Source organism: Dyella acidisoli (genome assembly GCF_030160295.1).
GTDB lineage: Bacteria > Pseudomonadota > Gammaproteobacteria > Xanthomonadales > Rhodanobacteraceae > Dyella_B > Dyella_B acidisoli.
On record NZ_BSOB01000010.1, the window covers coordinates 683808 to 741478 of the forward strand.

The following is a 57671-nucleotide window of genomic DNA, read 5'->3' on the forward strand; positions in this document are numbered from 1 at the left end:
GACGGTGCCGTTGACACTGCCGATGACTGGCTCTCCCGAGGACGCCGCGCCGTAGGCCGGTTTAGCCGTAGCGACGCCCGCAAGCGCATTGCGCGCCGCGCTGAAGATCTTGCAGACGAAGCCAACTATCAGTACCGCCGTTTGCGGCGCCATGCGGGCCGGCATCCGGTTGCCACGGCGGCGATCGTGGCGGGTACGGTGGGCGCGCTGTTCCTGTTGTATCGCGCGTTGCGCCGGGACGAAGAATGACTCGCGCTGGAGTGCAAAACCCGGCATAAAAAAAGCCCGCCTTTCGGCGGGCTTTTTCATTACACGGTCTGCGGATTCGGCTTTTCCGGATCGAGCTTGTATTCGCGGATCGCGCGCGCCACGTCCTTGGCGTTGACCTTGCCTTCCTTCGCCAGCGCAGCCAGCGCGGCATGGGCAATCCAATAACGATCCACCTCGAAGAAGCTGCGCAGATGTTCGCGCGTATCCGAGCGGCCAAAGCCATCGGTACCGAGCACGGTGTAGTGCATGCCATCCGGCATGAACGCACGGATCTGATCGGCGTATTCGCGCACGTAATCGGTAGCCGCAACCGCCGGCCCTTGGCGGCCCTGCAGCAAGCCTGTGACGTACGGCACGCGCTGCGTGCTTTCCGGATGCAGACGATTCCAGCGCTCGGCGTCGAAGCCATCGCGGCGCACTTCGATGAAGCTCGGCACCGACCAGATGTCCGCGCTGACGCCGAAATCCTTCTCCAACAGTTCTGCCGCTGCGATCACTTCGCGCAGGATGGTGCCCGAACCGAGCAATTGCACGCGCGGCTCGCCCTTCTTCGGCTTGCCGGCATCCTTGAACAGGTACATGCCCTTGACGATGCCTTCCTCGACGCCTTGCGGCAGATCGGGGTGGGCATAGTTCTCATTCATCACGGTGATGTAGTAGTACACGTCTTCCTGCTCTTCGAGCATGCGACGCGTGCCGTCCTGCATGATCACCGCCACTTCGCAGGAGAAAGTCGGGTCATATGCACGCACATTCGGAATAGAGCCTGCCATCAGATGCGAATGGCCATCTTCGTGCTGCAAGCCTTCGCCATTGAGCGTGGTGCGGCCGGACGTACCGCCGATCAGGAAGCCGCGCGAACGCATGTCGCCCGCTGCCCAAGCCAAGTCGCCGATGCGCTGGAAGCCGAACATCGAGTAATAGATGAAGAACGGCAGCATCGGCTGGTTGCTGATGCTGTAGCTGGTCGCCGCCGCCATCCACGCGGCCATGCCGCCGGCTTCTGAGATGCCTTCCTGCAGCACCTGGCCCTTCTGGTCTTCGCGGTAATACAGCAACTGGTCGGCGTCCTGCGGACGGTATTTCTGGCCGAACGGCGCATAGATACCGATCTGGCGGAACATGCCTTCCATGCCGAAAGTGCGCGCTTCGTCGGCGACGATCGGCACCACACGCGGGCCAATGGCCTTGTCACGCAGCAAGAGATTCATGCCGCGCACCAGCGCCATGGTGGTGGAGATTTCGCGATCGCCCGTGCCCTTGGTGATCTGCTCGAACGCGGCCAGGTCCGGTGCCTTGAGCTTCACATCGGAATGGCGACGACGCTGCGGCAGCGAACCGCCGAGCATCTTGCGGCGCTCGAGCATGTACTGCACTTCCGGCGAATCCTTGCCGGGGTGGTAGTACGGCACGTCCTTGAGCTTCTCGTCCGACACTGGAATGTTGAAGCGATCACGGAAGTGACGCACGGCTTCGTCGTCCAGCTTTTTCTGCTGGTGCGTGGGGTTCTGCGATTCACCGGCCGCGCCCATGCCGTAGCCCTTCACCGTCTTGGCGAGGATTACGGTGGGCATGCCCTTGGTGTTCGTCGCCGCGTGATAAGCCGCGTACACCTTGTGCGGATCGTGGCCGCCGCGGTTGAGGCGCCAGATGTCGTCGTCGCTGAGGTTGGCGACCATCTCGCGCGTCTCCGGATATTTGCCGAAGAAATGCTCGCGCGTGTACGCACCACCGAAGGCTTTGCACGCCTGATATTCGCCGTCGATGGTTTCCATCATCAGCTTGCGCAGCACGCCGTTCTTGTCACGTGCGAGGAGCGGATCCCAGTAGCTGCCCCAGACCACCTTGATGGCGTTCCAGCCGGCGCCGCGGAACACGCCTTCCAGTTCCTGGATGATCTTGCCGTTGCCGCGCACCGGACCGTCGAGGCGCTGCAGGTTGCAGTTGATCACGAAGATCAGGTTGTCCAAGCCCTCGCGGCCGGCCAACGAAATCGCGCCCAGCGATTCGGGCTCGTCGCACTCGCCATCGCCCATGAAGCACCAGATCTTGCGGTCGGTCTTGGGCATCAGGCCGCGGTGTTCCAGGTACTTCCAGAACTGCGCCTGATAGATCGCCTGGATCGGACCCAGGCCCATCGATACCGTCGGCACCTGCCAGTAATCGGGCATCAGCCACGGATGCGGATACGAGGACAAACCGCGGCCACGACCCGCCACTTCCATGCGGAACAGGTCGAGCTGTTCGTCGCTGATGCGGCCTTCGAGGAACGAGCGCGCATAGATGCCCGGGCTGGAGTGGCCCTGATGGAACACCAGGTCGCCCGGATGATCCGCACTCGGCGCGCGCCAGAAGTGATTGAAACCTACGTCATAAAGCGTGGCGGACGATGCAAAGCTGGCGATGTGGCCACCCAGTTCGCCCGGCTTGCGGTTGGCGCGCACCACCATCGCCATGGCGTTCCAGCGGATGAGCGTGCGGATGCGCCATTCCATCGCGGCATCGCCGGACATCTTCGCTTCCAGATGCGGCGGAATGGTGTTGACGTATTCAGTGGTGGGATCGAACGGCAGATAGCCGCCCGAACGACGCGTGGAGTCGACAAGCCGCTCCAACAGGAAGTGTGCGCGCTCGGTGCCTTCGCGATCGATGACGGCGTTGAGCGATTCGACCCATTCCTGGGTTTCGGTGGGGTCGAGGTCCTGATGGAGGATATCGTCGAGCTGATCCATGGAAGTCTCCGCGGCGCCGGCGCCGCTTTGCGGTGGGTGCACGTCGCCGGGGCAGCGACGAAGTCGATGCTTCGGTCCGGCGGCTAGGGCCGGCACGGAACAGGAGAGGACCGCGTGGCGTGTTCGCCGGAGGACGAGCTAACCGTTCGATTCTAGCCCCGGGGCAGTGGTCTCGCCAATTGTCGGACCATACATACGTATGCGAAGGGTTTGCAGTGGCGCACCACAGCGGGTGAGTAGTTGTGCCTGCCTCTTTATCAGATCACTGGAGCCACCCACTTTTCGTAAGGCAAAGACTTACCTCACCGTCATTCCGGCGAAGGCCGGAATTCAGTGCAAATACGTTGTGCGAAGCACTCGAAATCGATTTATGTGTCCTTCGGACGCATGCTTAGACTGGATTCCGGCCTTCGCCGGAATGACGTGCGGAACCTTTACGGTTTCCTCGCAAGATTGCCCCCTCACCCCAACCCTCTCCCCGGAGGGGAGAGGGAGCGGATTGCGGAGCGATCAGCTCCGCTCAGTTTGAGCCGCACGAATCTGCGCATCCACCACCGCGATCGCCGTCATGTTCACCACGCGACGCACGGTGGAGGAAGGCGTGAGGATGTGCGCCGGCTTGTCCACGCCCATCAGAATCGGGCCGACCGCCACGCCATCGGTCATCACGCGCACCATGTTGTAGGCGATGTTGGCAGCGTCGAGGTTGGGCATCACGAACAGGTTGGCGCGTCCACTCAATGTGGTGCTCGGGAGTATGCGACGGCGGATTTCCTCATCCCACGCAGTATCGCCCTGCATTTCGCCATCCATTTCCAGGTGCGGTGCGCGCGTGCGCAGGATCTTCCATACCTCGCGCATCTTCGCCGCGCTGGCATTCTCGTGACTGCCGAAGTTCGAATGCGAAAGCAGTGCTACCTTCGGCTCAACCCCGAACAGCTTCAGACGATAGCTGGCCTGCAGCGTTGCTTCAGCGATTTGCTCGGCGGACGGATCGCACTGCACGTGCGTATCCAGGAAGAACCACGTGCCTTTATCGTTGATCACCGCGGTCATGGCCGAGGTGCACTGCACACCCGGATCAAGGCCGAATACGCTGCGGATGTAGCCAAGCTTCTTGTGATAACGCCCGACCAGTCCGCAGATCAGCGCATCGGCTTCGCCGCGCTTGACCATCATCGAGCCGATCAAGGTGGGACGTGAACGCATCAGGTTCTTGGCCGCCGCCGGCGTCACGCCACGACGTTCGGTAAGCGCGTGGTATTGCTGCCAGTAGTCGTTGAAGCGCGGATCGTCGTTGATGTTGGTGAGTTCGAAATCCACGCCTGCACGCATGCGCAGGCCCAGGCGCTCGATACGTGTTTCGATCACGTCCGGACGGCCGATCAGGATCGGATACGCCAGCTTCTCGTCGACCACTGTCTGTACTGCGCGCAGTACGGTTTCTTCCTCGCCCTCGGCGTACACCACGCGCTTGCGATCGTTGCGTGCACGCTCGTAGACCGGCTTCATGATCAAACCGGTGCGGTAGATGAACTGACTGAGTTTCTCGATATAGGCGTCCATGTCCTCGATCGGGCGCGTGGCCACGCCCGAATCCATCGCAGCCTGCGCGACGGCGGGCGCCAACATGACCAGCAGGCGTGGATCGAATGGACGCGGAATCAGGTATTCGGCACCGAACGTAGGCGCTTCACCGCCGTAGGCGCCAGCAAGATCGCTTGCTTCCATCTGCGCCAGCGCGGCGATGGCGCGCACGCATGCCAGCTTCATCGCTTCGTTGATGCCGGTGGCACCCACGTCCAGCGCGCCGCGGAAGATGTACGGGAAGCACACCGCATTGTTGACCTGGTTCGGATAGTCCGAACGACCGGTCGCGATAATGCAATCCGGGCGCACCTGCTTGGCATCTTCCGGCAATATTTCTGGATTCGGATTGGCCAGCGCCAGGATGATCGGCTGCTTGGCCATGGTGGCGACCATTTCCGGCTTCAAAATACCGCCAGCCGACAAGCCGAGGAAAACGTCCGCGCCTTGCACGATCTCCGCCAGCGTGCGCGCCTCGGTATCGCGCGCATAACGCAGCTTGTCCGGATCCATGTGGCCACGCCCGGTGTAAAGCACACCCTCGCGATCGAATGCCAAAATGTGTTCCGGGTTCACGCCCAATGCAACGAGCATGTCCAAGCAGGCAATGCCTGCGGCGCCAACGCCAGTGGTGGCGACTTTTACGTCTTCGATGTTCTTGCCGACGATCTTCAGCGCGTTGATCACGGCGGCGCCGACGATGATGGCTGTTCCGTGCTGGTCATCATGGAATACCGGAATCTTCATCCGTTCGCGCAATTTGCGCTCAACAATGAAGCACTCCGGTGCCTTGATGTCTTCCAGGTTGATGCCGCCGAAGGTAGGTTCCATCGCGGCGATGATGTCCACCAGCTTGTCGGGATCGCGCTCATTGAGCTCGATATCGAACACATCGATGCCGGCGAATTTCTGGAACAGCACACCCTTGCCTTCCATCACCGGCTTGCCGGCGAGCGGGCCGATGTCACCCAGCCCCAGCACGGCAGTGCCGTTGGTGATCACGGCCACTAGGTTGGCGCGCGCGGTGTAAAGGCTGGCGTCTTGTGGATTTTCGACGATCGCTTCACAGGCATAAGCCACGCCCGGCGAATACGCCAGCGACAGATCACGCTGTGTGACCAGGGGCGTGGTGGGCGTGACCTTGATCTTGCCGGGGCGCGGTACGCGGTGATATTCGAGGGCGGCTTGGCGGAAGTCGTCGGAATGAGCCATCGGATGTTTGCAACGAATGGGAATGGGGACAGGGCCGCGTCGCGGCATGCCGCAGATGGTAGCACCCGCCAGCAGGTGGTACTGGGCACTGGGAATAGCTAAAAAGTAGTACCTAATGCGCGATTTACGTAGGTGTCATGCCCGCAGGGTTCTTGATGCAGCGCGACAGAAGACATTGCCTCTCGTGAATAAAGCCCTGGATACTCACTGCCATGACAATGCTGTGACGAAGCATATGACGACCCGCCTCGCCAAGATCCTGCTGCCGCTCGTGCTTGCTGCGTTCGCCTTCATCGTGACGTTCGACAACATCGTCGACTACGACTCCAACTTCTTGTTCGTGCAGCATGTGCTGTCGATGGATACGACCTTCCCGGGCAATGCATTGATGGGCCGCGCCATCACCAGCCCCGTGATGTGGCAAGCGAGCTACTGGCTGATCATTGCTTCGGAAGGCGCTACCTGCTTGCTGTTGCTCAGCGGGACGGTTGCCCTATGGCGTGCTCGCCATCAGAACAGTGCCCGCTTCAACACCGCGAAAAGCCTGGTCACCGCCGGATGTGTGATGGGCTTTCTGGTGTGGTTCTTCGGCTTCATGGTGGTCGGCGGGGAATGGTTCGCCATGTGGCAATCGAAAACCTGGAACGGACAGGAGGGTGCCTTCCGGTTCTACATGGCGATCCTGGGTGTGCTGATCTTTGTCAACCAGCCCGATACCGATCTAGCCTGATCCCCCAAGCCACGTTCAAATGCCGGTCGATAGCGCTTCGGCTTCCACTTTCGACATGCGAACGCGATTGATGAAGAGCGAGAACGCCAGCTTGCCAGCCAAACCATGCACATGCTGCATCCACGGCGGCAGCCAGCGCGGCGCAGCAAGCGCGCCAGACTGGAAGTACGGCTCCAGACTCATCACGTCGCCAAGGGTCAGCTTGCCGGCGAACAGATAGCGCAGCAGATCCATGCGCCGCTCCTTCAGTGCCCAGCGGAAGAAGGTGTGCACGTCGATCAGGCCGGACAGGTAGACATTGTCCTTGGCAAACGCGGAGCCTCCACACAACGGTACGCCGCGGAACACACGCTGCGCGGAATGGAAGCTATCCGCCACACTTTGCCCGCAGCGGTTGAAGTAGCGGTACACCTCGACGAAATCCGCCCCGTTGAGCGCCATGTCGAGCGCAAGGATGCGCAGGCTGATGCGCTTGAGCCGCGCGATGTCGATCGCACCCGACATCAGTTCGGCGAATACGGCGAGGCCTTCCTGCGTGGCCGTGACACGCGGTGACGTGCGCGCAAGAGAAGCCAACACCGGCTGCTCGCGTCCGTTCAACGCCGTGAGCGAATGCACATAGGCTTCGTGATTGAGCAGCTGATGACGATCGTACTGGCTGAAACGCGTGCCGCCGCGCAGGCGGATGCGCGTAGCGCCGGCCGCCGCCTTGGCGGTGAGATCGTTGTCCACCTCCACTGCGATCACACCCTGGCCAAAGAAATCATCCAATACGTTGGCCAGATCCTTGCGCAACAACTCGGACGAGATGTTGGTGACGATGTCATCGTCAGCCATGTCCGCGCCGAGTTCGTCGGACAGCTCCACAAAGTAGCGTGCCGCGTCGAGATTGCTGTAATGGCTGCCAGCAATGGCATCGCCCGGGCGCCCATAAAGCTGTATGGAGGGTGCAGTGACGCCTTCGGTGCCTACTGCTTCAAGCATTTCGGCGGCGATGCGCCAGGATTCGGCGGTGCGGCGCAGATATTCGCGGAACGGATCTCCATCACCCGCCTCCTTCTCGATCGCGACGAGCTCCTTGCGCACCTCGGAGAGATCCGGCTTCTTATAGCTCACCTCCGGCAAGGCGTAATGCCCTTTGCCGTAGTCCTCGATCATGCGGTCTTCCAAAGAAGCCGGCCAACTTACCGTGGGCAGGATGTTGATGCCTTTCACTGCCGCCAGCAGACGCTTGTCGAGCGCGGCATAGACTTCCAGACCAGCGGGAATGACTTTTTCAGCAGACGTACTCACCACCCTTCCTTCTCTCGCGAGCCACGCTGACCATGAGGTTTGGTAGCGGGCCGTCCACCGCGTTGGCGGCGCAAGCGTGATTCAAGCATGGTGGCTTGTTCTTCACGTTCGTCGCGCAGCTTCAGGTAATTGCGCCAGCGGTCAGGCGTCAGTTCGCCATCGTGCAGGGCTTCCTGCACCGCGCAGCCAGGCTCGCTGCCGTGGCCGCAATCGGCAAAGCGACAGTTTTCAGCCAAGGCTTCGATGTCGGCGAAGAGATCGAGGTTTTCCTCGCCCGTGAGCTTCAGCTCCCGCATGCCGGGCGTGTCGATCAGGCAGCCACCACTCGGCAGCTGCAACAGCGCGCGATAAGTCGTGGTATGGCGCCCACGGCTGTCATGGCTGCGCACATCACCGGTAGCCATGTGCTGGCTGCCCAATAAGGTGTTGGTGAGTGTGGATTTGCCGGCGCCAGAGGACCCTACCAGCACCGCGCTGTCGCCTGGCTTGAGGTAAGCGGCGAGTATGGCGGCGCCGACCGGGTCCTTGCCGTTGATGGCGTGGATCGGCGTGCCTTCCGGCAGGCGGGCTTTCAACTCCGCGATGCGGTGCTCGACGTCGTCGGTGCGATCGGGCTTGCTAAGCACGACGACCGGCTGCGCACCCGAGCCCTCGACCAACGATAGATAGCGTTCGATGCGCGCGGGATTGAAATCCCCATCCAGGCCGGTCAGCACAAGCACGTAATCGATATTGGTGGCGATCACCTGCCGCTCGTAGCGCTCGCCAGCCGCGGCGCGTGACAGCACGGTGCGGCGCGATTGCACGGTCAGAATATGCGGCGGCTTGCCTGGCTCCACTTCGACGAAGTCGCCGACCGCGGGGCGCTCGGCCGGGTCCAGGCCGCGCTTCAGGAAATGGCCGGCCGGCTGGGCGCCGAAGACCTGTTCCCCATCATGCAATTCGTAGCCAGCCCGATGCTGGGCCACTACACGGGCAATGCGCCGCCCGTCCCCTGGCAAGACCTGCCCTCGCCAACCGATATGGCGAAGCCGTTCGATGGTCTGAGTGTCGATCATAGGTCGGGATTATGCCCACCTTCGCCAGAGATCGGGAAAGACATATGAAATGAAGTGCAAACGCTTTTCCGTTTTTTTGCCTCATCCCGTCCCCACGACGCCCTAACTCGCTGTTAGGATCGTGAAAACCGGCGGCAGGCCGGCTTTTTTCAATCCCAAAGGACTAGAGACCGTTGTCCCCGATCAAGCCCAGCGCGCACCTGGCCGAAGTGCGCTATGAAATCCGTGGCGCGCTGACGCGTCGTGCGCGCGAACTGGAAGCGGCGGGTACGCCGATCATCAAGCTCAACATCGGCAATCCGGCCCGTTACGGTTTTTCGGTGCCGGCTCATCTGCGCGAAGCCATCGCCGCGCATTTGCACGAAAGCGAAGCCTACGGTCACGAACAAGGTCTGGAAGAGGCCCGCGAAGCCATCGCCACCTTGCAACGCGCACGTGGCGCGCGCCATGTGCAGGTGGAACGCATCTTCATCGGCAACGGGGTTAGCGAACTGATCGACCTGAGCCTGCGCGCCCTGCTGCAGCCGGGCGACGAAGTGCTGCTGCCGAGCCCGGATTATCCGCTGTGGAGCGCTGCCACCATTCTCAACGGTGGCGTACCGCGCTATTACCGTTGCCTCGCCGAGAACCGGCACATGCCGGATCCGGAAGAAATGGAAGCCCTGATCACCCCGCGCACGCGTGCGCTGGTGATGGTCAATCCGAACAATCCCACCGGCGCGGTGTATCCGCGCGCACTGCTGGAGCAGATCGTGGAAATCGCCGCGCGGCATCGTTTGCTGCTGCTGTGCGATGAGATCTACGACGAGATTCTCTACGACGGCGCACCGTTCCAGCCTTTGGCCGAAATCGCGGGCACCACGCCCTGCCTCAGCTTCGGCGGCTTGAGCAAAGTGCATCGCGCCTGCGGCTATCGCGTGGGTTGGCTCAGCCTTTCCGGCGATCCGGCACGCACGCATGAATATCGCGATGCCTTGCAGTTGCTTGCTGCCTTGCGCCTATGTGCAAACGTCACTGCACAGTGGGCAGTGATTCCTGCGCTGCAGGATGCGCCAACTATCAACGCGCTTACCGCACCAACCGGACGTCTATACCAAGCGCGGCAAGCCGTATTGGATGGCGTCGCGTCCAGCCAGTTTCTGGATGTGGTCGCACCGGAAGGCGCGATTTACGCCTTCCCGCGCGTACGCAGCGACGCTATCGCCAATTTCGACGACAACGCCTTCGCGCTGCGCCTGCTTGAAGAAGAATCCGTGCTGATCGTGCCGGGCACCAGCTTCAACGTGCCGAACAGCCGCCACATGCGCCTTACCCTGCTGCCGCAGCCGGCACAGTTGCGCGAAGTGTTCGTACGCATGGAACGTGTGCTGGAGCGCATGGCTGTCGAGGAAACACCGCGCGCCGCGGTCGCAGCGGGTTGATGATGGGGATGCTCTGCTCTATTTTGCATAGGCGGCATGATGTCCAGAAGGCTTGCAGGGTGTGCTGCGCGACGCAGGGAAGACTGGCCGTCTTTTCAAGTCGCGCGGCACAGCCTGCGGGCCTTCTGAACATCACCCTTCGGGCCGGCCCTGTCTGTCCGCATCTCTTCAGTCCATCGTCTCGACAGACGGCCAGTCTGCCTTCGCCGACGCCCCTGTGATCTGCGAACAGACAGGACCGGTGACGCCTATGCAAAATAGAGCAGAGCATCCCTTGCGTTATCTCGCCCTGGGCGATTCGTACACCATCGGCGAAGACGTTCCCGCCCAAGCGCGATGGCCGATGCAGCTGGTGGAAAAACTGCGCAAGCAGAGAATCGCAGTCGGCGATCCGCAGATCGTCGCTGTGACTGGCTGGACCACGGACGAACTGTCCGCCGGCATGGATCAAGCTGCATTCGCTCCCGGCTACGATCTGGTCACTCTGCTGATCGGCGTGAACAATCAGTATCGCGGCCGTCCGGCGGAGGAATACCGCGAGCAGTTTCGTGCCTTGCTGATGCGCGCCGTGACACTGGCCGATCGTCACGCCGAACGCGTGGTGGTGGTGTCCATTCCCGACTGGGGCGTGACGCCATTCGGTTATGCCAGCGGCCGCGATCGCAGGCAGATCGCCCACGAGCTGGATGATTTCAATGCGATCGCGCGCGACGAAGCGACCGAAACCGGCGCGCATTTCGTCAACATCACGGGTATTTCACGCGAGCACGCAGGGCTAGTCGCTTCGGACGGCCTGCACCCGTCTGGCGCGCAATATGCTTTATGGACGGAAGCCATCGAGCCAGTGGTCACCGAGGCGATGCGCCACCTTTCTCATCTTTAAAATAGAGAGAAAACGTCCTTTACTCCTCGTTAAATTTTTGAAACAGTTGCACCGGGGGACACTGGGGCAACTTCGCAAGAGATGTCCAGACGTTCACACGTTTAGCCGTACGGAGGGAAAACGGCAGACATTTCTCGTTGCACCGGTGCTCTCTACCGCCACTATTCGGGGAGTCACCATGCAAGCCCACTACAATCGCTTGTCCATTGCAGTACGTCTGGCATTGTCCGTTGGCATCACCTCGTCAGCCGTCGTCGTCCACGCACAAGACAACAGCGCACAACAGAACAATTCGGCGCAGCAGAACACCTCCACGCAAAACACTGCAGAGCAACCCCAGGCGTCGAAAGCCAAAACGCTGGAAGCGATGACGGTGACCGGCTCGCTGATCCGCCGCGTCGATACCGAAACCGCCAGCCCCGTGATCACGCTGGACCGCGCCGCCCTCACCAACAACGGCAGCCCTACGCTTGGCGATGTGCTGCAGCAGTTGCCCAGCGTTTCCGGCTACGCCACCAATCCAGCCAACAACAGTAACGGCGGCGGCGTCGCCAGCCCAACGTTGGAAGGCGGTGATGGCGCTTCGCGCGTTTCGCTGCGCGGCATGGGCACCAACCGCACGCTGGTACTGGTGGATGGCCAACGCCTGGCCAACGCCGATCTCAACATGATTCCGCAGAACATGATCCAGAGCGTGGACGTGTTGGCCGAAGGCGCTTCGACCGCTTATGGTTCAGACGCGATCGGTGGCGTGGTGAACTTTCATCTGCGCAAGGATTTCAAGGGCGCGGAATTCAGCATCAACGATGGCATTTCCAGCCACGGCGATGGCCAACGACGCGGCTTCAACTTCACCACCGGCGCCAGCGGCGAAGCTGGCAATATCGTGGCCGGTATCGATTGGAACAAATACACGCCTGTGCTGGCCACGCGGCGCGGTTTTTCACAGCAAGCGCTGTATCTGTCCAGCGGCGTAGTCGCACCGGCGGGTTCGCACACCACTCCCGCCGGGCACATCCTGATTCCAGCCGGTCTTTCGCCTGGCGGATGCGACGTCAACATCCAGGGCAACACCTATGTGACGCTAGCCCAGGGCAACGGCAGCAGCCTCAGCGACTACCGCTGCTTCCACAACGCTACCGACGTCTTCAACTACAACGGCTACAACTACATCCAGACCGAGCAGAAGCGCGTGAACTTCTTTGTGCTCGGCAACTACAACATCACGTCGAACCTCACGGCGTTTGCCGATGTGTTCTACAACCGCACCAACTCCGCCGGCCAGGACGCGCCAGCACCTACCGGCACCAGTGATGGCTGGTATATCGCGGCAAACAACCCGATCAACCCGTTCGGCGTCACCTTTGGTACGCCACCGGGCTTTGCCGGCACCAGCTACGTGATGAACACGCGCTTCACCGGACTGGGCACGCGCCTGCATACCTACGACACCGACAACTTCCAGATCAATACCGGCTTGCGCGGACATTTTGGCCAAAGCAGCTGGCTGTGGGACGCGAGCATCAATTACGGCTACACCAACCGCAGGCAGGTCGATTACAACGAAGTGAACATCGCCGCCCTGCAATCGGTGATCAACGCGGGGGTCAACATCTTCGACCAGTCCGATCCTTCCGTCACCGCCCAGTTGAAGAATGGCGTGGACTCACCGGTCTACCAGTACACCGCCGCGATGAAGCAGGTGCAGTTCAATGCATCGGGCGAATTGTGGGATCTTCCCGCCGGCGCCATGCAGCTCTCCGCCGGCGCGCTGTATCGCTGGAATGGCATGAACTACACGGTCACGCCGGACGCGATTCTCAATCCGGGTACCGCCACTTGCGCAGTGCTGGCCGAAGCCTGCGGCTCACCCGGCCGCGGCGCCATCAACGTGAAGGAGCTGTACGCCGAAACACTGATCCCGCTGCTATCGGAAAAACCAGGCGCCTACAGCTTGAACCTGGATCTGGGCGTGCGCGCATCTGACTACAGCACCTCCGGCACCACCACCAACAAGAAGATCGCGCTGGAATACAAGCCGATTGCCGATCTGCTGATACGTGCCACTGCCACGCAGGTATTCCGCGCACCGAACCTGGATGAACTGTACGACGGCATCACCATTACCAATCCCACCATCAACGATCCTTGCGTGGGGTTGAGTGCTGCAACGCTGGCCGCGCATCCGGTGGCCTGCGCATCGGTGCCACCGCAATGGCAAGGCAACCCGACCCCGCAGATCACCGGCTACTACTCGGGCGGTAAACCGGCGGGCGTTGCCCTCAAGCCCGAACACGGCATGTCCTACGACCTGGGTCTGGTGTACTCACCGAGTTGGCTGGAAGGTTTTTCATCCACCATCGACGCTTGGCGCATCAATCTGCACGACCTGCTGACGCCGCTGGCTGCGCAAACCATTCTCAACGCGTGCTTCGCCAACGAAGGCAGTCCCTACTGCAACTTCATCCATCGCTACCCCAGCACCAACGCATTGGCCGGCGCGATCTACTTCATGAATACGCCGGAAGTGAACCTGGGCAACCTCAGCACCAGCGGTGTGGATTTCAGCACGAGCTATGCAATTCCGCACTTCGACCTGGGCAGCATCAACCCCGGCAATTTCAAGGTGGGACTCAACACCACCTACACCAGTTCGTTCTACAACGACTCCACGCCGGGCCAGCCCGGCGCGCACGTGGTCAATTATGCGGGTACGTACACGCAGCAGTTCGGCAACATCGCTCGTTGGCGCGGCACACTCACGCTCAACTGGTCGTTGGGCAACTGGAGTGCGCAATGGCAGACGCGCTATATCCATCACCTGACCAACCTCAACGCCGATGCCGTCACCGGTGCGCCCGCGCCGGTTGCGTCGATCCTGTACCACTCGGCACAGATCGCTTACTCGGTGCCGTCGATCAAGACGCGCTTCGAATTCGGCGTGGACAACATCGCCGACAAGGCACCGCCGCTGATCTACCAGAACGGCCTGAACTACAACGTAGATACGTCGACTTATGACGTGCTGGGCCGCTATTACTGGGCCCGGGCTACGGTGAAGTTCTAAAAAAATCATGCCGTGAACCGCTCCCTACCCTACGTGCAGTAGGGGAGGGTTGGGGTGGGGTGAGGCAACCTCGCGGCAAGCTCAAACAACCCCACCCCAGCCCTCCCCTGCCAAGCAGGGGAGGGAGCCATACACTACGCCGGAACACGCAGCTTGGATCCATTCCTGACAACGTCCGATCGCGAACGGGAAGCCGCCATGCTCGCCGCCTTTCATCAGGGCGACATGGACCGCGTGCTCACCCTGAGCGAAACCCTTCCCGAAAGCGAAACCACACTACTGCTACGCGCGCTTGCACTACGCGCCACAGGCAGGCCGCACGAAGCGCTACCCCTGCTCATCCGGCTGACCCGACTGGCGCCGCGCACTTTCGAATACTGGAACAACCTGGGGCTAGTCGCTCGCGAATCAGGCGATGCAGAAACCGCTGCCCAGGCCCTTGAGCACGCCTTGAAGCTGGCTCCGCAAAACGCCGACGTGCATTACAACCTCGGCCTGCTCCACCTTCAACAGAAGAACTGGCTGGCCGCCCGCGAGTCGCTCCTGGAAGCCGTGCAGCTCGCGCCGAATTTCATCGAAGCACGGCTGCAAGCCGCGCATGCCAGCCATGTGTGCGGTGACAACGTCACCGAAGAAGCCATGCTGGAGAACGCTGCCGCCTGGCCGCCACAACCTGCTGAGCAAGCGCTGACACTGGCGAGCATGTTGTCCACGTTAGGTCAGCAGGAGATTGCGCTGCACACGCTGAAACAAGCGTTGCTGCCGGAAAACGACACAACTCAACAGTTACGCGGACGCATCATTGCCATGCGTGCTTTGCTGCATGAGCGCGGCAATCAGCTCGATCAAGCCGATGCCGAACTAACACAGCTGCCGTTGGACAATGTGTCAGCACAGCAACCGCAGCTGGCTTGCGCCACATGGTTGGCGCACGCGGCCGTGGCTGCGCGACGTGGTGATATGCAACACGCCGCCGAACTCTACGAACGCATCCTGGCAATCGCGGACGATGCGGACGTACACGCGCAAGCCGCCTTCGGACTTGCCGCCGCACGCGACAAGCAGGCACGCCGCGACGATGCATGGCAGGCTCTACAACACGCGCATGCAACGCAGCTCACCATCGCACGCACCATCGTTCCCGAGCTGATGGCCGAAGACAGCGAGCCGCTGGCCATGGCCAAGCTTTGCGTAAATCGCATCGAACGTGATCGCTGGAAACCCTTGAAATCGCCGCGCGCCGAGCAGAGCCCGGTCTTCGTGGTCGGCTTTCCACGCTCAGGCACCACGCTGCTGGAACAGATGCTGGATGCACATCCTGATTTCTGTGCGATGGACGAACGCGGCTTCATCCATGAGTTGACCGAGCGAATGAACTTCGCCGGCCAACCCTATCCTTCCGCATTGGCCAACCTCACTGACGTGGAAGCCGATCAGCTGCGCGAGGTTTACGCGGCAATGGTGCACCACGTCGTTCCGCAACTAGGCACGCGACGGCTCGTCGACAAGAATCCACTCAACATGCTGTGCCTGCCGATGATCGTGCGGTTGTTTCCGGAAGCGCGCATCATCCTGTGCCTGCGCCATCCCTGCGATGTATTGCTGAGTTGCTATATGCAGCCATTCCGCTCACCGGCATTCATGGTCTTGTGTAGCTCGCTGGAACGATTGGCACACAGCTACGTGCGTGCGCTCGATCACTGGTTCAGCCAAACGGAAGTGTTTGCGCCAAGGGTATTGGAATGGCGCTATGAATCAGTCGTTGCGCGTTTCGACGAACACGTGCAGCAGCTGGGTCATTTCCTCGATGTCGACGATGCCGCGCCGATGGCGCGCTTTGCCGAACATGCGCGCAGCAGGGGTTACATCAGCACACCAAGCTACGCGCAGGTGACGCAAAGCATCCACAGTCGCGCGGTGCATCGCTGGCACGCGTATCGCGAGATGTTCGAGCCGGTGTTGCCGATTCTGCGACCGGTGATGGCGCGGCTTGGTTACTCAGATGTGTAAGTTGGGGTTTGCGCCCCAACCTACGCCACACTGGTCGTATTGAAATCACCGATCGCTTCGATCAGCGCGGTGACTGCCTCGCGTTCGGCCTCGGTCAGATCGGGATTCCAACTGTCCAGGATCAACACCACGCGCGTTTCGCTGCTGCGATTCCAAGCTTCGTGCTCGAACGTGTCATCGAACGTCACGCAACACCCTTCCTGCCAGACATGCTTTTCGCCACCCACGCGCAAGGCGCAGTCCGGCGGCACGATCAGTGGCAGGTGCGTCACCAGGCGCACGTTGGTCACCCCCGTATGCGGCAGGATATGCGTGCCTGGACTCAACACGGAGAACAGCGTTTCCGGAGCGTGGTCGCGGATATGCGTGAGCGGCAAGTTATCCAATAACGCCGCTGTGCGCGGACAAGCCGCCGCGTGCTCGTCATAGCGCTCACCGTGCCGATAGAAAAAATACGCATCCCAGGCCGCAGGGTGCGCCCCTGACGACTGCAACATCGCCTGCTGCGATTGGCCCGGCGATGGCGCCCCGAGAAATGCCTCCAGGTTTTGTTCCTGCGTGAGCACGGTGCGAAGCTCGTCGCGTATCCCATCCGCGGCAGCCTCCAGCACGTCCTGCCACGGGAAGCGCTCTCGCGGGTAATAGGGCTGGCTGGGAATATCCGGAAAATAGAAAAACTTGGGCCGCTGGCGTGGATCGGCCATGGCAATGGCGCGCTCGCCTAGATAGCCGTCCAAACCATGCTGCACCCGTCGCATTTCGCTGGCGCCATAACGTTGCAGCAAAGGTTCCAGCACGCGATGGAACCAGGCCATCCGTCCGGCTTCGACGTAGCGCATAGCGTGCTTCACCACTTCGCGCAGACCAGGGGCGGTAGTGTCGTCACTGAGCCAACGCCCTTGGCTTTGTGCTGTGCGCAGCGCGCCAAAGTAGGCCGTCAACGCCTCATGAGGTTGGCCGAGCTGTTCCAGTGCGATACCCAAGCGCAGGCGCACCACGAAGAGTTCCGGTGCCACACCGAGGGCACGCTGCAGTGTCTGAGCGGCGGCGGAAAAGTCGGCGTCGAAGAGTTGCGCAGTGCCCACCACCTGCAAGGCTTCCAAGTCGCTCGGCACTTCACCTAGCACATGCTGGAACAGCTGTGCGGCCTGCTGCAGATCCCCACGGTCCAGGCAGGCATGCGCGGCTTCCCGCCATTGCGCAAGCGACGTTGCGGCTGGCGTGTTCATGGAATAAGCCTCCCCTCCCCCGGCTCGGCCTTTATCGCACACCGATGACCACTTTCCCACGGTGTTTTAGGCAAAAAAGTGGCCACGGCAACCTCTTTGCAACGATTTCGCCATCGCACGGTGACGTTGCGCTATCAGACTGTGCTCCCGGCAACCAAACCCGGGAGAGACGCCATGGCCATTCTTCGTTGCCGAAGCGCCTTCATTTCTGACGTACATCTGGGCACACCGGACTGCAAGGCGGCCTACCTGCTGGATTTCCTGCGCAGCCTGCAGTGCGAGAAGCTGTACTTGGTCGGCGACATCATCGATCTGGAATCCCTGAGCCGCCGCCGCTGGTGGCATCCGGACCACGGCACCGTGATCGCCGAGGTGCTGGACATGGCACGCCGCGGGGTCGAGGTCACCTACATTCCCGGCAATCACGACTGCGCGCTCCGTGGCCTGGTGGGGCAATCCATTTGCGGTGTGCGCATCGAACTGGATGCCATTCACGTGGGCGCCGACGGCCGCCGCTACCGCGTGAGCCACGGCGATGAATACGATCCCGAGCAGATCGGCCGCAGCTGGATGCTGCATCTGGGCGAAGCGATGCATCGTTTCGTGTGCTGGGGCAACCGTCGCGTCAATGCCTGGCGCCGACGCATGGCGATGCCATACCTCCCGCTGTCGATCATCGTGAAATCGCACATCGGCAAGGCGCTGGCCTATATCCGCGCCTATGAGGAACGCGTCGCCACCGGAGCGCGCGAACACGGCGTGGACGGCCATATCTGCGGCCATATCCATTTCGGCCAGGTGCGCACCATCGACGGCGTGGTGTACCTCAACGACGGCGATTGGGTGGAACACTGCACCGCGCTGATCGAAGACGAACATGGCGCGATGGAGCTCATCCACTGGAGCGAACATACCACCGCGCTGGGTCACGCCACCCGCGAGTTGGTACAGCCTTCACCCATGGCCGCGCTGGCGCTGGCGCCCCTGGCTCGGCGCAAGAAGCGCGAGGAACTGGACGATCTACCGTCCGCTGCCTGAGCTAAGCAGGCCGGGATTGCATCCCGGCCTACGGATCCGGCGAAGGCCCAGGTGACGGCGTAAATTTCCACACCTTGAACCTGCCAGCTACGCCGGCATATGAGGAGCGATACAATATCCCTCTTTGCCGGAGCCTCTCATGTCCCTCGACACCGCCACCCGCGACCGTATTGAAACCCTGCTGAAGGACCACCGCGTGGTGCTGTTCATGAAGGGCACGCGTTCCCAGCCCATGTGCGGCTTCTCCGCCGCCGCCACCAACACGCTCAACGAACTCCTGCCGGATTACCACACCGTCAACGTGCTGGAAGATCAGGAAATCCGCGAGGGCATCAAGGCGTTCGGCAACTGGCCGACCATTCCGCAGCTCTACGTTGATGGTGAGCTGGTCGGCGGTGCCGACATCATTCGCCAGATGTACGGCAGCGGCGAATTGCACCAGTTGTTCGGCGCGGCACTGCCGGACCGCACACCGCCGGAAATCACCATTACCGACAAGGCCGCCGAAGCCATTCGTCAGGGCACGGCGAACGCACAAGGCTTGGCACTGCATCTGGAAATCGGCCCGGACCACAGCGCCGGCTTCCAGCTCGCGCCCGGCAGCGAACACGACATCGTGGTCACCGCCAACGGCATCGAAGTGCATTTCGATCCCGCCAGCGCGCAGCGCGCCAAGGGCATCGTGATCGATTGGGTCTCCACCATGCAGGGTGAAGGCCTGAGCCTGAAGTTTCCCGGTGCCGGTGGCGGCGTCCAGTCGATGAGCGTGCAGGAACTCAAGAACCGCCTCGCCGCGGGCAACATCACCCTGATCGACACGCGCCCGGCGCAGGGTCGTGCCATCGCCTCGCCGCTCGCTCAGGCACGCATTCTGGAAGAAGAAGGCTACGCCGCACTCGCCAACCTGCCCAAGGACACACCGCTCGCTTTCATGTGCCATCACGGCATTTCCAGCCGCGGCGTGGCGGACCAATTCGTTGCGCACGGTTTCACGCAGGTGTACAGCGTGGATGGCGGCATTGATGCGTGGGCGGCGGAAATCGATACCAGCGTGCCGCGTTACTAAGCTCTCGCATCGGCTCATCACAATACATACGGGGCTTCGGCCCCGTATTTTTTTGCCTGCGATAGGCTATGTAGAGGTACCGAACCACCCAAGACCGCCCAGCATGCGCTGCCTGTTGATCGAGGACGACATCCAGACCGCCCGCTTCATCCACGATGGCCTGCTTCGCGCCGGCCACGAGGTGACGCTATGCGGGGACGGTACCAGCGGACTGCAGCAAGCCGTTGCCCATGCCTGGGACGTGATCGTGCTCGACCGCATGCTGCCCGGCGGTATCGACGGGCTTACCGTGCTTGCCTCGCTGCGTGCCCAGAACGATCACACACCCGTGCTGGTGCTCAGCGCGCTGGCCAGCCTCGACGAACGCGTGCGCGGCCTGCGCGAGGGTTGCGACGATTACCTCACCAAGCCCTTCGCTTTCGAGGAACTGCAGGCGCGCGTCGAAGCGCTGGGCCGGCGCGCTGCCCTGGCTGACAATCCGAACGTGTTGACCGTAGCCGATCTATCGGTGGATACGCGCACCCGTCGCGCCTATCGCGCCGGCAAGCCGATTGCGCTGCAGCCGCGTGAATACCAACTCTTGGAATACCTGGTGCGCCATCAGGGCGAGGTCGTCACGCGCAAGATGCTGCTGGCAGCGGTGTGGGGCTACCACTTCGATCCCGAAACCAATGTCATCGACGTGCAGATGAGTCGTCTGCGCAATAAGGTGGATCGTGATTTTCCTCTCTCGCTGATCCATACCGTGCGCGGCGTGGGCTATACCGTCCAGCCGACCGCCGACGAAGCCGTGCATGACTGAGAGTCTGCTTTCGCATGCCAAGTGCCCCGCGTGCTGCCGCATGGCGGCCACTCAGACGCAACGAGGAGTGCTTGGCATATGAAAACAGACTCTAAGCTGCGCCACTCGATCGTTTTTCGCCTCGCGCTGGGCTACGGCCTGCTGTTCCTGTTTTCGATAGTCATCATCTCCATGGTGTTCTACGTCGGCACCGCCGGCCTGCTGGCGCGCAATAACGATCGCCAGATCGTCACCATCGCTCATCAATTGGAACAAGTGCACGATCGCAGCGGAAACGCGGCGCTGGTTCAGGCCATCCATACGCTGCTGACCGATGACAAGGATGTGGAAACGGAGGTGTACCTCCTGCTCGATTCGCACAGCAAGAAGCTGATCGGCAACCTCACCGCATGGCCAACCCTGCCCGACGCGAACGACACGTTGATCAAGCTGCAGGTACAACGCCTTGAGCGCGCCTCGAACAGCCGCCTCCTGGTTCATCGCTTCGACGACGGCGGCTTGCTGGTCGTCGGACGTGATTTGCAGGAACAGCGCCAACTCGAGCGAACGATCCTGAGCGCCCTGGTGATAGGCGGCCTGCTCGGCTTGCTGCTGGCCATGCTGGGCGCCGCATTGTTCAGGGCACAACTGCAGGCGCGCCTGGCTTCCATCCAACAAACCACGCACGACGTATCCGGTGGCAACCTGAGCCGTCGCATCGTCGTAGCTGTCACGGCTAAGGACGAACTTGCCAATATCGCGCGCGACGTCAATCGCATGCTCGACGACATCGAGCGTTTGATGGACATTGCACGCAATGTTTCCAATACCATCGCGCACGACTTGCGCACGCCGCTGGGACGGATTCGCAGCGCGTTGGAAGAAACCTTGCAGCAACCATCCGAATCACAACGCTGGCAGAGCGCAGCGCACTACGCCATCGATGAAATCGATACGTTGATTGGCGTATTTGAGAAGCTGCTGCAAATCGCCGAAGCCGAATCCGGCGTGCGACGGCAACAATTCGAACGCCTGCCACTACGTCCCGTGCTGAACGATCTAGTGGAACTCTATCAACCCGCCGCCGAAGCGCAGGGCATGCAGCTGAGCATGGATGTCGAGGGTGACCCCGCCGTGCTCGCGGATCGAGACCTGATCGCCAACGTGCTCGCCAACGTGCTGGACAACGCGCTCAAGTACGCCGGCAACGGTGCGCACATCCGCCTTTCCACCCGGCAAGACGAGCATGACGTGCACATCGTGGTGCAGGACAACGGGCCTGGCATTCCACGCGAAGCCATGACACGCGCCACCGAACGCTTCTTCCGCGTGGACGACAGCCGCAGCCAGCGTGGCAATGGGCTGGGGCTTTCCATCGCGGCGGCGGTGGTGTCACTGCATCGCGGGGAATTGACGCTCGAAGATGCGCAACCCGGGTTGAGGGTGTGCATGCTTTTACCGAAGGCGTGAGGTTACGGAGACCACTCCCTCTCGCGGAGAGGCTGTAAAAAAACCTTACACCGTCGTCCCGGCGAAGGCCGGACGCAGCGCGAAGCGCGAAGAACGTCCGAAGGACGGCCCCGAAGGGGTGAGCGAAGCGAATCACCCAGTGACGTTGTTTGCGGATCAAGACGCTGGGCCACGGTCTTCGCCGGGGCGACGAGCATGAGATTTTTTTCACGTTCTCGGAATGGAGAGGGAATCACGCCCAACCTTTCCAAACCGTAACTATTCCCCACCCGCACCCACCGCTATGGTCCCGAGGACGAAAGCCCTCTTGAGATCGTTTCATGCCCTCCAAGCGCGCGCCCATGCTGGCCCTCGCCATCGCCGCAGCCGTACTCGCCAGTCTGGGTTATATCTGGCTCGCTCATCGCGAATCGCCGGCACCGGCACCCAACACCGGCGCCGACACGCACAGCGTCACCCTCACCGACACCCAAGCCAAGCAGGTCTCGGTGATCCAGGTAGGTGCGCACACGTTCGATACCTGGCGTCAGGCGGTCGGCTACATCGACTATGACGGGGGCCGCATCGCCCAAGTATCCAGCCCATACACCGGACGCGTGGCAAGCGTCGCCGCGGAGGAAGGGGATACTGTCCGCAAGGGGCAACTGCTGTTCACCATCGACAGCCCCGATCTGCTGCAAGCGGAATCGGCCCTGCTCGCTGCGGATGGCGTGCTCACGCTGAACCGCAAAACGCTCGCCCGCGCACAAAAGATGCTGACCATCCAGGCCAGTGCGCAAAAAGATGTGGAGCAGGCCATCTCCGACGAGCAAACCGCCGAAGCCAGCTATCGCGCGGCACGCAACACCGTGCTGCTGTTCGGCAAGAGCGAGGCGGACGTCGACCACCTGCTCGCCACGCGCAAGGTGGATGGCGAGTTGCGCATTCTGAGTCCGTTCGACGGCCTCGTTGCGAATCGTTCGCTGGCGGTAGGCGATTTGGTGCAACCCGGCGGTTCGCCCACACCCTTTACCGTGGCCGATCTTTCCAGCGTGTGGATGGTGGCGAACATGCCCGAGGACGATGCTGCTGCGTTGAAGCTGCATCAACCGCTTGCCATCACCGTGCCAGCCTTGCCTGGCCGCACGCTGCACGGCGAAGTGAGCTACCTCGCCAGTGCCGTCGATCCGAACACGCACACGGTGGTCGTACGCGCTGACGTCCCCAATCCGGATCGCGTATTGCGTCCGCAGATGCTGGTCGATGCCGCTGTGCAAACGGCTGCTGCGGAACATTCGCCCGCCGTGCCTGAAGACGGCGTGGTGCGCGAAGGCGACGGCACCACCATGGTGTACGTCACGCAGGACGGCCACCGCTTCGAACAGCGCATCGTGAAAGTCGGCAAGCGCCAACAAGGCATGGATCAGATTGTCGATGGGTTGAAAGCCGGCGAACGCGTTGCCGGCGAAGGCGCCTTGTTCCTCGACAACATGCTCTCGCAGCAGCCGGACGACGACTGAATCGTCGCCACGCACGCACCGCTCTCACTTTTAGACACCTTCAGATAAAGAAAGGCGCCACCCGTGTTACGAGGCATCATCGCTTTTGCGCTGTCCCGACGTTCCGTCGTGATGATGGCCTTGCTGGCATTCATGGCCGCAGGGCTGATGGCGTACAGCAAGCTCAATATCGAGGCGTATCCCAACCCGGCACCGGTGATCCTGGAGATCACCGCACAAGCACCGGGCCTGTCGGCCGAAGAAATGGAGCGGCTCTACACACGCCCGATGGAACTGGGTGTCGCCACTACGCCCGGGGTGGACAACATCCGCTCTACCTCGTTCTACGGTTTGTCGTTTGTACGCGTCACTTTCAAGTACGGCATCGATTACAACTTCGCCTATACGCGTACCGCGATCAATCTGCAGCAGAACGTCAGCCTGTCCAACAACACGCAGCCGCAGATTCAAGCTTCAAGTCTGGTCGGTGAAATCTTCCGCTATCAGGTGGCAGGACCGCCGCATTACGGCCTGACCAACCTGCGCACGCTGCAGGACTGGGTGGTGTCGCACCGATTGTTGTCGGTACCAGGCGTGGGTCAAGTGGTGACCTGGGGCGGCACCACCAAGGAATACCATGTCGACGTGGACATGCCGAAGCTGCAAGGCTACAAGATCACGCTGCCGCAGCTCATCACCGCGCTTAGCAACGCCAACGAGAATGTCGGCGGACGCACAATCAATCTCGGCCAGCAATCGGTCAACGTGCGCGGCGTCGGCCTGATCGCCGATACCGACGACATCCAGAACGTAGTGCTGTCGCAGAACAACGGCACACCCGTGCTGGTAAAAAACGTCGCCAACGTGTCCGTCGGAACGGCCCCGCGCCTGGGTAAGGGCGGACGCGACGACCAGAGCGACGTGGTGACCGGCATCGTGGTGATGAATCCCACCGAGCGCACGAATGAGGTCATCGCGCGCGTCAAAGCGGAAGTGGACCGGCTCAACCATGACGGCACCCTGCCGCCAGGCGTCAAAGTCGTTCCGTTCTACGATCGATCGACCTTGGTAGCGGTAACCACGCACACGGTATTGCACAACCTGATTTTCGGCTGTCTGCTGGTGTTTCTGATCCAGTGGATTTTCCTGGGCGATTTGCGCAGTGCGCTGATCGTGAGCGCCAACATTCCCGTTGCACTGTTCTTCAGCATCATCATCCTGGTGTTGTGCGGCGATTCGGCCAACCTGCTCTCGGTGGGCGCGGTCGACTTCGGCATCATCGTCGACTCAGCGGTGATCATGATCGAGAACATCTTCCGCAACCTGCAGAAGAGCGAAAGCGAACGCAAGGAGCTGCTGCACTACTACGCCGAAAGCCGTGGCGGCGCCGGTCCCACCGGCCCGGGCAGCCATGGCTGGACCGATCGCATCCGCTTGCTTTACGTAAGCGTGATGCAAGTGGATCGCGCGGTGCTGTTCTCATCCGCCATCACCGTGGCAGCGTTCATTCCGTTGTTCACCATGCAAGGCGTGGAAGGACAGATCTTCAATCCGATGGCACGCACGTATGCGTATGCCTTGTCAGGCGCACTGATCGCCACCTTCACCGTCACACCCGTGCTCGCCTCGCTGCTGCCCAAGCACGTGAAGGAGGTCGAAACAATTTTCGTGCGCGCCATTCGCAGCGTGTATTCACCGGTGCTGCGCTGGGCTTTGCACCGGCGGAAACTCACCGTGGGCCTGGGCTTGGGCTTTCTGTTGCTGGCGGCGCTGCTGCTGCCGCGCATTGGCACCGAGTTCCTGCCGTCGCTGGAGGAAGGCAATCTGTGGATCCGCGCCAGCATGCCGCCGACCATTTCGCTGGAAGCCGGCATGAAGATGGTCGATGGCATGCGGCATATCCTCAAGTCGCATCCGGAGGTGATCACCGTGGTGTCGCAGCATGGCCGCCCAGATGACGGCAGCGATGCAGCCGGCTTCTACAACGTGGAACTGTTCGTGCCACTGAAGCCCGAAAGCGACTGGCCGAGCGGTGATAGCAAGACCAAGCTGGTCGCCAGCTTGCAGAAGGAATTCGCCGCGGAATTTCCTGGTGTGGGCTTCAACTTCTCGCAGTACATCCAGGACAATGTGGAAGAAGCACTATCCGGCGTGAAAGGCGCCAATGCCGTAAAGATTCTCGGCCCCGATCTGGGCGAACTGGAAAAGCTTGCCGATGAGGTGATGCACCAGATGCAGCAGGTGCGTGGCGTGCAGGATCTGGGCGTGTTCCATGTGCTTGGCCAGCCCAATCTCAACATCACCATCGATCGGGCCAAGGCCGCGCGCTATGGCCTCAATACCGGTGATATCAATACGGTGGTCCAGGCAGCACTGGCCGGCGCGCAGGCTACGACCGTACAAGAAGGCGAAAAGCAGTTTGCATTGGTGGTGCGATTGTCTTCGCAATACCGCTCCAGCATCGACGCCATCGGCAATGTCATGGTGGGCTACACCAATAACGCCGGCAACACGGCGTACGTTCCGCTGCGCGAGGTAGCAAATATCTCGCTCGATACGGGTGCCTCCTACATCTATCACGAGCGCAATGAGCGCTATATCCCAGTGAAATTCAGCGTCCGCGACCGCGACCTGGGCAGTACGGTGGAAGAAGCACAACAACGCATTGCGCAGAATGTGAAACTGCCCAGCGGTTATCACTTGTCGTGGGCTGGTGAGTTTTCCGACATGCAGGAGGCAAAACAGCGCCTGGCTGTCGTGTTGCCGGTTGCCATTGGCTTGATCCTCGCCCTGCTCTTCACGCTGTTCAACTCCATGCGCGACAGCCTGCTTACGCTGGCATCCATTCCATTTTCCATTGCCGGCGGCATCATCGCCCTTTACTTGTCCGGCCTTAACCTGAGCGTGTCGGCGGCTATCGGTTTCGTATCGCTATTCGGTGTGTCAGTGATGAACGGCATTCTCGTCATCACCTACTTCAATCACCTGCTGTTCGAGGGCAAGCCGCCGTTGGAGGCGATGTACCTCGCTGCGGAACAACGTATGCGCCCGATGCTGATGACGGCGTTCTCTGCATGCATCGGCCTGTTCCCGGCCGCCATTTCGCACGGCATCGGCAGCCAGGTGCAGCGCCCACTTGCCACCGTGGTGGTGGGCGGCATGTTGCTGGGTCCGATCATGTTGCTGATCGTGGCACCGGCACTGCAGGTGATCGTGGTGGAATGGTCACAGGCACGCCGCGGGCGGCGGCGGTTCGCCGGTGAGGAAGGAGGTGCGGCATGAACCGTAGCGCGCGCGCTCGCCTCCGTGGCTTTAGCGTTTTCGCGCTGGCCACTCTCTGTGCCGGCTGCGCCGTCGGCCCCGACTATCATCGCCCCAGCGTACCATCGCCGAATGGCTTCACGCGCGCACCTATGCCGGCGGCGATCGGCGCTGCCACGACGCATGATGCACAACAATTCATGCAGGGCGATTCAGTACCGCGTGACTGGTGGCATGCGTTCGAGTCACCGGCTTTGAACGACCTTGTTCAGCGCGCACTGGCACACAATCCCACCGTCGACGCAGCCCAGGCTGCGCTGCGCCAGGCGAAGGAAGACGTTGCTGCGCAGCGCGCCAGCTTTTTCCCTACCCTGCAAGCCAGTTATTCGCCGTCGCGCAACCGCAATGCCGTTGGCACGATTTCGCCGACACTCAGCTCTGGAGCCACCTACTACACCTTGCACACGGCTCAGCTGAGCGTGGGCTACGTGCCAGACGTGTTCGGCCTCAATCGCCGCACCGTCGAATCGCTGAGTGCGCAGGCCGATATGCAGCGCTACCAGTTGGACGCGACCTATCTCACCCTGGCTGCCAACGTGGTGAACGCAGCCGTGCAGGAAGCTGGACTGCGCGCCCAGATTGAAGCAACTCGTGCGACGATCGATGCCGATACGCGCGCGCTATCCATCCTGCAACAACAAGCTGCGATGGGTGGTGCTACGGCTTTGGATGTCGCGGCGCAAGCCGCAGCACTCGCACAGGCTCAACAAAATCTTCCCGCACTTCAGAAACAGCTTGAGCAAACGCGCGACTTGCTCGCGGTGCTGATCGGCGAACCACCTTCACAAGCCGACAATGCCGATCTCGACCTGGAAGCGTTGCATTTGCCATCGGCGCTACCGCTGAGCTTGCCATCTCAGATCATCCGCCAACGCCCGGATGTACTGGCGGCCGAAGCGCAGGTGCATGCGGCCAGTGCAGAGGTCGGTATCGCGGTCGCCAACCGCTTGCCGCAGCTCTCGATCTCGGCGCAATACGGCGGCAGCTCCACCCAGTTCAGCCGCATGTTCAGCGACGACAACCTGTTCTGGAGCCTGACCGGCACCGTATCGCAGACACTATTCGACTTCGGTGCGTTGAAGCATCACCAGCGCGCGGCGGAAGCGGCCCTGGATCAAAGCAAGGCGCAATACCGCAACGTGGTACTGACGGCGTTCCAGAACATCGCTGATACGCTGTACGCACTCGATGAGGACAGCAAGGCCCTCGCTGCCGCCACTCAGGCCGAAGCAGCCACGCGCAAAACGCGCGATCTTACCGAGCAGCAATTGCAGCTTGGCGCCGTCAATGCACTGGCCTTGCTCAGTGCCGAGCAGGCTTATCAGCAGGCAGTGATCGCGAGGATTCAGGCAGTAGCCGCCCGCTATACCGACACCGTGGCGCTCTATCAGGCACTGGGTGGCGGCTGGGATGCCCACGGGCAAGCGAAGGAAGATTGACCTAGCGTTCCGCGTTACTGATCAGATTTCCGCCCACATGCGAATCAAGTTCGCGCGGGACTTGCTGATCAAATCGAAAGTCGGGCTCTTGCCTTCGCGTTTGAAAGTCAAATGCTTGGCGTTTTCCATATCCCACAAGATCTCCCGTTGCGCGGGATCGCGTATCTGGCTTTGCACCCAAATGATCGCCGCATCGCGCACGCCGCGGGTGACGGGTGTTACGTGATGCAACGTGTTGGCGGGATAGGCAATCGCGGCACCCGCCTCAAGTTTGAACTGGCTGCTGATGCCATTCATGAACACGGTCAACTCACCGCCATCGTAGCTTCGTGGGTCGGAGAGAAAAATGGTGATGGCAATATCGCTACGTATCGCATTGCTCATGCTGCCCATGACCGGCGTATCCACGTGGGGGCCGTATTCCATGCCTGGCCCATAACGGTTGAACAATACCGACGTCGCCATCGCCGGCAGCAACGCCGTCTGCAATTCACCGCTGCGCATGAAGGCCTCACGCACGATGCGTGCAATCTGCTCATATTCGGGCGCACCCGGCGTCACCTGCAGATTCCGCTTTACCTCACGCGCGGACCAGCCGGCCGTACTGGCTCCGTCCATAAAAGGCGCACTCTGCAGTTTGGCCTGGATGGCTGCCAGCTCTTCAGGGCCGAGAACGGCGGGGACACAATGAATCAAGGCGGTAACCCTTCATGAGGTTGCATGACGCCTTCCATGGTAATCGCACACCTCAGCAAGCGGAACGCCTGCCGCTGCGGGGCCGGTTTTACCGCGAAGAACATGCAAGACTAGGCATTGATTCTGAAACCATCCGCGTCAGGTAGCCCATGTCGCCACCCTCCCTCTCTCCCGCAGCAAGCCAGTGGCTGAGCGAAGCCGGCAAGGCGTTATCCCAAGGGCGCGCGGATTTGGCCGAGCAACCCTTAAAGCGCGTGCTGGCCGAGGCGCCTAACTTTGCGAACGCGCAGTTCCTGTACGGCATAGCCTGTCAGATGCGGGGTGACCACAACACCGCCGCCAAGTACATGCGCAAAGCTGCACAGCAACGTCCTGATGACCCGAACATCCTCACGAATCTAGGCGGCGCCCTTTACGATTCTGGCGCAACCGAAGAAGCGTTTGTTTGCCTGCGCCGCGCCACAGAACTGGCCCCCATGCAAGCATCCATTTGGTACAACCTTGGCAAAGCCCAGAAGTTGCACTGGCAGTTGGACGAGGCTGCGGATGCTTTGCGACGCGCCCTCGATCTGGACGAACGGCATATCTCTGCGCGCATCACGCTTGCGGACATCTTTACGATCCGCGGCAATATAGCTGAGGCAGTCGCCGAATACCGCAAAGTGCTGGCCCTTCAACCTGATCAGGCGCATGCCTGGCACGCATTGGCCAATCTGAAGACGGAGTCGCTCACTCTGATAGATGCGAAGCAGATCCATAGCGTTCTGCAAAACCAACAGCTTGCGCCCGACGCGCGCGTATCACTCGGCTTCAGTCTGTACAAAGCCCTGGAAGACCAGCATGACTACAGCGGCGCTTTTCAGGCACTACGCGAGGCCAATGCACTCAAACGCCAGCTGGTCCAGTGGGATGCTGCGGCGGAGCGCACCCATATCGACGCCATCATCGAAACATTCCGCCGTCCGTTGCCGACACCGCTCGATCCAACCCTCGGGCACGAGGTGATCCTGATCGCCAGCCTGCCCCGCTCCGGATCGACCTTGGTCGAGCACATCCTTGCCTCGCACCCGCTGGTGGAAGGCGCCAATGAGATCCCGAACCTGTCACAGGTCCTCGACGAAGAATCGAAACGGTGCGGCAAGGACTTCCCGCATTGGGTGGTTGACGCCACGGCGGAGGATTGGGCGCGCTTAGGCAAGAGCTATCTGGCCCGCACCGCCCACTGGCGCGCCAAGCGCCCTTATTTCACCGACAAGGGGTTGCAAAACTGGCAGTGGGCCGGCGCCATTCGCGCCATGCTGCCGGGCGCCAAGATCATCAACTGCCATCGTGACCCAGTCGAAACTTGTTTTGCCTGCTACCGCCAGCTGTTTAGCGAAGGCATCCACTTCAGCTATGACCTGGGCGATCTGGCCAGTTGCTACAACGACTACCAACGCCTCACCGATTACTGGCAGGAACGTTATCCGGGCCATGTGTTCGACCTTTCCTACGAGACGCTCGTACGCGACCCCGAGACACAGATTCGGCAATTGCTTTCATTCTGCCAACTGCCGTTCGACGCGGCGTGCCTCTCGCCGCATCAGACACAACGTGACGTACACAGCACGGCGAGTGCGGCACAAGTACGCCAACCCATTCGAGGCGATACGGCACGCAGTCCGCGGTATCGGGATTTCCTGGAACCGCTGATTCAACGTCTCCATCACTGAAACGAAAAAGGCCGCCAGATAACCGGCGGCCTTTTTCTTTCCTTCCGTTACCGGTGCCATTCCTGACACCGGCGAACTGCCTACGGGAATTACCAGTCGAACTTCACGCTGAAGTCCGCGTAGCGCGGCGCTTCCAGCGCGGTCGGCGTTTTGTAATTGGGCTGGAAGTTGCCCCCGCCGTTGACCGCGGTGGTCATATAGCTCGAAACATACAGCGTCGCATTCTGCTCGTTGAGCAGGTTGTGGACCATCGCCTGGAATGTCAGGTGCTTGTGGCCCCATGCCGGTATGTAGGTCAGTGCCAAGTTGATCTGATGGATCCACGGCGTGTGACCACTCGCGCCCGGAGGAGACGGCATACCGCCGTAACCTATTGGGGTTGGGACACCATTGACCAGCACGGTCTCGGTCGAATTGCCTGCGGGTACGCCACCACAGAAGTGCTGGTAAGAACCACCATAAAGATCTGTGTTCAGCGTCGGACCGTAACCGCTCAGACAAATGTTCGGCGCACCGGACTGGATGATATAGGTGCCGCTGATCGTCAATTCCGGCGTAATGGCATAGGCGCCAAAGGCCTTGAGGGTGTGACGACGGCTGTTGGGCAGTTCACCGTTGGCGTATTGCATCAGGTCGGGGAAGTCCCACTGCGCCGTGGTGGAACCGGAAAGACCACCATTCTGCTTGTTAACCTGAGTCTGGTTCGAGATCTGACCCGTCGCCGTTTCAGTCGGACCTTCACTCGAACCCCACGACCTCGAGATCAGGTAGTCGACCTTGGCGTACCACTTGCCGTCCCAAGTGTGCTCCAGATAGCTCTCCAAACCGTAATACTTGCGCGACGGCTTCGGGAAATATACGCCCGGGAAACTTGGATTTACATAAACCCCCTGGTTGGTGTTCGGATTCCACGTAGCCAGACCGCAGGGCTGTTGAATGTAGTTGGTCTTGCCCGGATTGATCAAGGCACCAACAACGGTGCCACACGCGACGAGATCAGTGTCATCCACGAGGTTACCCACCTTTTGATAGGTGGCCTGCGTACCGAACGTCAAACCGGTATCACCGAGGGTCTTCTGGAAGCCGAGGACGAATTCATCCTGATATTCGGGCTTCAGGTTCTTCGAAGTGTAATCCAGGCCATTTCCGGGAACGCCATTCTCGCCATCGGGCGAGTAAAAACCTGGCTTGGTCACGCCCGGGGCCAGCGTCATCGCAACCGGCGTCAAACCTTGAGGTATACCGTTCGGGCCAATGGAAGTGTAGGTATAGGTCACTTCACCGTTGACAGTGCCAAACGCTGAGTTACGTGCTGCCAGGCCCGTCGGCAACGCCAGATAGTAGCGACCCGCATTACCGAACAGCTTCGCCGTGCTGTCGCCGAAGATGTCCCAGCTGAAGCCAAGACGTGGTGCCCACTGCGGCCTGGTCTCACGCACGTATTCTACGCCACCGGGCGCGATATTCTTGAACGAGTCGTTGCGTATTCCAAGGTCAAGCAGCAGGTTCGGCATGACCTGCCAACGGTCCTCGATGTACTGCGCCTTTTGCATGACTGACAGGTTGATGTCCGAACCCGCGAGATTTTCCTGCACATACCTTCCGGCGACGGGCGTCGTGACGTAGGGCGCAGTGGAAGAGTAAACGGGAAGCGAGTTGCCGTCGTTATAGACCCAGGTACCACCGCCGAGGCTGCTGAACCCGTCGTGGTCGTCATGGGTCTGCAGATTATCGATACCGAACTTCAGATCATGCGTGTCCGTGATTTTCCAATCAAGGTCGATACGCAGGTTGGTGGCCTTCGACTTATGATCCGGATTGCCCTGCTGCGTCGGATACAGATTCGGGACGTTAGCCAAATTGGCGTAACCCGGAGTGGCGGCTGACAAAGCCGGCGAATACAGCACCGGCTGTACGTTACCGCCAGGTAGCGACGTGAAATATGTGCCCTGCATCTGTCCGGCCAACACTTCGAGTGTCAGGCTGTCGGTGATGTAGGAGGTGTACTTGAGAATGCCGATATTGAAGTCTTGCTTGCTCAACAACCCCGGACCGTAATAATTACCGACGCTCTGGTTCGAGTAATTGTAGTTGTAGTAGTTGTTGCTGCTGACGTCGGAGTTGCTCTTGACGCCCGTCAACTCAAGAATATTGCTGTCGTTGATGTTCCAGTCCAGCTTGCCGTAAATCTTGGGCGAATTCGTAGCGGTCGACTGCCAGAAACCTGCAGGCGTTGAAACACCGTTGTTTACAACACCGGCCTGGTTGCTGTCGTGCTGCCATTCGGCAGTGATGTAGAAGAACAGTTTGTCCTTGATCAGCGGGCCGCTGATGTAAGCGTCATACACCGTTTCCCAGTCGCTGTTCTGTTTCTGGCCATTTTCAATGTGGCCGTACCCAGCCCCATACGGGGTGGTGCCCTGGGTGGCAGCCCAGGAGGAACCCACCGGCACGAGCGGATTCGAGTAATAGATATTGTCGTAGCCGCTTTCCGCAAAAGTCGGTCGGTAATCAACGTACGCACCGAAGTGCCATTGATTGCTGCCGCGCGCACCGAGCTGGCTGATCACGCCACCGGTCGAGCGGCCATACTCGGGACCATAACCGGAGGTGATGGTCTGCTGTTCGGCAATAGCGAAATAAGGTAGCGAGATGCCGCCCGCACCACCAATAATATCGGTGGTATTGAAGCCGTTGATGTAATAGGCGTTTTCAACGACGCTGTTGCCACCCATTGAAACCAGCGGCGCACCGTTCGGACCCGTGCCAAGGCTGGAGGCACCCAAAGTCACGCCCGGCGCCAGCAATGCAATGGACTCCGCATTGTGAGCAATCGGCAGATCTTTCAGCTGCTGCGCGGTGAGGATCGCGCTTTGGCGCGTGTTGGTCACATCGATCGGCGGGATCGCATTGGCGGTCACCGTTACGGTGGCCAAATTCTTGGTTTCCTTGGAAGCGGCAAACGACGCGGTGGCGGCGCCGGCCACGGTGACAACTACGTTGTCTTGCGAGGAGATCACTTGGCCATCGCTTCCGACCAACGATACCTTGTAGGTGCCCGTCGGCAAGCTTGCGGCGTAGTAGTGGCCACTGCCATCTACCGGCACAGAGCGCGTAAGGCCAGTGCCGACGTTGGTCAACCGAACGGTTTCGCCTGCCGCAACCGGCGCACTACCCGTGATTGAACCTGTCGTGGCCTGCGCCAGCAGTTGTCCCGAGAACCCAAACCCCATCGCCACTGCAACGGCCAGCGCAGTGTGACGCACCTGCATCCTGTTCGATGCAGACTTAAACTTCCTAATGCTCATTTAGATGTGCTCCCCAGCAGCAAAGAATATACAAAGAGGTAAAGGCCGCAAAAAACGCTCCTCCTAGGTCCAGGACCCACCTAGACCAGATCAAGAGCGGACGGCTTTTTTCTTCCCCATCCCCGACAAATTGCTCGGACCGCTTCTTTGCTTAACGGCCCTTTAGCACTTTGTTGTCCTGAAAATACGGTTTCAAATAACACAAAGTCAACGACGAAAATTTGCGAATCGTCGTATAAAATTACGTCTGGCCTAATTTTTGTAGGTCGGCCTACACGCTTTGCAAGCGCCGCTTAACCCGAAAAGCCCCGCCATCGTCAGCCAGGCGACAGCTTTCTGGTCGTAGATGGCGTCGATTGTGATGATTCATTCACTCGCCTGGCTCATCCTCAAAGCGAAGATGCTTCACGCTGCGCCCATTCCTGCGCACAAGCTTCAGTGCCTCAATACCGATGCGGATATGGGCTTCCACGTATTGCGCAGTGATGCTGCGGTCACTTAGCTCAGTCTTTACGCCTTCCGGAATCATCGGCTGATCGGATACGAGCAGCAGTGCACCGCAAGGAATGTGATTAGCGAAACCAGCGGCAAAGATGGTGGCCGTTTCCATGTCCACGGCCATGCAGCGCGTGCGGCGCAGATAGTCCTTAAATTTTTCGTCGTGCTCCCACACGCGCCGGTTGGTGGTGTAGACGGTACCGGTCCAATAGTCATGTCCCAAATCGCGGATCATGGTGGAAACACCACGCTGCAATTGGAACGCGGGCAACGCAGGCACTTCGGGAGGGAGATAATCGTTGCTCGTACCCTCGCCGCGAATGGCAGCAATGGGCAAAACCAGATCACCAAGCTGGTTTTTCTTTTTCACTCCACCACACTTGCCCAGGAACAATGCTGCACTGGGTTGTATCGCTCCCAAAAGATCCATCACCGTAGCGGCATTTGGACTACCCATGCCGAAATTGATCATGGTGATGTCATCAGCGGTCGCGCTGGGCATGGGTCGATCGCGGCCTTGCACTTCTACGCCGTGCCACTCTGCAAAGAGGTCGACGTAGTGGCCGAAATTGGTGAGCAGGATGTGGCGACCGAATTGTTCGAGTGGCACACCGGTATAACGCGGCAGCCAATTGGTGACGATCTCTTCTTTGGTTTTCATTTTCTCGTAGCTCTTATTCGACACAGCGAACCTCGCTGTGCATGACCGGCGACGCCACGCCGGCAGAATGCCAAATCTCAGGTGCACTCAATCTTAGAGCGTACGTGAACGTTCGTGTTCGCACTTGCTCGAATAACGCGTTATCGCATCAACCACGCAATGCTCAACGTGTGTCCCTATATCTGCATAGTCTTGTGGGCTGCACGCTCAACAATTTTCATCAGGCTTTGCGTGCAATTTGGCGCGAGGTGTCATGACTGATTTGCCTGGCGTCTTAGCTTCTCTGGCAACCTTCTCCTGGTATTGCGCGATCCGCACACGGTGGAATCCACCGCAAGACCACCTTCTTTATCTGCGAGAACCCACATCAAGCCTCACTAATCTAATGAATTCTTAACAAAACGTATTATTTTTCGAAATAAACAGACCTTTTGGTCATCCCAGCGGTGATCCAGAAGGACTGATCGCAAATTGCTGCCCTACAGCAACCGCGATTTCCGGTCGAAAAGGAAAGTTCAGGCACGCACACCTTGGTCTGCCGTTCGTCTCACCTCTCCGACGGTTATCAGTCGATTGCTCAGAAGGCGGCTGCGTCTGCTTGCAGTTTCACTCGATCAAATCAACGAACGCGTTGAATAAAAACCACAGCCATCACCTTGTCCCGATCGTCCACCTTGGCGCAGTGCGGCAACACCTTATGCCATCGCATGCTATGTTCGCCGCGCACACTGAAGGTGAGGAAATCAAGAAATATGCGAATGGGCCTGGCTATCGATGCATCCTGCGATCTGCCACAGGACTTTCTGCAGCAACACGACATCGCCGTCATGCCCATCGCAGTGACGGTTGACAAGTCCACCTTCAAGGACGATCGCAATCCGGCCGAAATTGAGCGTTTTTTGAACCTCAACCTGGGCAGCCGCAGCCACTCGGCGGAAACCGAGCCGTGCTCGGTGGATGACGTGCAGAAGCTGTTCCTGGACAAGTTGGTGCTGGAGAAGGACTGCGTGTTCTGCCTCACCATCACTGCCGGACGCAGTGCGATTTACGACAACGTGATCAAGGCCAGCTTTGCGGTGTTGAAGAACTACCGCAAAGTGCGTGAGCCTGCCGGCATCACCGGCCCCTTCCTGATGCGTGTGCTGGATACGCGCAGCCTGTTTACCGGTTCCGCACCGTGCGTGGTCGAAGCAGTGCGCCTGATTCAAGCGAATGAAACACCCGCTGCGATGCGCGAACGGCTAGCGTATATCGCCGAGAATTCCTACGGCTACATGTTGCCGCGCGATCTGTATTACCTTCGCGCCCGCGCCAAGAAGAAGGGCGACCGCAGCGTAGGGCTATTCAGCGCGGTGCTAGGCTCCACGTTGGACATCAAGCCGCTGCTCCGCGGCTACCGCGGCGAGACTACGCCGGTCGGCAAGGTACGCGGCTGGGAGCATGGTTGCGAAGCACTGTTCAGTTACGCAGCCGACCGCGTGCGCGCCGGTTTGCTGGTGCCGGTGATGTGCACGGCGTATGGCGGCGACCTGAGCGAATTGCCGAAGCTGCCGGGCTACGATCAATTGGTTCAAGCCTGTCAGGAGTGCGGTGTAACCCTGATGCAAGCGCCGATGAGCATTACCGGCATGGTCAACGTGGGCGAAGGTGCGGTAACGATTGGCTTTGCCGCAGAAGAGCACAACGTGGACTTCTGATTCCCCGAACAAGCGCGCGTAGAATCGCGGTATGAACCGCTTTTGCGCACTCATCGTGTCGATGGGCTTCCTGGCTCCTCTGCTTGAGTTGCCGCTGCCCACGCCCGTTCGAGCGGAAACGCTTACCGTATACAAGTGCCGCACCGCGAACGGTCAGCTGATTTATCAGGGAACACCTTGCGCGCACGGTCAACAACAGCAAACCATGCAGCTGGACGATAGCGGGCCAGCTTCTTCGCCTTTGCCGCAAACACCCAACTCACCATCACCTCAGGCGATGGCTACACGGGCAATACCCGCACCCCTGCCAAGCACGCCACCCTCCGTGATGTATCGGTGCGCGCGCGCCACGGATCACACCACTTACCTGAGCAGCAACGGCAACCCCCAGCCCTATTACGCGCCACTGGCGATGACCGGCATAGTCCCGACGCCACTCGGGCACATCACCCCCGGCGTGAAAGCAAACGCAGCGATGATCGCCAGCAACTACGTGCTGATGCAGGACCAATGCGAGCCCCTTACGCAGCAAGACACATGCGCCACGCTACGCGATCAATACGACGACAACGAGCGCAAACTGTCGCGCGCGTTCAAGGCGGATCAACCAACCCTGCAGCAGCGTGAAAAAGAGCTACTCGCCGAATTGAGTCACTGCTGAGCAAAACCTGCGCAATGTCATGCAAGTGATTGCCGCACAAGCGTCGTGAAGCTTTATCCACAGGGTTGCCACCAGGCTTTCCCCAATCGTTGTGGAAAAGTGCGAGTACTCAGAACCCGTAGTTCAAAAACCCGCCATCGACCGCCAGCAGTTGCCCAGTGACGTAGCTCGCAGCGGGCAGACAGAGAAACGCGATGGCGGCCGCCACTTCTTCCGGTTCACCAATGCGCCGCAATGGAGTACGGTCCAGCACCTCGTCAAGGTAATCGGCATCGGCCAGCGCCGGTTCGGATCGCTGCGTGCGGATGTACCACGGCGCTACCGCGTTGACGCGAATGCCATCGATGGCCCACTCGGCGGCGAGATTGCGCGTGAGCTGATGCAGCGCCGCCTTGGCCATGCCGTAAGGCGAACCCGTGCGCACATGGGTGACACCGGAGACCGAGCCCACGTTCACGATCGCCGCATTGGCGTGCTGGGTCAGATGCGGATGCGCGAGCCGGCACATCTCGTAGGCGGAAAACAGGTTCTGCTCGAAAATTGCGCGGTATTCGGTTTCGTCATAATCGAGCGTAGCCTTTGGCGCATTGCCACCCGCATTATTGATAAGAATGGAGAGCGGTGTGCCCAGATCAGCCACCCAATCGAACACCGCCAGACGATCCTCCGCCTGGCTTACGTCGGCGGCCAAAGCCAGCACCTCGATGCCGGGATAGTCGTCCGTCAATTCCACGCGAACCTGTTCCAGGTAGTCGTCATCACGCGCCACCAGCAACAAATCCGCGCCCAATCCGGCAAGCTCGCGCGCGGTCGCATAGCCGATGCCCTTGCTGGCACCGGTAATCAGCGCGGTATGTTCCTGCAATTGCCAAGCATCAATGCGGCTGTTCATGGGCGGAGCTTAGAACCTCTGTTCGGTTTCTGCATAGCTCGTCTGCCGAGGCGACTTGTTCTCAGCGGCAGGTGGCGGGACACTTGCCCCATGCTGATCGAGGTCGCGCCATGAGAACCACCGCCACATTGCTCTGCCTGCTGGCCTTGAGTGCTTGCAGCAACAAACCACCCGCACCGCAATCCGACCCCAAGGCCGCTGCCGCGCAGCCCAGCGCGCCGTGGGACGCCATGAAGCAAGACGAGCAGCGTGCGAAGGATGTGCAGAAGCTGGTCGACAAGCATGCCGCCGAGCAGGACAAGCAGATCGAACAACAGGGGCAATGAAATGAATTCACGTGTGGACGTTTAGGCGTCCGTACGTCCATGCCTTGCCATCGTCCTGTGTTGCAGGCAAGGTTCGGGCATGAGTCCCGACGCCACACACCCCGAAACCGTTCCCCTGCTCGACATCCACGAAGCCAGCGTGCAACGCGGCGAGCGCCTGATCATGGACAGGCTCAGCTTGCGTCTTGCCGCCGGCCAGCACACGGCTATCCTCGGCGCCAACGGATCGGGCAAATCCACGTTGATCCGTTTGATCGCGCGCCAACTCTATCCACTAGCACGCGAGGATGGCCCGCCGGCTATCCGGATCTTCGGGCGCGATCGCTGGAACGTCACCGAGCTGCGCAGCCTGATCGGCATTGTCTCGCCCGCTGTGCAAGGCGACTACACGAATGAAGAGTCGCCACTGGAAGTATTCGACGCCGTGGTCTCCGGTTTTTTTGCTGCACGCGGCTTATGGGTCGAGCACGAAGTAACCGAGTCCATGCGCCAGCGTGCATCGGAAGCGTTGGATCAAGTGCAAGCGTCACAGCTCATTGGCCGTGACATGGCCAGTCTTTCCACCGGCGAGGCACGGCGTGTACTGATCGCACGTGCACTCGTGCATCGACCGCGTGCGCTGCTGCTGGACGAACCATGCGCCGGCCTCGATCCAGCCAGCCGCCGCCGCTTTCTGGAAAGCCTGCGTCAGTTGGCACAGCACGGCGTAACGCTGTTGCTGGTAACCCACCACGTGGAAGAAATTCTCCCCGAAATCGATCACGTGGTTGTGCTGCGCAACGGGCAGTTGCTGCGGCGGGGCAGCAAGGCAAACGTGCTGACCGATGAAGTGCTGACTGCCGCGTTCGATATGCCGATGCGGGTGGAGCAGCGGGATGGGTATTTTCACGCAAGAGTCGGCTGAACCACGGTCGACGTACCAGGCGAAAGCAGCACTCATGAAAGATCTAGGCGCACCAGGCGTGTGCGCGGACTATGCGCCGAATGACTACGCGGTGCTCTTGACCGATCCGGATGGGAACCATATCGAAGCGGTGCGCTTGGTTTGACGAACTCACTTCCTCTCCCCGAAGGGAGAGGAAGCAAAACGAACTCAGCGTGGCGAGCAGAAGCAATACGCGTACACGTTCGGATGTCCCGCCTGCGCCGTGCGCAGCATCTCGAGTTCCGGCGCCGCTGTCTGCAATTGCGCAAACCAGCCGGGCAATTTCAGGCCATAGCCTTGCAGCGATGAGGCCGTGGCCGACTCGTTGAGGTTCACCACAAAGCGCTCGAACACCCCCATCGGCTGTTCTTGGTAGCGCACCGCATAATCCTTACCCAGCTTCGCGAGGTCCGCTGCTTTTTGAATGGCTGCATCAAGCCCACCGAGTTGGTCGATCAAGCCGCGCTGCTGTGCCTGGCTGCCAGTCCACACACGGCCCTGTGCTATGGCGTTGATCGCGGAGTAATCCTTGCCCCGCGCCTGCGCTACACCGCCGACGAAGTCGCGGTAACCCTTATCGATAATCGACTGGATCACCACGCCCACTTTCGGATCGAGCGGCCGGGTGATGTTGAAAGCGCCAGCCAACGGTGCAGTACCCACGCCATCGCTGTTGATGCCGAGCTTGCTCAGCGCGCCCGGCACGGTGAAGAACATGCCGAAGATGCCGATCGAGCCAGTGATGGTGTTGGGCTCGGCGTAGATCTGGTCAGCATTCATCGAGATCCAATAACCGCCGCTGGCCGCCACGTCGCCCATCGAGACCACAACCGGGATACCGGCCTTGCGCGTCAGCGCTACCTCGCGGCGAATTTCCTCCGCCGCATACACTTCGCCGCCAGGCGAATTCACGCGCAACACCAGCGCCTTGGTGCGCTTGTTTTCGCGCGCGCTGCGGATCAATGCGGCGGTCGATTCGCCGCCAATCGAACCTGCCGTCTGCTGGCCTCCGGAAATCTCACCTTCCGCCACCACCACGGTCACCGCGGAAGCCCCTGCCGTATCGCGATCAGGCACGACAGCCGTGTAGCGATCCAGACCTACGCTGCGAATGCCATGCCCATCTTTGCCGGCCGGCACGCCCTGCGAACGCAGGGTGTCGATCAGCTCCGCTCGCGTGGCAAGACCGTCGATCAGATGTTCGTCGAGCGCCAACTTGGCGAGATCGCCCTGCGCGGCCGCCAGGCGATCGGGCAAGCTGTCGATGTCCGCGTGCACCGTGGCAGGGTCGAGTTTGCGCAACTTGGCGATGTCGCCGATGTAGCCGTCCCACAGGCCGCCCATCCAATAAGCGTCGGCCTCCTTGGATTCGGGCGACGCATGATCGAGCACGAACGGCTCGGCCGCACTCTTGAACTGCCCGACGCGGAACAAGTAGACGCTCACACCCAGTTTGTCGAGCAGACCCTTATAGAACAGGCGGTAGTTCGACAAACCTGTGATGAGCAGGCTGCCTTGCGGATCAAGCAGCACGCGATCGGCGTGGGCCGCCAGGTAATACTGGTACTGATCCAGATCCGAGCCCCACGCAATCACTGGCTTGCCCGCAGCACGGAAGCGATCCAGCGCCGCGCCCACTTCGGTCAACGCCGCAAAACCGCCGCTGTGCACGCGGCCCGGATCGAGCACGATGCGCGTGATGCGCGAATCCTTGGCCGCCGCGTCAATGGCACCCACCAGATCGCGCACCTGCACTTCTTTCGATTCATCACCTGAAAGCTTAGATGTCAGACGCTGGAACGGACTGATGCTGTATTGGTCTACCAGCCGCCCTTCCGGACGCAACACCAGCACGCTGCTGTCCTGAATGTCGTTGACGTGCTTTGCCGCACCAACGGCCAAGATCACCAACAGGAACAACCCAAGGAACGTGAAGAACAGCACGTTGATGACGATCAACCGCACGATGTTGAGGCCGCGCCCGAAAACGCGCAGGAAAGCCCAGAATCCGTTCGGTTGCCGCGGCCGGCCGATGGGCGGTGGTGTGCTCATAAACGCTCAAGGTCCTCTAGGTTGATTCGGCAGCGTAACCGCTCGTGCGGTACTGGTCATGGAGTGATGGTGGCATCCGCTGCGCCCGGCGCGATAGGGCCAAACGTCCCGGCTTGATGCCGGTAAGAGCTCCGCCAGAACCGGACGAACAGCAACAAGGCTGCCATGCTCAGGCCCGCGATCAGACCCATCCAGATACCCCGCGCGCCAAGACCCAGATGGAACGCTAGCCACCAGCCAACGGGCATGCCGACCATCCAATAAGCGAACAGCGTGATCGCCATCGGCACGCGTGTGTCCTTCAGGCCGCGCAGCGCGCCATTGGAAGCCACCTGGATACCGTCCGAAAACTGGAACAGGCCCGCCAGCAACAGCAATTGAGCCGCCAGCGCGATTACGGTTTGATCATGCGTATAGAGCGAAGCAATCAGATGCGGAAAGCCCAACATCAGGCCCGCCGAGATCGTTTGCGTGACCAGCGTGAGGCCGATGCCGCAAAAACCAGCATAGCGAACACCGGACGGATCACCACGCCCTACTGCATTACCCACACGCACGGTAATGGCCATCGCCAACCCTAGCGGCACCATGAAGAACAACGCCGCTACGTTCAGCGCCACCTGGTGGCTAGCCACCATATCCTCGCCCATGGTGCCGATCAGCAGCGCCGCCGCCACAAACAGGCCGCCTTCCGCCAGCAGTGTGATCGCCATCGGCAAGCCGATGTGCACCAGCTGGCCAATGCGTTTCAGATCCGGCCACACGAAATGATCGAACAACCCCAAACCTTGGTAGTTGCGATGGACAAGCACGTAGATGCCGAACGCCAGCATCTCGATCCACAGCACCGTCGCAGTGGCGATGCCACAACCGCGCGCACCCAACGGCGGCAACCCCAGCTTGCCGAACATGAAGATATAGCCGAGCGGTAACAGCAGCGCCAAGCCACCAAAGCTGAAATACATGGAGGGCCGGGTCAGCGACAACCCTTCGGACAAGCCGCGTAGCGCGAAATAGCAGGTCAACGCCGGTGCGCCCCAGCTGATCGCGCGCAGGAATGCTCCCACGTCCTGATACAAGCCCGGTGAGACGCCGATCAGCTTGATCAGCGGTTCCGCATGCCGTACGAAGAACCACAGCAGCACACCCATCGCCAATGCCATCCAGATCGCTTGATGAAACACCTCGCCTGCTTCGTGCCGGCGACCGGCGCCATCGAGCTGCGAGACCGACGGCGGCACCGACATCATCATCCCGATGCCGCTGACGATCGCCAGCGACCAAATACTGGCCCCCACCGCAACCGCTCCCAGCACATGCGCGCCGACATGGCCGGCCAGCACGGCATCAATCACATTGCTGCCGATCGCGGCGAGCTGGGCGAGGATCAACGGCAAGGCAAGGCGCACCGTGGCGCCGATCTCCCGTGCAACCCGGGCTCGGTCGAGATGGATGGGTTTCATGGATGGGTACTCCAGGGCTGGCCATTCTACCGTGCAGGGAACGGAGCGCGGAAACGAAACCCATGTCTCACGCCGGCTCCATCTCCACCGAGCACAAGACGTTCCCTGTTTCCAGTTCTCGGCTCTCCTGCCAAGATTCATCGCTGCACCCGGGGGACACGAGCATGAAGGAACTGACAACCTACGAAGGCGCTCTCTGCGCCAATTGCCAAGCCGAGCTCCAAGGTGAGTATTGCCACCATTGCGGCCAGTCGGTGCATAGCGTGGTGCGGCCAGTGCACGGACTGTTCGAAGAATTCTTCGAGACGTTCCTGCACATCGACGGGCGCATCCTGCACACCATCCCGGCACTATTCCTCAAGCCCGGCTTCCTCACGCTGGAATACTTCAGCGGACGGCGAGTGCGCTACATCGCGCCGTTTCGGCTGATGTTCGTACTTTGCCTACTGTCATTCTTCGTGCTGCACCTGGCTACGGACGTGATTGCCCATCGCGTGCAGCAGCGGCATCAAAATGTGGTGCAGGTCGATCTGGACGACGACAACTTCTCGCATGCACAAACTGCACAGGAGGTTCAACATCAACTCGACCGAAAACTGGAGACGTTGGAAGCCACCCGCGCTATCGGCAATGCCTCTATCGTGACCCAGGTGGATCAGGCCGAAAAGAAGTTGCGCGAAAAAGCCAACGCGCGGCTGACCGAACTCGGGGCACCAGCAAGCGCATCATCCGCCAAAGCACCGCCTGCCCCGAGTGAAGCCGAAGCCGAGCGACCGATCGAGCCATTGCACCTGAAGGGGTTACCGGATTTCGCCAATGACCGGTTCAACGAGTTTCGCAAGCATCTGATACAGAACATCGAGACTTTAAACAATGGCGACGCCGCGCATCGGCAGGAGGCCTTGGACCATATCACCACCGGCATGTTCGGGGCGCTTCCCGGCACCATGCTGGTGCTGGTACCGGTATTCGCCCTGCTGCTGAAGCTGTTCTACCTCTTCAAGCGCCGGCTCTATATGGAGCATTTGATCGTCTCCCTGCACAGCCATGCCTTCCTGTTCGTGAGTCTGCTGCTGATCGTCGTCGTCGGCATGCTTTCCACTTGGCTAAAGCCGTACGCGGCCTGGGCAGGCTACGGAATCGGCGCGCTGCAAGCGCCGCTCATCCTGTGGGTGCCGGCCTACCTGCTGATCATGCAAAAGCGGGTTTACCGCCAGGGTTGGGCCATAACCAGCGTGAAATACTGGTTCATTGGGTGGTTCTATTTTTTGCTGCTGATCCTGGCGCTAGTCATTGCCGCTGTCCTCGGCCTGGCCCATTGATTGTCATTTTTGGAAGGCCGAAAGCTCGGTTTTGCACAGCGTCAAGGTATTGACATACAAGCCTGTCAAGCCTGTGAAGGTCGCTAGGACAATCACGAGGCGCCGTTTCAATGCATTGATATATATGGAGATTTTTAGCTGGTCAAAAGTTGAACAGCCTGTCACAACGGCCGTTCTAATGCGCGAAACGGGCTCCTCTCAACGGCACATCCACAGACTTATCCACAGCTCTTGTGGATAAGGGGAAAACCCAGTGTTGATGAGCCACTTAGCCGTTTTTCCTAGATGACAGGGCAGCAATGGCTGGCAACCATCCATCGTGACTTTCCTCACCGACGCTTCGTGAGTGCGTACCCCGCCATGCGCGATACACTCCCGCCTATGCCGGCCGCCTTCTGACGCCATGCCTCTTGTTCTTCGCATCGCCCTGCCGGTTCCCCTGCCCACCCTGTTCGATTACTTGCCATCCGCTTCGGGTGCAGCCAGTGTCGGGAGTCGGGTACTCGTGCCCTTCGGGCGCAACAAGGCGGTGGGCGTAGTCGTGGAAGCTGATGTGCCGGCGCACGTTGGCAACAAACAACTGAAGCGGGTGTTGCGGGTGCTGGATGACGAGCCGTTGCTCGACGCCGAACTGATGCAGACCTTGGGATGGGCTGCTGATTACTGGCTGGGTGCGCCAGGCGAAGCCTACGCCAACGCCTTACCGCTCCTACTGCGCGAAGACAAAGCGCTGCCCGAAACCCAGGAACCGATCTGGCAGTTGACGATCGCCGGACGCAGTGCGCTGGATGCCGGCAGCCGGCGCGGTGGCAGTCGGGCTTTGTTGCAAGTCTTGCTTGCCGGCCCGATGTCCACGACAGAATTGGACATCGCCCTGTCCGACTGGCGCCCTGCCGTACGTCGCTTGGCCGAAGCTGGCCTGATCGAACGCGCGGAACCCGCACCTTCGGCAAATTTTTCCCCTGCCGCCGCCACGCTTGCGTTGCATTCGGAACAGGAAGCCGCCATTGCTGCCGTCACCGAAGCGTTCAGCCGCTTTCAAGCATTTCTGCTTGATGGCGTCACCGGCAGCGGCAAGACGGAGGTCTACCTATCCCTCATCGAACGCACGCTCGCGCAAGGCAAACAGGCGCTTCTGCTGGTGCCGGAGATCGGCCTTGCGCCGCAAACCGTCCGCAGGCTGCGTGATCGCCTGGGCGTGCCCGTAGAAGTGTTGCACTCCAACCTGGCCGAAGGCGAGCGCGCTCGTGCATGGCTGCGCATGCGTTCGGGCGAGTCCAAGGTGGTGCTCGGCACGCGCTCGGCGGCATTCACACCGCTGCCGCATGCCGGCTTGATCATCGTCGACGAAGAACACGACAACGCGTACAAGCAGCAGGAAGGCTTCCGCTATCACGCGCGCGATTTGGCATTGGTGCGCGGACGTGCGCTGCAGGTGCCCGTGTTACTGGGCTCCGCTACGCCATCGCTGGAAAGCCTGGCGAACGTCGAGGCCGGCCGGTATCGCGCGCTACATTTGCGCTCGCGTCCGGCCGCCACGCAACCGCCGCAGGTGCAGATTATCGACATGCGCGCGCAACGCCTGGAGCACGGTCTGTCACCCGCGCTGCTGCATGCAGTCGGCGATACTGTCGCGCGCGGCGAGCAAGTGCTGGTGTTTCGCAACCGTCGCGGCTATGCGCCCGTGCTGTTATGCCACAGCTGCGGGTGGCATGCGGAATGTCCACGCTGCGAGCATCCGCTTACCTTCCATGCCGCATGGCGGAAGCTGGTGTGTCATCACTGTGATCTGCAGGCACCGGTGCCATCAACCTGCCCTACCTGCGGCAGCCAGGAACTGAAACCGCAAGGTCAGGGCACCGAGCGATTGGAAGAAGCGCTTACCGCACACTTTCCACAAGTGCCCGTGCTGCGCATCGATCGCGAAACTACGCGCCGTCGCGATGCGTTCGAACAATTGCTGGGCAATCTGGCGGACGATGCTCCGACGATTCTGGTCGGTACGCAGATGCTCGCGAAAGGGCACGATCTGCCGAATCTCACGCTGGTTGCCATTGTCGGCGTGGACGAAGGTTTGCTCAGTGTCGACTTTCGCGCCGGCGAGCGTCTCGCACAGTTGGTGGTGCAAGTAGCCGGACGCGCAGGACGCGCGCGCAAGCCCGGTCGTGTGCTGCTGCAGACGCATCATCCCGACCACCCGCTGCTGCGAACGCTGCTCGCACAAGGGTACGCCACCGCAGCGAAAGAACTGCTGGTCGAACGCAAGCAGACAGGATTGCCGCCTTACGGTCACCAAGTGCTTTTGCGTTGCGAAGCGCATCAACGTGCGGCCGTCGATGCGTTTCTTTCCGAAGCCTGTGCGGCTTTGCCCGATACGAATACGCTACAGATCGCCGGGCCGATGCCTGCACCGATGCCGCTACGTGCAGGGCGCCAGCGTGGACAATTGTTGATTGAGGCTTCCAACCGACGCGATCTGCATGCGGTGGTGCGACCATGGTCGGCCCATCTGGCGCAATTGCCGAGCGCACGCAAGGTGCGCTGGTCTTTGGATGTGGATCCGATCGACCTATATTGATAGCGAAGCGCTTAAACAAAAACGGCCTCCGCTAAGGAGGCCGTTTTGTACAAACGTGTCAGTGTCGCTTCAAGCGGCGAACAATGTACGCATCTTCTTCATGGCATTGGCTTCGACCTGACGAATGCGTTCAGCAGAAACGCCGTACTCATCGGCAAGATCCTGCAACGTGGCCTTTTCTTCATTGAGCCAACGGCGCTGGATGATGTCGCGCGAGCGTTCGTCCAGTTTTTCCAACGCGCTGGAAAGCGTTTCCAATTGGTTGTCGGTCTGGTCGGCGTCGGCCACGTTCTCGTACGGATCGGCGCCCTCATCGACCAGGAACGCTTCCGGGGCCGGCTTGGCATCTTCCTCAGCATCCGCCGGGGCTTCGAAACCGATGTCGCGGCCGGATAGACGCGATTCCATCTCGCGCACAGTAGCTTCCGGTACGCCCAGATCCTTCGCGACCATGCGCACTTCCTCGGCGTTCATCCAGCCAAGGCGCTTTTTGCTCTTACGCAGGTTGAAGAACAGCTTGCGCTGCGCTTTGGTGGTCGCCACCTTCACGATGCGCCAGTTGCGCAGGATGAATTCGTGCATTTCCGCGCGAATCCAGTGCACGGCGAAGCTCACTAGGCGCACGCCCTGATCAGGGTCGAAACGCTTGACCGCCTTCATCAGGCCGATATTGCCTTCCTGAATGAGGTCGGAGAGCTGCAGTCCGTAGCCGTTGTAGCCGCGCGCGACGTGAACCACGAAACGCAGATGCGACATCACCAGCTTACGGGCGGAGGCGAGGTCACTATCCTCCTGGTACCGGCGGGATAGTTCTTGCTCTTCTTCCTGACTGAGCACCGGGATACGGTGCACCGCCGAGATATAGGCATCCAGGCTGCCAACGACGCTGGGAACCGGCAGATTGGCCGTCACCAAGGCTTGGGACATTTGGAACCTCCTAAAGATGGGGTGGAGCTTAGCACTCTGGTACTTGGAGTGCTAAAGGCATCGGCGAGTTCCGGCGCCTTTTATGTACCGAATAGTACATGAATACCCGGAGCTTGTCCATGCGGGGTGGATGCCGAGGAGGAAGCTTTCAAGCATGACTTTCGGGGAGTGAAAGCAAGGTCTCGAATTCACTGGCGCCCCGTAGATGCAGGCCCTTCTACCCTTAGATCCCGCTTTCCAGCTCGGCACGGGAAGGCAGGGACCAGTCGATGGGCGCCTGCCCGTTTGCCTGGAGGTACCGATTGGCGGCGGAAAAGTGCCCACACCCCAGGAATCCCCGATGCGCCGACAGCGGCGAGGGGTGCACCGACTTGAGCACGGCATGGCGACGGGTATCGATGAGCTGGCCTTTGCGCTGGGCATAGGAGCCCCACAGCATGAAGACGATGCCCTCGCGTTCACGGTTGAGTGCATCGATAGCGGCGTCGGTAAAACCTTCCCAGCCCTTGCCCTGGTGCGAAGCGGCCAGCCCACGTTCTACGGTGAGTACAGCGTTGAGCAGCAACACACCGCGATCCGCCCATGGAGTCAGGCAGCCATGATCGGGCGGCGGAATGTCTAGATCGCGGTCAATCTCTTTGAAGATGTTCACCAGCGAGGGCGGTGCTGGCACACCCGGACGCACCGAGAAGCACAAGCCGTGCGCCTGCCCCGGGCCGTGGTAGGGGTCTTGGCCCAAGATCACCACCCGCACCGCATCGAACGGTGTGTGCTGGAACGCATTGAAGATTTCCGGTCCCGGCGGATAGATCACCTTGCCCGCGCGTTTCTCCGTGCGCAAAAACTCGGACAGCGCCCGCATCTCCGGGCGTTGCAAGTAATCGCCGATACGACTTTTCCAGGACGGCTCGAGCTTGATCCGCTCTTCGTCACTCATCGGGACAGCGTGCTGTTCGGTAGTCATCCACGAATCATAACGAGTGAGCCGGATCAGCGTGTGCGACCCGGCATGCACACATGATCATGCATAGGTGTCGTCTTGCTTTTTACTTAGGCGCGTCAGGCTGCTGCTCCGGCATGGCCTGATGAAATGCATCCAGCTCCGCACACGCGGCATCGATGCGCAGGATCGTCGGATATTCGTCCAGCGACATCTTCCAACGGCGCGCGTTATAGACCTGCGGCACCAGGCATAGATCGGCCATGCTCGGTGTATCGCCATGACAATAACGGCCCGTGTCCTTGCTGTTCGCCAGCATGGTTTCCAGCGCCTGGAAACCGGCCGCAATCCAATGCCGCATCCACACGCCTTTCTGTTCGTCGTCAGCACCAAATTGCATGCCAATGCGTTGCAGTACGCGCAGATTGCCAAGGGGATGAATGTCGCAGGCAACCACTTGCGTCAACGCACGCACACGTGCCCGGCTCGCCGCATCGGCCGGCAGCAGGGCAGGCGTTGGATGGGTTTCATCGAGGTATTCCACGATGGTCATCGACTGGGTGATGACCTTGTCCCCATCGACCAGGGCCGGTATCAGCTCCTGCGGATTGAGCGCGACGTAGTCCGGAGCGTGCTGCTCGCCACCGTTCTGGAGCAGGTGCACTGCCCGCGTTTCGTAACGCAAACCCTTTAGATTCAGCGCAATGCGTACGCGGAAGGCAGCACTGGAACGCCAGTAGCTGTAAAGCACGAGGCTGGAAGACATGAGCCGGTCCATGGAAGAAAGGCCCAAGTTTAATGCTCATCGCCGTTTGCATCGCTGCAGAGCCGGCGGGAAAATACGCGGTTCCGGCCTCAGTGCCCACTTTGTCAAAGCTGCCAGGAGTTTTCCCGTGACCATCACCCGCATGAGCGACCTCGACCTGCGCGGCAAACGCGTGCTGATCCGCGAAGACTTGAACGTGCCGATCGAGAACGGCCGCATCACGTCCACCCAGCGCCTGGATGCTTCGCTGCCCACCATCAAGGCGGCGCGCGATGCTGGTGCCAAGGTGATGGTGATATCGCACTTGGGTCGCCCGAAGGAAGGTCAGTTCGATGCCGAATCCTCACTCGCGCCGGTGGCAACGTGGTTGGGTGAACAACTCGGCAAGCCGGTGCGCCTGATTGCCGATTATCTCAATGGCGTGGACGTGGCCGATGGCGAAGTGGTGGTGCTGGAAAACTGCCGCATGAATGTGGGCGAAGGCAAAGATGACGAGGTACTCTCCAAGAAGTACGCCGCACTGTGCGACGTATTCGTGATGGATGCTTTCGGCACCGCGCATCGCGCGCAGGCGTCCACGCATGGCGTGATCAAGTTCGCGCCAACTGCCGCCGCAGGCCCTCTGCTCTGCGCGGAACTCGATGCACTCGGTAAGGCGCTGGAACATCCTGCGCATCCGCTGCTTGCCATCGTGGCCGGCTCCAAGGTATCCACCAAGCTCACGCTGCTGGAAAATCTGATCGGCAAGGTCGATCAGCTCATCGTCGGCGGCGGCATCGCCAACACGTTCATCGCTGCTGCGGGCCATTCCGTTGGCAACTCGCTGTACGAACCCGATCTGATTCCCGCCGCCAAGAAAGTGCTGGCCGACGCCAAGCGCCGCGGCGCCGAAGTACCGATGCCGGTGGACGTCGTAGTGGCCCCGGAATTTTCCGCGCACGCGCCCGCCACGGTGAAAGCCGTGGATCAGGTGAAGGACGGCGAGATGATCCTCGACATCGGCCCGGAGACCGCCAAGCTGTATGCCGAACTGATCGCCAAGGCTGGCACGGTCGTGTGGAACGGTCCGGTGGGCGTGTTCGAATTCGATGCATTCGGCAAGGGCACGGAAGTGTTGGCGCACGCGGTCGCCAATTCCAAGGCGTTTTCCATTGCCGGCGGCGGTGACACGTTGGCGGCGGTAGAAAAGTATGGGATTGAGGACAAGGTTTCTTACATTTCCACCGGCGGTGGCGCGTTCCTGGAATTCCTGGAAGGCAAGGAACTGCCGGCGGTGGCTGCCCTCAAGGCGCGGACAGCGAAGTAAACACGTAACCTCACACGGCCGTCATTCCTGCGAAAGCGAGAATCTATTTTGCTCTTAAGTGAGCGCTGAAAATGGATTCCCACCTTCGCAGGAATGACGGCCGTGTCGTTGTACCTACCATCTCTCGCTGGCTTTCTCCGGCCGCACCCGAAACGCCACGCTGATCCTCGGCCCCACAGGCTGCTGCAACTTCGGAATGCCGTGGTCGTAATGCAGTTGCGCATTCCAGCCCATCAACAGCAGGCTGCCTGCTTCCAGCTCCAATTCGGTCTTGAGCCGTGGCGGTTTCTTGCGCTGAATCACCATGGTGCGTGTCGCACCCAATGACAGCAACACAATGGGCTGATGCGACACCAGTTCATGCAGCTTGTCGTTATGCGGTGCCACGCTATCGTGTTCGTCGCGATAACAGTTGAGGCCGATGCTGTTGAACGGTGTATCCACATGTTGCCGAACGACTGCCAGCGCATCGCGCAACACACTCGGCAATGTGGGATTGGCAACGGCGTAATGGCAGTGCAAGCGCGGTACGCCTACCAAGCGCTCGTACATCATGCGTGAGCTTTCGTGCCAGTCGCCCTGGGCAAGCAAGGCGTCGAACCAGGCTTTAGCCAATGCAGGCGTGATGACGTCGGAGTAATAAGTGATCGGCCCGGTCTGGTCTTCGACAATCCTTTGCACGCCCTGCTCGAAAAGTAGCGCTTGCATAAAATGCCTCAATGAAAATCGCGCGAGCGCGCATCCAGATCCGCCAGCATGCCGCTGAGATCGCGCAGCCGCCGTGCAATCAAATGGCTTACACCATCGACCGCTTCCCAGCGCCCTTCGATCGCCAGTAGGCGTGCCTCTAGATAAGGGCGACGCTGGGTTTGCGCGATGTGATTCCACACCACTACGTTCACGTGGCCGAATTCATCCTCGATGGTGATGAAAGTGACGCCGCTGGCCGTTTGCGGTTGCTGACGTTGCGTGACCAGTCCCACGGTGCGAACGTGCGATGCGTGCGGCAGCTTCTGCAGGCTGTGTGAATCCAAGTAGCGCTCCGCACGCAGACGACTGCGCAGCAGCTTTAACGGATGCGGGCCAAGACTCAATCCGCTGTGCGCATAATCGGCCGTCATGTTTTCGACTGTCGTTGGCAGCGGTAATACGATGTCCTGCTCGCTCGGGCTGGAACGACCGAACAAGGGTAATTGCGATTCCACACCGGAAGTGATCCAAAGCGCGCGATGACGATGACCGGCCAAACCACGCAAGGCGCCAGCGTCAGCGAGTAAATCCTGATGTCGCGAGTCCAGCTCGGCACGCGTACAAAGATCGACCACATCACGGAAAGAAGCTTGGTTGCGCGCAGTAGAAATACGTTCCGCCACTTTCTCGCTGCAGCCACGCAACTGACGCAAGCCAAGCCGCAAGGATAATCCCGTCTTGCTGTGCACATCGGATTCCAACGTGCAATCCCAATCACTGTAACGCACGTCTACTGGGCGTACGCGGATACCGTTTCGCTGCGCATCCTGCACGATCTGGCTTGGGCCATAGAAACCCATTGGCTGCGCATTGAGCAAAGCACATGCAAACATGGCTGGCTCATGGCATTTCAACCAACTGCTCGCATAAGCAATATTGGCGAAGCTGGCGGCGTGACTTTCTGGAAAGCCGTAACTGCCGAAACCTTTTATCTGGTTGAAGATCTGTTCGGCGAATTCCCGCGTATAGCCTCTTGCCAGCATGCCGCTGACGAGCTTTTCGTGGTGTTTCTCCATATCACCGTAGCGTTTCCATGCCCCCATGGCTCGCCGCAATTCATCCGCCTCCCCCGGTTCGTAACCCGCCGCAACCATGGCCAACTTCATCACTTGCTCTTGGAATAACGGCACGCCCATGGTGCGTTCAAGCACCGGACGTACAGCGTCCGAAGGATAAGAGACAGGCTCCTCTCCACGCCTACGCCGCAGATAGGGATGCACCATGTCGCCTTGAATCGGCCCAGGCCGCACGATCGCGATCTGAATGACCAGATCGTAGTAATTCGCCGGCTTGAGCCGCGGCAACATCGCCATCTGCGCGCGGCTTTCGATCTGGAATACGCCGATAGTTTCGGCGCGTTGGATCATCTCGTACGTAGCCTTGTCGTTAGGCTCGACCGTGGCAATGCTCAATGCCTTATTGCGATACCTCTGTACAAGATCGAAGCATTTGCGCAAACAAGTCAGCATACCCAACGCCAGGCAATCGACCTTGAGCAAACCCATGGCATCCAGATCATCCTTATCCCATTGGATGATCGTGCGATCAGCCATGGCTGCATTCTCCACCGGCACCAATTCATGCAATGGCGCGTCGTGAATAACGAACCCGCCCACGTGCTGACTCAGATGACGCGGCTTGCCACGCAATTGCCCAGTCAGTGCGAGGAGCTTGCGCATCAGAGGCGCATCGGGATCGAATCCCTGTTCGCGTAAACGATCGTCCAAGGAAGCATCACCAAGGCGAAAGAAACTGTTACTAAGCTTTTCGATCTGATCCTCAGGCAAGCCCAGCGCCTTGGCCACATCGCGCACGGCGCTTTTGGTGCGATAGCTGATTACCGTAGCTGCGATCGCGGCACGTTCGCGGCCATATTTGTTGTAAACGTATTGAATGATTTCCTCGCGTCGTTCGTGTTCGAAATCGACGTCGATATCGGGGGGTTCATTGCGCTCTATGGAGATGAAACGTTCCACCAGCAACTTCACCTTATCCGGATCGGCATCCGTCACGCCCAACGTGAAGCACACGATGGAATTGGCCGCCGAGCCGCGCCCCTGACAGAGAATGCCCAGGCTTCGCGCATGGCGCACGATGTCGTGCACGGTAAGAAAGAACGCTTCATATTTTTTCGTCTCGATCAGTCGCAACTCATGCTCGATAGTGGCCTGATTCTCGGCCGACACGCCTTGCGGCCAACGCCATGCCGAACCTTCGGCAACGAGATGGCGTAGCCACTGCATGGCTGAGTAGCCCTCAGGGACCAGCTCCTTGGGGTACTGGTAGCGCAAGTCTTCCTTCAGCGAGAACGTACAGCGTTTGGCAATGCGCACACTCTCATCCAATAGAGCCTTGGGATAGAACCTTCCCAACGCGGAGCGCTGCCGTAGATGCCGTTCGCCGTTGCGGAACAACACGGATCCTGCTTCGACGATCGTCATGCGATGACGAATCGCCGTCATCGTATGTTGCAACGGCAAGCGGCGCCGAATATGCATATGCACGTCGCCACTCGCCACGCGTGACAGTTGCAGCGATTCGCCTAGTGCTTCGAGTTCAGCCAGGCGAGCTTCGTCGTCACCATCGCAATGCAACTCCACCGCCAACCATGCGCGGTCACCGAAGATATGCTTCACCCACGCACCATGCTCGTGGCTGGGCTCTCGATCGGGCACCCACAGCACCAACGTGCCGGGCGCACCGTCGGCAACATTCGCCCTGATCAGACGATAGTCGCCTTTTTCAGAAGCTCGGCGACCCTGCGTAATCAAGCGGCACAGCGAGACATAGCCTTGCTTGTTCTCCGCCAGCAGCACCAGCTTGGGGCCATCGGCAAGCTGGATTTCTGTACCGACTATCAGGGACATCTTCGTATCGCGCGCGGCCTCCCAAGCACGCACGATACCGGCGAGCGAACATTCATCCGTGATGGCGAGCGCGGTGTAACCACACTCATTCGCACGCTCGAACAATTCACGCGCACTGGATGCGCCGCGCTGAAACGAAAAATCCGACAGGCAGTGCAGCTCGGCGTAGTCGATCATGCGAACCACCCATGCAGCATCCAGCCGGTTTGCTCGTCTTTCGCGCAATAGGCCCAAGCGCGCTGACCTTGCTCCGTTTCGACGATGTAGTAGTCGCGACGCATGGCGCCACCATCCCACCAACCGGTTTCCATGCGCTCGGGGCCGACAAGGATGCGCAACTCACCGCGCAGTGGAATAGGTTTTTCCAGTAGCCAAGTGGGTCGTGCACGCGGCTCAAGAAGGTTTTCATTCTGCTCGGCGATGCGCTGCGAATGCTCGGGACGCGGATCGATCGTGGTGCCCCATCGATAGACCGCTCGATCGCCCAGTCGTGCGCGCAGACGTTCCCTAAGCTGTTCGAATGGCAGTGCGTTGACGGGGCGTTCGTCAAAAAGATCGCGGCCAGCCGGCACAAAACCGGGCAAGTCATCAGCTATCAGGCGCAGCGATAACACCGGTGCAGGCAGTTGCACGTGTTCCAGACGGCCGCGCGCCGCTTCGAACAGCACCTCGGCATTGCGCTCGGGCGAGAGCATGCCTATTGGCACTTCGGTGACCTTGCCTTCGCGATGCTCCAACTGCAATGCGAAACGCTGGACACCACCATCGCGACCGGAGAGATAAGCCGCAAGATCGCCGGTCATGCGCTTCAGCGGAAACACCAGGGCAGCGATGTTTTCCACTTCGTGCGACAGCTCGATGCGCCAATCCACTGCGTCGGGCGGCACGAACAGATCGAGCCCTGCCGGCGCATCGCCGAGCAAACCATCCATGGCTTGCAGCAGTTCCTTGCCGAAACGGCGCTGCAGACCGTCGCGCGGCATGCGCAGCAATTGCCCCAGGGAACGGATGCCCATGCGCGGCAATGCATCTACGGCATATTCCGGTAAGCGACTGTATTGCAAAGGCACGCCATCGAGTGCGCGTAGCATCGCTTCGTGCGTAAGAACGGCTTGGCCATCGCTTACGCCCGCGAGCACGTACGCCGCATGCGGGGTGGGTGCGGCAGCCATGCGATGCTGAAAACCCAGCGCCGCAAAATCGCTGCGCAAGTTGCGCTCCATCGTCGGCCATTCGCCCAAGAGGCTGCGGCTGCGGCTGATTTCCAACACGATGGCATGTGGCAACAAGGCTACTTGCGAGCTGTAGCGATAAGCCATGCTGGCGAGAAACTGTTGCCAGCGATCGACCTCGGATGCGTCGTACGGAATCGCTTCGAAGCGCGCCAGCAAGGCTTGCGCCGTTGTCAGGCGTTGACCGATATGCAAACCTGCCTGACGCGCGGAAGCATTGACGGCGACGACGACGCGCGCATTGAGCGGCCCGTCCACCAGCACCAGTGGGCTGTCATCGGGCCGGCGACGAAGGACGCCATCCAGCGCCAAATGCGGCAGCAGCAGACAGGCCCACAGCATAGGCGGGCCTCACGCGTTCTGCTTCTTTCGAGCGTGATTCCGGCGAGGACCGGAATCCGGCGTGCGCGGCCTATGCTGATGAACCACAGGCATCGCCGCCGGATTCCAGCCCTCGCTGGAAAGACGTTGAGAAGGATCGAAGGGAACGGGTTGCGACGGCGCGTTGCCGCCGCGGCATTTGCGTACCCAAATGGATGTATGCGGCGGCGTTGCAAGTTCGAGCCGCAACGATGCAGGCGAAGCGTTCGCCAGATGTTTGCGATCGCGGAACACGAAGGCCAACGCACGTCCGGTATCCGCGGCAACTTGCAAGCGACGCAAGTTGCGGTCATCGGCCTGATGCGGCCACGCCAGCACGGCAGCGCAACTGCCCGAACGCAGGCATTGCTCGGCGGCCCACAGCACGTGCTGCTCTTGCGCAGCGACGATTTCCAGTCGCTGCAGATTCACGCCTTGCTGGCGCCATCCCATCGCACACGGCAGATACGGCGGCGCGATCAACACCACGGGACGATGGCCTTGTGTAAGTCGCGCCAAGGTCGGCAACACCAATTGCAGTTCGCCGATGCCATCGGCCGGCAACAGGATTTCCGTCAGCGACGCTTCCGGCCAACCGCGCGCCGGCAACACCGCATCGAGCATGGGCCAGCCGGTGGGCTGATCGCCTTCGGTCGGTGATAGCGTTTGACCGCGCCAGATTTGCCGGGCATCCAACAAATCCGACAGAGCTACCACGGCGCTCATCAGCTGCCCCTCACGAGGCCGGCGAAGAGCCCTTCAATGGCGAAGTCTTCCGTCGGATCGGGATCGATCGGCTGGTAGCCGGGACTGTTCGGCAGCAAGCGAACGACGTCGCCTTTCCAGTACAGCCGCTTGATGGTGAAACGATCGCCCGCCACGCGGGCCGCTACCACTTGGCCATGTCGCGCGACCGGCGTGGCGTGCACGGCGACGAGATCGCCGTCCAGGATGCCTTCGTCGCGCATCGAATCGCCGATCACGCGCACCAGGTAATCCGGCTTCAGACGAAACAGCCAGCGCGATACATACAGGCTGCGCTCCACGCGCGATTCGGAAAAAATCGGCTCGCCTGCCGCGATGCGGCCGACCAGCGGCAGCTCCAAGGTATCAGCCGCGAGCGGATCGACCTCTTGCACCAATCGAATGCCGCGCGAACGGTTGGGTTCGACCACCAACCGACCTTTCGCCTCCAGCGAGCGCACATGCTTGAGCACGGCGCTGACGCTTGGAATGCCCATCGCCTGCCCGATTTCTTCCAGCGTCGGGGCCTCCCCGTCGCGCTCCAGGCGCTGGCGGATAAAGGCGAGGATGTTGAACTGGCGGCTGGTGAGCTGGAGGGTCATGGTGCACATCTTTTCACCTTTTTTGGTGAAAATGAAGTACCCATGGTCAGCACCCTCCCCGGCTCGCCGGGGAGGGCCTCACAAGGTCAAACCGGCTCCAGCCAGCCCCACTTGTCCTGGGTCTTGCCGTTGAACAGGCCGAAGTAGAGCTCCTGCAGGCGTCGGGTGACGCGCCCGGCTTTGCCGCTGCCCACTTGCTTGCCGTCGATCTCGCGGATCGGGGTGATTTCAGCGGCGGTTCCGCACATCAGTACTTCGTCGGCCAGGTAGAGGTATTCGCGCGGAATGTCGCGCTCCACCA

Annotated in this window: 40 protein-coding genes and 1 pseudogene (2 of these 41 cut by a window edge); 21 read left to right on the top strand and 20 right to left on the bottom strand. The window is 60.4% G+C overall.

What is annotated here, in order from left to right; translation table 11 throughout:
- Positions 1 to 249, top strand: partial view of a hypothetical protein gene (locus QQJ86_RS08150; protein WP_284320408.1) — the 3' portion only. 66 nt of this gene lie to the left of the window's left edge; the window shows 249 of its 315 coding nt (coding positions 67-315); its start codon lies off the left edge, out of view; the stop codon is at positions 247 to 249.
- Positions 250 to 308: 59 nt separating this feature from the next.
- Here QQJ86_RS08150 and aceE read toward each other — a convergent pair whose 3' ends face one another.
- Positions 309 to 3002 carry a pyruvate dehydrogenase (acetyl-transferring), homodimeric type gene (aceE, locus tag QQJ86_RS08155; RefSeq protein ID WP_284320409.1) on the bottom strand — a complete coding sequence of 898 codons (2694 nt, stop codon included), beginning with the start codon at positions 3000 to 3002 and terminating at the stop codon, positions 309 to 311.
- A 510-nt stretch (positions 3003 to 3512) separates the two neighbouring features.
- Positions 3513 to 5801 carry an NADP-dependent malic enzyme gene (locus tag QQJ86_RS08160; RefSeq protein ID WP_284320410.1) on the bottom strand — a complete coding sequence of 763 codons (2289 nt, stop codon included), beginning with the start codon at positions 5799 to 5801 and terminating at the stop codon, positions 3513 to 3515.
- A 235-nt stretch (positions 5802 to 6036) separates the two neighbouring features.
- Here QQJ86_RS08160 and QQJ86_RS08165 point away from each other — a divergent pair, with 235 nt between their 5' ends.
- A complete protein-coding gene (locus QQJ86_RS08165; protein ID WP_284320411.1) occupies positions 6037 to 6531 on the top strand; it encodes a DUF2165 family protein in 495 nt (164 codons plus the stop codon).
- Positions 6532 to 6546: 15 nt separating this feature from the next.
- On the opposite strand, the gene QQJ86_RS08170 is transcribed toward QQJ86_RS08165, so the two are convergent.
- A complete protein-coding gene (locus QQJ86_RS08170) occupies positions 6547 to 7824 on the bottom strand; it encodes a peptidase MATCAP family protein (protein ID WP_284320412.1) in 1278 nt (425 codons plus the stop codon).
- A complete protein-coding gene (gene rsgA / locus QQJ86_RS08175) occupies positions 7821 to 8882 on the bottom strand; it encodes a ribosome small subunit-dependent GTPase A (protein WP_284320413.1) in 1062 nt (353 codons plus the stop codon). The genes QQJ86_RS08170 and rsgA overlap by 4 nt, the downstream gene beginning before the upstream one ends.
- A 173-nt stretch (positions 8883 to 9055) precedes the next feature.
- On the opposite strand from rsgA, the gene QQJ86_RS08180 reads away from it, so the two are divergent.
- The 4 genes from QQJ86_RS08180 (at position 9056) to QQJ86_RS08195 (ending at position 16263) form a co-directional block, all read left to right on the top strand.
- Entirely contained in the window at positions 9056 to 10303 is a 1248-nt protein-coding gene (locus QQJ86_RS08180) for an aminotransferase class I/II-fold pyridoxal phosphate-dependent enzyme (protein WP_284320414.1), read from the top strand.
- 250 nt (positions 10304 to 10553) lie between these two features.
- Positions 10554 to 11186 (top strand): SGNH/GDSL hydrolase family protein, encoded by a 633-nt coding sequence (locus tag QQJ86_RS08185; RefSeq protein WP_284320415.1) that lies wholly within the window; start codon positions 10554 to 10556, stop codon positions 11184 to 11186.
- 178 nt (positions 11187 to 11364) lie between these two features.
- Positions 11365 to 14253: a TonB-dependent receptor domain-containing protein gene (locus tag QQJ86_RS08190; protein WP_284320416.1), complete on the top strand. Its 2889-nt coding sequence runs from the start codon at positions 11365 to 11367 to the stop codon at positions 14251 to 14253.
- Between the two features lie 198 nt (positions 14254 to 14451).
- Positions 14452 to 16263, top strand: a complete 1812-nt coding sequence (locus tag QQJ86_RS08195) for a tetratricopeptide repeat-containing sulfotransferase family protein (protein WP_284320417.1) — start codon at positions 14452 to 14454, stop codon at positions 16261 to 16263.
- Between the two features lie 20 nt (positions 16264 to 16283).
- Here QQJ86_RS08195 and QQJ86_RS08200 read toward each other — a convergent pair whose 3' ends face one another.
- Positions 16284 to 17492: an aspartyl/asparaginyl beta-hydroxylase domain-containing protein gene (locus QQJ86_RS08200; protein ID WP_284320418.1), complete on the bottom strand. Its 1209-nt coding sequence runs from the start codon at positions 17490 to 17492 to the stop codon at positions 16284 to 16286.
- Between the two features lie 174 nt (positions 17493 to 17666).
- On the opposite strand from QQJ86_RS08200, the gene QQJ86_RS08205 reads away from it, so the two are divergent.
- From QQJ86_RS08205 to QQJ86_RS08235, 7 genes are all read left to right on the top strand, one after another.
- Complete coding sequence (locus tag QQJ86_RS08205; RefSeq protein ID WP_284320419.1) at positions 17667 to 18530, top strand: UDP-2,3-diacylglucosamine diphosphatase; 864 nt, start codon at positions 17667 to 17669, stop codon at positions 18528 to 18530.
- A 139-nt stretch (positions 18531 to 18669) separates the two neighbouring features.
- Positions 18670 to 19596: a Grx4 family monothiol glutaredoxin gene (gene grxD / locus QQJ86_RS08210; RefSeq protein WP_284320420.1), complete on the top strand. Its 927-nt coding sequence runs from the start codon at positions 18670 to 18672 to the stop codon at positions 19594 to 19596.
- A gap of 103 nt (positions 19597 to 19699) precedes the next feature.
- A complete protein-coding gene (locus tag QQJ86_RS08215) occupies positions 19700 to 20398 on the top strand; it encodes a response regulator transcription factor (RefSeq protein WP_284320421.1) in 699 nt (232 codons plus the stop codon).
- Positions 20399 to 20476: 78 nt separating this feature from the next.
- Positions 20477 to 21847: a HAMP domain-containing sensor histidine kinase gene (locus tag QQJ86_RS08220; RefSeq protein ID WP_284320422.1), complete on the top strand. Its 1371-nt coding sequence runs from the start codon at positions 20477 to 20479 to the stop codon at positions 21845 to 21847.
- A 320-nt stretch (positions 21848 to 22167) separates the two neighbouring features.
- Positions 22168 to 23346, top strand: coding sequence for an efflux RND transporter periplasmic adaptor subunit (locus QQJ86_RS08225; protein WP_284320423.1), 1179 nt, complete (start codon positions 22168 to 22170; stop codon positions 23344 to 23346).
- Positions 23347 to 23409: 63 nt separating this feature from the next.
- Positions 23410 to 26607: an efflux RND transporter permease subunit gene (locus QQJ86_RS08230; protein WP_284320424.1), complete on the top strand. Its 3198-nt coding sequence runs from the start codon at positions 23410 to 23412 to the stop codon at positions 26605 to 26607.
- Positions 26604 to 28085, top strand: a complete 1482-nt coding sequence (locus QQJ86_RS08235) for an efflux transporter outer membrane subunit (protein WP_284320425.1) — start codon at positions 26604 to 26606, stop codon at positions 28083 to 28085. Before QQJ86_RS08230 ends, QQJ86_RS08235 begins: the two co-directional genes overlap by 4 nt.
- Positions 28086 to 28106: 21 nt before the next feature.
- Here QQJ86_RS08235 and QQJ86_RS08240 read toward each other — a convergent pair whose 3' ends face one another.
- Positions 28107 to 28781 carry a Fe2+-dependent dioxygenase gene (locus tag QQJ86_RS08240; protein ID WP_284320426.1) on the bottom strand — a complete coding sequence of 225 codons (675 nt, stop codon included), beginning with the start codon at positions 28779 to 28781 and terminating at the stop codon, positions 28107 to 28109.
- Positions 28782 to 28930: 149 nt separating this feature from the next.
- Between QQJ86_RS08240 and QQJ86_RS08245 the strand changes: the two genes are divergently transcribed.
- Entirely contained in the window at positions 28931 to 30493 is a 1563-nt protein-coding gene (locus QQJ86_RS08245; protein ID WP_284320427.1) for a tetratricopeptide repeat-containing sulfotransferase family protein, read from the top strand.
- A gap of 89 nt (positions 30494 to 30582) precedes the next feature.
- Here the strand turns inward: QQJ86_RS08245 and QQJ86_RS08250 are convergent, their stop codons facing one another.
- Together QQJ86_RS08250 and QQJ86_RS08255 are read right to left on the bottom strand one after the other, a co-directional pair.
- Positions 30583 to 33801: a TonB-dependent receptor gene (locus tag QQJ86_RS08250; protein WP_284320428.1), complete on the bottom strand. Its 3219-nt coding sequence runs from the start codon at positions 33799 to 33801 to the stop codon at positions 30583 to 30585.
- 370 nt (positions 33802 to 34171) lie between these two features.
- Positions 34172 to 34960, bottom strand: coding sequence for an AMP nucleosidase (locus tag QQJ86_RS08255; RefSeq protein WP_284320429.1), 789 nt, complete (start codon positions 34958 to 34960; stop codon positions 34172 to 34174).
- 752 nt (positions 34961 to 35712) lie between these two features.
- Between QQJ86_RS08255 and QQJ86_RS08260 the strand changes: the two genes are divergently transcribed.
- On the top strand, positions 35713 to 36657 hold the full coding sequence (locus QQJ86_RS08260; protein ID WP_284320430.1) for a DegV family protein: 945 nt from the start codon (positions 35713 to 35715) through the stop codon (positions 36655 to 36657).
- A gap of 31 nt (positions 36658 to 36688) precedes the next feature.
- Entirely contained in the window at positions 36689 to 37318 is a 630-nt protein-coding gene (locus QQJ86_RS08265) for a DUF4124 domain-containing protein (RefSeq protein WP_284320431.1), read from the top strand.
- Between the two features lie 109 nt (positions 37319 to 37427).
- On the opposite strand, the gene QQJ86_RS08270 is transcribed toward QQJ86_RS08265, so the two are convergent.
- Positions 37428 to 38210 (bottom strand): SDR family oxidoreductase, encoded by a 783-nt coding sequence (locus tag QQJ86_RS08270; RefSeq protein ID WP_284320432.1) that lies wholly within the window; start codon positions 38208 to 38210, stop codon positions 37428 to 37430.
- Between the two features lie 110 nt (positions 38211 to 38320).
- Here QQJ86_RS08270 and QQJ86_RS08275 point away from each other — a divergent pair, with 110 nt between their 5' ends.
- A complete protein-coding gene (locus QQJ86_RS08275) occupies positions 38321 to 38536 on the top strand; it encodes a hypothetical protein (protein ID WP_284320433.1) in 216 nt (71 codons plus the stop codon).
- Between the two features lie 79 nt (positions 38537 to 38615).
- Positions 38616 to 39440: an ABC transporter ATP-binding protein gene (locus tag QQJ86_RS08280; RefSeq protein ID WP_284320434.1), complete on the top strand. Its 825-nt coding sequence runs from the start codon at positions 38616 to 38618 to the stop codon at positions 39438 to 39440.
- 189 nt (positions 39441 to 39629) lie between these two features.
- On the opposite strand, the gene sppA is transcribed toward QQJ86_RS08280, so the two are convergent.
- Entirely contained in the window at positions 39630 to 41513 is a 1884-nt protein-coding gene (gene sppA / locus QQJ86_RS08285) for a signal peptide peptidase SppA (protein ID WP_284320435.1), read from the bottom strand.
- 56 nt (positions 41514 to 41569) lie between these two features.
- Entirely contained in the window at positions 41570 to 42976 is a 1407-nt protein-coding gene (locus QQJ86_RS08290; RefSeq protein ID WP_284320436.1) for an MATE family efflux transporter, read from the bottom strand.
- Between the two features lie 164 nt (positions 42977 to 43140).
- Between QQJ86_RS08290 and QQJ86_RS08295 the strand changes: the two genes are divergently transcribed.
- Positions 43141 to 44298, top strand: a complete 1158-nt coding sequence (locus QQJ86_RS08295) for a DUF3667 domain-containing protein (RefSeq protein ID WP_284320437.1) — start codon at positions 43141 to 43143, stop codon at positions 44296 to 44298.
- A gap of 403 nt (positions 44299 to 44701) precedes the next feature.
- Positions 44702 to 46876, top strand: a complete 2175-nt coding sequence (locus QQJ86_RS08300; protein ID WP_284320438.1) for a primosomal protein N' — start codon at positions 44702 to 44704, stop codon at positions 46874 to 46876.
- A gap of 69 nt (positions 46877 to 46945) precedes the next feature.
- Here QQJ86_RS08300 and rpoH read toward each other — a convergent pair whose 3' ends face one another.
- The 3 genes from rpoH to maiA all read right to left on the bottom strand — a co-directional run bounded on the left by rpoH (position 46946) and on the right by maiA (position 49509).
- Positions 46946 to 47803 carry an RNA polymerase sigma factor RpoH gene (gene rpoH, locus QQJ86_RS08305; protein WP_284320439.1) on the bottom strand — a complete coding sequence of 286 codons (858 nt, stop codon included), beginning with the start codon at positions 47801 to 47803 and terminating at the stop codon, positions 46946 to 46948.
- A gap of 223 nt (positions 47804 to 48026) precedes the next feature.
- Complete coding sequence (ung, locus tag QQJ86_RS08310; RefSeq protein ID WP_284320480.1) at positions 48027 to 48740, bottom strand: uracil-DNA glycosylase; 714 nt, start codon at positions 48738 to 48740, stop codon at positions 48027 to 48029.
- Positions 48741 to 48849: 109 nt separating this feature from the next.
- Positions 48850 to 49509 carry a maleylacetoacetate isomerase gene (gene maiA / locus QQJ86_RS08315; protein WP_284320440.1) on the bottom strand — a complete coding sequence of 220 codons (660 nt, stop codon included), beginning with the start codon at positions 49507 to 49509 and terminating at the stop codon, positions 48850 to 48852.
- Between the two features lie 127 nt (positions 49510 to 49636).
- On the opposite strand from maiA, the gene QQJ86_RS08320 reads away from it, so the two are divergent.
- Positions 49637 to 50815 (top strand): phosphoglycerate kinase, encoded by a 1179-nt coding sequence (locus tag QQJ86_RS08320; protein WP_284320441.1) that lies wholly within the window; start codon positions 49637 to 49639, stop codon positions 50813 to 50815.
- A gap of 114 nt (positions 50816 to 50929) precedes the next feature.
- Here QQJ86_RS08320 and QQJ86_RS08325 read toward each other — a convergent pair whose 3' ends face one another.
- From QQJ86_RS08325 to QQJ86_RS08350, 6 genes and pseudogenes are all read right to left on the bottom strand, one after another.
- Positions 50930 to 51523 (bottom strand): alpha-ketoglutarate-dependent dioxygenase AlkB, encoded by a 594-nt coding sequence (locus QQJ86_RS08325; RefSeq protein ID WP_284320442.1) that lies wholly within the window; start codon positions 51521 to 51523, stop codon positions 50930 to 50932.
- Between the two features lie 8 nt (positions 51524 to 51531).
- Positions 51532 to 54609 carry an error-prone DNA polymerase gene (locus tag QQJ86_RS08330; protein ID WP_284320443.1) on the bottom strand — a complete coding sequence of 1026 codons (3078 nt, stop codon included), beginning with the start codon at positions 54607 to 54609 and terminating at the stop codon, positions 51532 to 51534.
- A complete protein-coding gene (locus tag QQJ86_RS08335; RefSeq protein WP_284320444.1) occupies positions 54606 to 56006 on the bottom strand; it encodes a Y-family DNA polymerase in 1401 nt (466 codons plus the stop codon). The genes QQJ86_RS08330 and QQJ86_RS08335 overlap by 4 nt, the downstream gene beginning before the upstream one ends.
- 144 nt (positions 56007 to 56150) lie before the next feature.
- A pseudogene (imuA, locus tag QQJ86_RS08340) lies at positions 56151 to 56750 on the bottom strand (translesion DNA synthesis-associated protein ImuA); the annotation flags it as partial.
- On the bottom strand, positions 56750 to 57370 hold the full coding sequence (gene lexA, locus QQJ86_RS08345; protein WP_284320445.1) for a transcriptional repressor LexA: 621 nt from the start codon (positions 57368 to 57370) through the stop codon (positions 56750 to 56752). The pseudogene imuA and the gene lexA, both read right to left, overlap by 1 nt.
- Positions 57371 to 57456: 86 nt before the next feature.
- Positions 57457 to 57671, bottom strand: partial view of a branched-chain amino acid transaminase gene (locus QQJ86_RS08350; RefSeq protein WP_284320446.1) — the 3' end only. The gene runs 703 nt beyond the window's last position; 215 of the gene's 918 nt are visible here — the last part of the coding sequence; its start codon lies off the right edge, out of view; its stop codon occupies positions 57457 to 57459.

Bases quoted from the DNA above. Each gene is read 5' to 3' on its own strand.
- QQJ86_RS08235 (WP_284320425.1), top strand. From the start codon at position 26,604: ATGAACCGTAGCGCGCGCGCTCGCCTCCGTGGCTTTAGCGTTTTCGCG.
- sppA (WP_284320435.1), bottom strand. From the start codon at position 41,513: ATGAGCACACCACCGCCCATCGGCCGGCCGCGGCAACCGAACGGATTC.
- QQJ86_RS08295 (WP_284320437.1), top strand. From the start codon at position 43,141: ATGAAGGAACTGACAACCTACGAAGGCGCTCTCTGCGCCAATTGCCAA.
- QQJ86_RS08160 (WP_284320410.1), bottom strand. From the start codon at position 5,801: ATGGCTCATTCCGACGACTTCCGCCAAGCCGCCCTCGAATATCACCGC.
- QQJ86_RS08250 (WP_284320428.1), bottom strand. From the start codon at position 33,801: ATGAGCATTAGGAAGTTTAAGTCTGCATCGAACAGGATGCAGGTGCGT.
- ung (WP_284320480.1), bottom strand. From the start codon at position 48,740: ATGAGTGACGAAGAGCGGATCAAGCTCGAGCCGTCCTGGAAAAGTCGT.
- QQJ86_RS08200 (WP_284320418.1), bottom strand. From the start codon at position 17,492: ATGAACACGCCAGCCGCAACGTCGCTTGCGCAATGGCGGGAAGCCGCG.
- QQJ86_RS08280 (WP_284320434.1), top strand. From the start codon at position 38,616: ATGAGTCCCGACGCCACACACCCCGAAACCGTTCCCCTGCTCGACATC.
- QQJ86_RS08165 (WP_284320411.1), top strand. From the start codon at position 6,037: ATGACGACCCGCCTCGCCAAGATCCTGCTGCCGCTCGTGCTTGCTGCG.
- lexA (WP_284320445.1), bottom strand. From the start codon at position 57,370: ATGACCCTCCAGCTCACCAGCCGCCAGTTCAACATCCTCGCCTTTATC.
- rpoH (WP_284320439.1), bottom strand. From the start codon at position 47,803: ATGTCCCAAGCCTTGGTGACGGCCAATCTGCCGGTTCCCAGCGTCGTT.
- QQJ86_RS08325 (WP_284320442.1), bottom strand. From the start codon at position 51,523: ATGCAAGCGCTACTTTTCGAGCAGGGCGTGCAAAGGATTGTCGAAGAC.
- QQJ86_RS08255 (WP_284320429.1), bottom strand. From the start codon at position 34,960: ATGAAAACCAAAGAAGAGATCGTCACCAATTGGCTGCCGCGTTATACC.
- QQJ86_RS08270 (WP_284320432.1), bottom strand. From the start codon at position 38,210: ATGAACAGCCGCATTGATGCTTGGCAATTGCAGGAACATACCGCGCTG.
- QQJ86_RS08220 (WP_284320422.1), top strand. From the start codon at position 20,477: ATGAAAACAGACTCTAAGCTGCGCCACTCGATCGTTTTTCGCCTCGCG.
- QQJ86_RS08195 (WP_284320417.1), top strand. From the start codon at position 14,452: ATGCTCGCCGCCTTTCATCAGGGCGACATGGACCGCGTGCTCACCCTG.
- grxD (WP_284320420.1), top strand. From the start codon at position 18,670: ATGTCCCTCGACACCGCCACCCGCGACCGTATTGAAACCCTGCTGAAG.
- QQJ86_RS08205 (WP_284320419.1), top strand. From the start codon at position 17,667: ATGGCCATTCTTCGTTGCCGAAGCGCCTTCATTTCTGACGTACATCTG.
- QQJ86_RS08330 (WP_284320443.1), bottom strand. From the start codon at position 54,609: ATGATCGACTACGCCGAGCTGCACTGCCTGTCGGATTTTTCGTTTCAG.
- QQJ86_RS08225 (WP_284320423.1), top strand. From the start codon at position 22,168: ATGCCCTCCAAGCGCGCGCCCATGCTGGCCCTCGCCATCGCCGCAGCC.
- QQJ86_RS08245 (WP_284320427.1), top strand. From the start codon at position 28,931: ATGTCGCCACCCTCCCTCTCTCCCGCAGCAAGCCAGTGGCTGAGCGAA.
- QQJ86_RS08290 (WP_284320436.1), bottom strand. From the start codon at position 42,976: ATGAAACCCATCCATCTCGACCGAGCCCGGGTTGCACGGGAGATCGGC.
- QQJ86_RS08265 (WP_284320431.1), top strand. From the start codon at position 36,689: ATGAACCGCTTTTGCGCACTCATCGTGTCGATGGGCTTCCTGGCTCCT.
- QQJ86_RS08335 (WP_284320444.1), bottom strand. From the start codon at position 56,006: ATGCTGTGGGCCTGTCTGCTGCTGCCGCATTTGGCGCTGGATGGCGTC.
- QQJ86_RS08260 (WP_284320430.1), top strand. From the start codon at position 35,713: ATGCGAATGGGCCTGGCTATCGATGCATCCTGCGATCTGCCACAGGAC.
- maiA (WP_284320440.1), bottom strand. From the start codon at position 49,509: ATGTCTTCCAGCCTCGTGCTTTACAGCTACTGGCGTTCCAGTGCTGCC.
- QQJ86_RS08300 (WP_284320438.1), top strand. From the start codon at position 44,702: ATGCCTCTTGTTCTTCGCATCGCCCTGCCGGTTCCCCTGCCCACCCTG.
- QQJ86_RS08185 (WP_284320415.1), top strand. From the start codon at position 10,554: ATGCAAAATAGAGCAGAGCATCCCTTGCGTTATCTCGCCCTGGGCGAT.
- QQJ86_RS08190 (WP_284320416.1), top strand. From the start codon at position 11,365: ATGCAAGCCCACTACAATCGCTTGTCCATTGCAGTACGTCTGGCATTG.
- QQJ86_RS08275 (WP_284320433.1), top strand. From the start codon at position 38,321: ATGAGAACCACCGCCACATTGCTCTGCCTGCTGGCCTTGAGTGCTTGC.
- rsgA (WP_284320413.1), bottom strand. From the start codon at position 8,882: ATGATCGACACTCAGACCATCGAACGGCTTCGCCATATCGGTTGGCGA.
- aceE (WP_284320409.1), bottom strand. From the start codon at position 3,002: ATGGATCAGCTCGACGATATCCTCCATCAGGACCTCGACCCCACCGAA.
- QQJ86_RS08215 (WP_284320421.1), top strand. From the start codon at position 19,700: ATGCGCTGCCTGTTGATCGAGGACGACATCCAGACCGCCCGCTTCATC.